We start from the raw sequence: 57671 nt of genomic DNA on the forward strand, positions 1-57671 counted from the left end.
TTTGGGTATGGCTCTGGGATTCTTGCTTGTAGCCGCTGCAGGAATCCTATATCGCCGGTCCTTGGCAGTTGGAAGAGGGTAGTCCATGGTCAAGCTTCGAATAGCATCTATCGTGATATTTATTATTGGGGCCGCTTTGTTCGTGGGAAGCGGTCTTTCCTATTGGCAAGGGTATTCGGCTGTGGAGGAATGGGATGAAGGTGATCTACAGGATAAGGAGGATGTAAAGAATCCCTGGGGGCAGATGGAGGTCGGAGATTTGATCGGTAACCTCGCCATTCCTGAACTGGAGGCGAGTATTCCAATCTATCACGGAGCCTCTGAGGCTGAGTTGAAAAAGGGAATCGGCCATGTTGCAAATAGCATGTTGCCAGGGGAAGATGGTAATATCGTGCTTTCAGGCCATCGAGATACAGTATTCCGCCGGTTGGGGGAGTTAGAGTTGGGGGATTCGCTTCACGTGGAGAATGGCGGGCAGAGCTATCATTATAAAATTAAGCGGATTCGCATTGTGAAGGCGGATGATACGACGGTCCTTGTGCCAAAACCAAAGGAAACCCTTACTGTGACGACGTGTTATCCGTTTCGGTTTATCGGAAGTGCCCCAGAGCGATATGTTTTGGAGGCAGTGCGGATTTACTAGCTAAAGTATGGAGAAGTCATATTATCTTTCTATAGTAATTAAAAGGGGTAAATTCACTTTGTGTATATGAAAGTATTGTTATTGCTCCATTATCCTAGCATTTAATCAAACGTTCGTTTAAAAATTACTATAATAAAATACTGTGTGAGTTACATCCTTTATCGGAGCGAATGCTAGCAAGTGAAGGTTAATTTGCGTTATGCACAAAAACTCATGGTTTCTGCACAAAAAATTAAATTTGCGCACAAAAATCGTGGTTTACGATGAAAAATCCTGATTTGCGCAAAAAAACGCATCATTTGCGTGCAAAAAGTCAATAAACGACAAATATCGCGCGTCATGCCAAACAAAGTAATCTCACCGCCACAAAATAAAAAAGCCAACCACCAAAGGTCGGCTTATTATTTTGACTTCTGCAATACAGGCTTCTCATTGATTTTCTCCTTGAAAGCCTGCAATAGTTCATCCCCGTTAAAGCCGCTCTCCACCAATGATTCCAAGAGCTTTTCCGGATAGTTATTGTTGCGGCGGAACAGTTCTCCTTCAAAGAGGATGCTCATACGCTCGTCCATCACAGCCACGTTCCTGATAACAGCTTCGAATGAAGCGGGATCATTGGTTGGTTTGGAGATGGTAGCTTGGACATGAACAGTTTGTTTATTTTCTAATATGGATTGATATTTTTCCGGATTTTCCTTTGGAAGAAGGGCTTCAATGAGCCAGTTTTCCTTGCCGTATTCTCTATTGATGATCAATCCGTCTTGTAAGTCTAACTTTTCAACGTTTTCCCCGTGTACGATGGACAATGCAACAAGTTTGAACGTTTTCATACTTTCCCTCCAGCGGGTGTTATTGTCGTGCCTGTACCAATTTGGTTTTATTATATCATATTGGTTCGGAAAGATACGTTCCCATTAATTTGATTTGTTGTGAAAATTTTGCCCGTGGATTTCCGCTGCAGGCAATTGCTTTCCGCGGGGCTTGAGAGCCTCCTCGGCTGCGCCTGTGGGGTCTCCATCTAAGCGCTGTCTCCCGCAGGAGTCAATTGCCTTCCGCTGCAATCCACTCACGGTTTTAAAGTTTTTAAATTCCACACCGAAAAGTGTCTCTCTAAAAAATCTCTCCCATGATGAAATTTCATCTATTAAGAAGAGAGTGCTATACGAAATGTGATTTTGATTACGGGAAACGACCATTTTCGACTCAAAACCTTATGAAAAAATTAATAACCTCCATTTTACCAGTATCCCCTCTTGCAGTTATGATTACGGAGCAAGAGACAAGAATACGAAAAAGGAGGGAAGGAACGTGATTAATCAAGTTATTCTCGTTGGGCGATTGACGAAGGATCCAGAACTGAGGTATACGAGTGATGGAACGGCATTGGCAAGCTTTCATCTCGCGGTAAACCGAAATTTCAAAAACCAGGATGGTGTGGTGGAGGCGGATTTTGTATCCTGCACCGTGTGGAGAAAGCTGGCAGAGACAACAGCCAACTATTGCAGAAAAGGTGCTTTAATCGGAATTACCGGAAGGATCCAGACGAGGAAATACGAAGGTCAGAACGGTACGACGGTGTTTGTAACGGATGTGGTCGCAGATAATGTGCGATTTTTGGAACGGAAGCCGCCTGCAGTAAAGGTGGAAAAAACAGTGCAAAAAGAATTGGAAAAAGTGGAGCTGCCATTTTAACCATCTCTTTCGCTAATGTTGAATTGTTAACCATTAAGCAATAGGGAACCCCTCCCATGATGCTTTAGCCTTTCTAATAAAAGGCAACTTTTCGAAACAAGCTGCCTTTTTCTTTTGCTTATTAACCTGGATAAGCCCTCTTAGAATCTTCACAGAGAAAATGTCCTCCCTGCTCTCCAATATTTGTGCCAACCTGTTTCGGGTTGGCTCTTTTCAGGAAAGGTCTTCAACGAGAGTTCGAAAGTTCTTTTCTATGGTTTTTTTGTATTTGACATTCAGTTTTGTATACATATGTAGAGATTTCTTGAATTTTGGATTCTTTTTTAAATAATCGACTACCTCAAGTACTTCGTCATCGGTTTTTTGTAATTGATAAAGTTATAAAAAGGTTTCCATATTTGGAAAAAAACGAAATAATAGAAGTGAACCAATTATGTAGGAATAGGGGAGTGAGAAAATGGTAGAGTTCCATTTATACAGTATTGCATTTCTTCAAAGGGTAAAGAATCCGATTCATAATCAGGAGAATTATTTTATTTATATTAAGGAGCCTACCTATTCTTACGCAAGTCATGGTTTTTCTTTCTATGATGCCTTGCAGCTCTGTGATAGGGAGAGTCATGAATGTGATGATTGCGATGTCAGAAGTATTGTCACAAATAACCATCAAGCAGTAGAAATACAATTCCGTTCAACGGAAGATATGCAGATCATATCCATAAAAGTATATCTTGAAACAAGCTCCATAGAAATTTCCTCCTATGTCTGGCAAGAACACCGCAGAGCTTTCATCCGGTTTGACGATCCTCAGGAACTTGACGAACCACTTATTATCAGCCTTCTAAAGAGAATTTCCATCAAGCACAAAGGAAAAAGCAGTTTTCTTTCCCTTCCGAGGGTGAGAAGTATGCATCAGTAGCGTATAGATAGATGAAAAATAGGACACACCGTTACTATTGAATCGAATAGTGGTGATCCTATGTTTTTAAAAAGAAGAAAATACTATTATCTCTTCCTTGCAATCGGATGGACGGTGCTTCTATTTCACCTTTCCTCCATGTCCTATGCGTCCCAGGATATCAGGCCATATCTGAGATTGCTGGTGCCGGAGGAAAGCCTTTTGGTGTGGCTGAAGGGATTTCAGCTGAACTTTGATGGGAGTGTAATCAGTGTGGAAACGAGTGGAGGTTATGCTCTTGTGGAATTTCTATTCCGAAAGGCTGCCCACCTGTTCTTTTATTTTATGCTAGGGTTCGTCATTGTCCGTTACTTCCGCAGTTTCTTACATAATCGGAGAAGGCGGGTGTTCCTGTTGAGCTGCTGCATGGTGCTTTTCATTTCCATGCTGGACGAGTATCTTCAGTACCTTCATCCTGACAGGAGCGGCCGCTGGATAGATGTGTGGCTTGATTGTACCGGAGGGCTGGTCGGGATAACAGCGGGCTACATCACTTCCAAAGCCTCATCCATAAGAAAAAGCGCGAGTCATTCGATGTGAATGACTCGCGTTTTTTTAACATTGGCTGTTTTCGCATAAATTGTTGCTTTTTCGAATACAATTAAAGCCCGTAATATTACTCATATTCGTGCTCTTTTTTACGGCCAAAAGCAACAAACTCTTAGAAAAGAGCTTTAACGTAATGTCAGAAGTTCCTTCAGATCTTCGTTGCTAAGCTCGGTAATCCAGCCTTCGCTCGTAATGATCTGGTTGTTCAGTGCCTGTTTGGATTCGATCATGGCATCTATCTTTTCTTCCAGTGTCCCGGTTGCAATGAACTTATGGACATGGACGAAGCGGTTCTGACCGATCCGGTACGCACGGTCTGTTGCCTGGTTTTCCACTGCCGGGTTCCACCAGCGGTCATAGTGGATGACGTGATTGGCGGCTGTGAGGTTCAGTCCTGTTCCGCCTGCCTTCAAGGAGAGAACCAGCACATGGAACTCCCCGTTCTGGAAGGAGGTGATGAGATTATCACGGTCCTTCTTCACGACACTGCCATTTAAAAATCTACCTCTTTCACCAAGTGCTTTCTCAATGGCTTCAATAATCATATTCCCCATTGCGATGTACTGGGTAAAAATAAGGCAGCTTTCGTTGCGCAGACGAATCTGTTCCACGAGCTCCACCAGCTTCTCCATTTTCGTGGAGCGCATCATCAGGTTGGTCGGCTCTTCCTCTTTTAAATAAAGGGAAGGGTGGTCGCAAACCTGCTTCAGCTGACCTAGCATCTTCAGCACGAGACCTCTGCGCTGGATGCCACCCAAGGACTCCACTTTTTCCAACGTTTCTTTCACAAGCTGTTCGTAGATGGATGCCTGTTCGATGGTCAACGGGCAGTATTCCTTCTGCTCCTGCTTCTCCGGCAGGTTGAGTGCCACCTGCTCATCCTGCTTGGTTCGACGGAGCAGGAAAGGCTGGATGAGCATCTGCAGCTGCTGGATTTTGCGTTTATCCTGATCTTTTTCAATAGGAAGAACAAATTGCTTATGAAAGGCTCCTAATGATCCGAGGTATCCAGGATTAATAAAATCAAAGATCGCCCATAGCTCGGACAAGCGGTTTTCCATTGGCGTACCTGTCAGGGCGATATGGTGAAGACCTTGCAGATTCCGAACTGCCTGAGATTGCTTCGTATCGGCATTCTTGATGTTCTGCGCTTCGTCGAGGCAAACGGTGCTCCAACGAACATTGGATAGTTCTTCTTCATCCAAATGAGATATTGCATAGGAAGTCAGTACGACGTCTGCTCCTTTTATCGAATCCAAAAAGCTGTCGCCCTTATTTCGGTTTGTTCCGTAGTACAGCATGACGTTCAGGCTTGGAGCGAACTTTTCCAACTCCTTCTGCCAGTTCCCTAGAACAGAGGTCGGACAGATGATCAGAACCGGTTCACGCTCTTGATTATCCTCGAGCTCCTTGCACGCAAGGAAGTAGGCGATAAGCTGAATCGTTTTTCCGAGTCCCATATCATCTGCCAGGCATGCTCCAAATCCATGCTTTCTCAAAAACAGTAGCCAGGCGGCGCCTTGCTCCTGGTATGGGCGCAGTTCCCCTTTGAAGGTTGATGGAGCTTCAAAATCAGGAAGCGCTTTTCCTTGATAGAGCTGCTCGACCAGGTTCTGAAGCGGACCAGTCATCTCATAGGTGATTTCACTCATGGAGTAGCTTCCCGTTCCCTCCTGATGCTCGTCAAAGTGGTTGGAGGCGTGGCTTTTCAGAAGATCCTCGATACGGATCCCGGTTTCTTCCGCCTGCTTCATCATAAGTTTTATTTCTTCAATAAATTGAGGATCTAAAACGACCCATTCCCCTTTGATTTGAACAATGCGACGGTTCTGCTCCACCAATGCCAGGAACTCCTCTTCTGTCAGCTCCGTGTTCCTGGTGGAGAAACGCCACTCGAAATTGACAAGTGATTGCAGGCCGACAAAGGAGGTGGAATGGGAAGATCCTTTTTTGGAGCTGTTTACCCGAGCTTTGATTTTCAGTCGGGAATCTTTTACAGCCTGCCACCATGATGGAAGCAGGATAAAGCTGCCGATTTCGAGCAGTCTTTCACTGCCGTCCACCAGGAATCGCCATGCATCCTCTTCGGTTAAGGCCTCTCGGATCTGACCATTGGAAAATAGGGAAGGAGTGACACGCTGCCACTTCTTAAAGCTGCGCTCGACTTCTTTTTTGAACTTTTTATAAGAGGCGGGAAGTTTATCCTGCTCCCAGACGTATAATTCCTCCGTCTTTTTATCTTTTAGGAGGGTCTCCAGTCTCCAGTCCGCATAGGCTTCCTCCGGTTCCAATAATCGCAAGCCGACTGAGAATGGCGTGGTGTCCTTCAACCATCCAATATCCTTAAGCCAATCCTCTTCATCCAGATAATTGGTGTGGCTGTCATAGGAAAGAAGAGAGGCTGAATTAGAGTACTCCGCCCAATAGGAGCGCAATGTCTCGGTCTTCTCATTTTTTATCCAGTCCTTCATGATTGATCCAATCCACTCTTCTATTTTTTCCCTATAGGAGGGGAGAAGCGGATTTTCCTGGACCAGTTTGTTTCCTTCATCCGTCAAAGAAAAGGAAAGCCTGTCGTTCTGCCACTCGGAAAAATCAGGCTGAAATGCTTTCTGATTGAAAATGGATGAAACGGTTGGTGCCAATAGACGATACAGCTCCGATTGGTCACACCATTCAAGCTGCAGAAAAGAATTCTCCGTATTGTTTGCAAAAAGCTCCAATGCATCCGCTGGAGAAATGAAGATACCCGTTTTCCCCTGAAAAGCGGACTCCTGGAAAAAGGAACCAAAAAAAGAGCCTTCATGCCAGGTGAATAACAGCGGGATGAAACGCGAAGGCGGCAGTACAGATGATTTCAGCTGCACATATAGGAAAAACCTGTTCGTTTTTTCATCGTATATCGAGTTGGCGGATAATGATCCATTAATCATATGTGAATCTTCCTTTTTTCAGTTCTTCTTGGAAGGAGCGGAGTCGTTTGGTTCCTTCTTTTATCTGAGAAATATACTCCACCCAGACATCTTCGAGTTTTTCCTTTTTATATAAAGAGTGCAGAGCCTTTAATAAACTTGTTGCTTCCTTGTAGGAGCTCTTGTTCCGCTGGCCGATCGCCTGCTGAATGGCAATATGATAGAGGGGAAAGAGGGCGTACGGATCGGCTTTTTTGATTGTCTTGATCTTATATGCCTCGAGACCGCTTAGTTCAAACCCCATCCAAAGCTGGAGCTCCACCCACTTCCGAAATTTTTTCGTTTCGAAAAGGTACCACTCGTATTCGCCATAGCTATAGGGCATCAAGCTCTTCATCGCCTCGATGTACATGGCATCATGCTTTGTTTCCAGTGCGTAGTCCGTCAAAAGTTTCAAAAGGTGCTTTGTGAGCTGTCGTTTGCGGTCATAGGTCGGCTCATCATGGATATAGCTGGTAACGATAGGCAATGCGGTTTGCAGCCAAATATCCAATCGGTCCTTTGCCTTAGAGCTCGCTAGTGCCTGAAGCCAATTGAACACATAAGGAGCGTACCGATTGGAATGCTTCTTTACTATATGCAGTGCTTCATCGTCCTTTTTTTGAAGGAAAAGGAGATGTGTTTTTGCTAATTCGGCTTGCAGGGTCAGGTCGTCTTCCAGCTCTTTCAATTCGGATGACATCCAGTTTCTGCGTTGAAACACGTCATTCCACATGAACTGAAAGCAATAGAAAACCTCACGAATAAAAGGCTCTTCCTGCTGCAGGAGCATGTGTCGGATCAACTCCCTGCTTTCCTTCAACAAGGAGTCGAGCTGGAATGCAATCGCACTATGAAATAATCCTTTCGCTTCCTCCTCGACTTCATCCACGAAACGGTGCAGGATATCAACTATATATTGATAAGGCTGAGAAGAATCATAGTTTTTCATCACCTCTTGCATGCAAAAGAGAGAGGCGTGCAGGAGGAAGAGCGGGCGAATTTCAGCCTTTTTGGGTGCCAATAAACGGAGCTTTGGAAAGAATGCATGTGTCAGACCGGTCAAATACGTTCTGGTTGAAGGGATGGAACGCTTATATTGATCATGCTGATGCTCCACAAAGTCCAGCCAGCTTGTAAGAGATGTATCTGAATAGCTATCCACTTTCTTCTTTTGGAAAAGGGGGAGCGGTTCGGATGCGGTATGAGGGGTAGCTTCCTTCCATTTTTCAATGAGCGATGCGATGGTTCTTGTCTGTGACCAAAAAGCTAGAAAGGTTGCGAGCTGATGGATGCAAAGTGAAACAGATCCACATGAACACCTGCTCAATTCATGGATGTCCATATCCAGCAGTACATGGCGGTGGCCATTATCCTGCACCTTCCCTGTAATGCCAGAACCCTCTTCAAGGGCATTTATCACGTTTCCTTGCCGGAAAAGCTGCAGGGCGCCTTTTAGAAGTACACGGTTCTTTTCCTCTGACAGCGGATATGTATTGATTAACCAAGTTGCAAACTGCTCCATTTTTGTCACCATCCAAAACGAATAAAAGGCCTACTTATCATATGTAGACCTTTCTTTTAGTTGATGTTCAAAAAGTCCGGTAAAAATAGCTTCGAATTTCTTCGTCAGCTTGTCTCTGTGCTCCTCGCGTATACAAACCATACGCTGCGGTGCTCGAGACTTCGCTTCCTCGAACTTCTTTGCTCTTTTTATCCTCCTTTTTGAACACGCACTTTTACGGTAAAATCTTCTTATTCCATTATAGGTTTTTTAACAAGGAGTTACAACCTTGGGGAAAACTTCCCTTCTTATTCCACGTTAAATGCTTCTTTGGCGGACGCTTGGAAATTTTGTTCTGTGAAGACGAACTCGATGGTGTATTCTCCTTTAGCCAGACCGGAGGCTACTTCTTCAAAGGATGCAGAATAGGAAACCGTTTCCCCGGGGGCAATGACTTCTTCCTTGATTGCTTGCGTGTACATCATTCCTTCCGATAACTTCTTGACTAGCTTACCTTCTGAATCGTACACCATATAATCATATTCCTGGCCAGAGGAAAATGTTATTTCCGCGTCTTTGCCAGTATCATTTTCTACTGTAAAGACGAAAGAGCTGTCCTTTTGTTCCAACGTGCTGGAGAGTTTCTGCTTGTTCGGGTCTTCTCCCTTTACTTCCTTATTTCTATCCGGTTTCTTCAAGCCGCTTTCTCCTCCTGGGCTGCCTGTCTTATTTTCCTCATTATTTCCATCTGAACTGTTTGTCGTTTCGTCTGGTGCCTCAGTAGCCGTGTTGTTCTCCTGGGCTGTACCGCATGCGGCCAAAAGAAGGGACATTGTGAGTAAAAGTGCGATTCTCTTCATCATCATTCCTCCATCTGTGCTATTTCATTCTGGGATATACCTTGTTTCCTACTCTATCAAACCGTGTTATGACCCATACGTCTCTTTGTAAGGTTAGACGCAAAATAATATAAAAGGTTACAGGGGTGGATGGGGCAGGTGCCTTGTTTAGTCAATTAATGACAGTGTGTGCATATCATACTAGTACAAAGAAACCAATATGAATGAGGTGGAAGGGATGAAGATTGTGTTAGATGCCGGTCATGGATATAACACACCAGGAAAACGTACACCAGATGGAATGAAAGAGTACGAATTTAATCGTGTTGTAGCGGAATTTGCCAGACAGGAGCTGTCAAGGTATCAAAATGCCGAAGTTCTATTTACTCATTCGGACGACCGGGATGTCCCTTTGCAGGAGCGTACAGATCGTGCAAATAGCTGGGGGGCTGATGCATTTGTTTCCATACATGCCAATGCTTATGGGGCAGGGGGTTGGAACACGGTAAATGGGATCGAGACATATACACCGACAGTTGCTTCCCCAAACTCCGATCTTCTGGCAAATTCGGTTCATAAAAGGCTGATACAGGAAACTGGCAGAAGAGATAGAGGGATCAAATCAGCAGATTTCCATGTTTTAAGAGAGACGAACATGGCGTCTATTCTGTGTGAATGCGGGTATATGACCTATTACCAAGAAGCGCAGCTATTAAGGACGGATAGCTATCGGGAAACATGTGCCCGTGCCATTGCAGAAGGTATTGCGGAACACTTCAATCTGGAGCTGAATACGACAGGTCTCCCATCAACCAATTCCTATAAGGTCCAAGTTGGCGCATTCAAGGCAAAGGAAAATGCAGATAACCTAGCAAAAGAATTGGATCGCAAAGGCTATAGCACCTTTGCTTTTCTAGAACAGGGACTGTATAAGGTCCAAGTTGGCGCATTTTCACAAAAGGAAAATGCCGACCGTCTGGCAGAACAATTGCGCAAGCAGGGATATTCGACGTTTATTAGTGCATAGGATATGGGGTGGCAGTTGGGAAAAGCGCTCCACCCTTTCGTGAGTACCCTGTCAGTTATGGTACTTCTAATAAAATTGTCATATAAAAATAATTTCATTTGTAATAAAAACAGGAAATTTGTCCCCATTTAGCGAAATTAATAGAAAACTTGCTAGAAAGAGAGAAAGGAGGCAGCACTCATGGGGAAAATCAAAATCGGACCAAAAACAAAGGCTATTATCAATTTCGTTTGCTTTGCATTGTCTTTGCTATTATTAATTTATAATATCAGTATTGTTGGTTTCTTCTATTTGCTGGTTACATATGGGGAAGAGAAAGGGACACTGATTTATTCCTTGATCAGCGTAACAGGAATCTTTTTGGTCGTCATTCCGTTGGTGTTCCGGATGGCAAAGCAGAGATTTTACCACTATACACTGATTGCCACACATCTTTTAGCAGCGTTCTTACCGATGGTTATGCAAAGGATGTCGGGAATTTTTAATGGGATACTATAAATAAACATTGAAGTTTTCTGATTTTTGTGTAAAATAGTACATATGAAATCGTTTGCACTAGTGGCTATTTACATACTATACGGTGCAGGCGATTTTTTTATGTCCAAATTCATATTCAGTAAAACGTTTTATCCAATGTAATTAATATGGAAATGAATAATCCATGTCTATATAATGAAGATAGAAAATATGTTGCATGCACTTTTCGGGGTGTTGGTCCGACATGAAAAGGAGAAGAGTGGATAGTGAGAAAAGGGATGATTCTGGCCCTCTTGTTTATTATAGGAGGGATTTCGTTTATCGGGTATGGATTGTATGAGAAGTGGACGTTAGATCGTAAAACGGAAGCTGCCCTTCAAGATGCGGTGGCGCTGACTTCCGGAGATCAGGAGAAGGAAACAGCTCCTAGTTCGGAAAAGGACAGAGAGTGGCCGACCAAGCCCGAAGATTGGGACCCGGCTGTTGGTGATGTAGTAGGCATCTTGCAGATTCCGAGGTTTGAAGCGCAGCTGCCGATTGTAGAAGGAACGGATCCCGATGAATTGGAAAAGGGAGTAGGTCACTACCGTGGTGCATCCTATCCAGGGGAGCTCGGACAGATCGTCTTCTCCGGCCATCGCGACACCGTATTCCTGCGTCTGGGGAATTGGAACTGGGGGATAAGTTTGTGGTTTCCCTGCCTTATGGGGATTACATGTATGAAATCTATGAAACAAAAATTGTCGACAAAGACGATACAAGCATCATTACCCTGCAGAAAGAAAAAGAAGAATTGATCCTGACAACCTGCTATCCGTTCACCTTAACTGGGCGGGCGCCTGAGAGATACATCGTGTATGCGAAGCCGGTTTTATAATGAGAAGAGGACACCTTTATGGGTGTTCTTTTTTATTTTCTTCACAGTAAATGTTTTAGAAAACAAAATTAGGGAAAAAGCCTTAAGATGGTTCCATATAAAGTAAAAACTGAGTAATGAAACTTTAAGACACAATAGTGAAGTAATAAAGAAATTATCTTACAAATTCCTTTTAAAAACGACAAAAAAAGGCTATTCACAGAATATTATTATTTTGTTAACATATACTATAGTTGTATGGTGCAAAAGTACTAACAGGAGGTTCTGTATGATAGATTTGAATTGTCACATACTCCCGTCTATGGATGATGGAGCTAAACATATGACCGAATGTATCGAAATGGCCCGAACAGCAGTGTCACAAGGTATAGAAATAATAGTGGCGACTCCTGCTATTTCACAGGGTTCTATTCAAGATATATTAGAAAAAGTCAATGTTCTAAATGAGAGGTTAAAAAATGAGTCCATTCATTTAACTGTTTTACCCGGTCAAGAGTGTCCAATTTCAGATGATTTTATGAGTAAATATGAAAATGGACAAATGCTGACAATTAACAATGCAAACAAATTTATCTTTCTCAGCTTTGAAGCTAGTCATGTACCTCACTATACAGAACAACTCCTTTATGATATCCAAATGAAAGGTTTAACCCCTATCATTGCTCATCCGGAAATGAATATAGAACTAATGGAATCACCAGACAAGCTTTATCAATTGGTGAAAAAGGGTGCATGTGTGCAACTAAATGCAGGAAGTGTGATTGGTAATAATGGGAAAAAGGTCAAGAGGTTTGTTAGTGAATTAATAGATTCCAATTTGGCTCATTTTATTGCATCAGATGCCCATGACAAAAAAAGCAGTTCTTTTTTGTTGCAAGAAGCGTATTCCACTATTGAAAAAGGTTTCGGATCAGATATAAAAGAAATTCTTCTAGAGAATGCAGAATTAGTGGTCGAAGGAAATTCCGTTATCAAAGAAGTTCCAAGTAGAGTGAAAAGGAAAAAACTGTTCGGTATTTTTAAATAGGATATGGAAGATGAGGGGGCACAATAAGGTGCCTTTTTTTAATTGGCTAAAGGATTCCATCAAGAGTAAAAAGCATTCAATCGAATCCTTCTTTGATTTCAATTGTAAGATAGAAACAGAAATCTACTTACTTTTTTGTAAGAAAATGTAGATATATGGTGACAACTCTTATATAATATCAATTGTATGTCAAGGAAACTAGATACTATATGTATTTAAATTAAATTTTGGAGGTTCAAATGGAAGAGACGATCAGCTTAAGGGAGTTATTTCAAACGTTGAAAAAACGTCTTTCTCTCATTGTTATTATTACGTTAATTGCAACTACTGTCAGTGGGGTAGTGAGTTTTTTCTTACTTACGCCAATTTATCAAACTTCAACCCAGCTATTAGTCAACCAATCCAGCAATAATGAGCAAAATATGTACAATGTTAATGATATTAGAACAAATATAGAATTAATTAATACGTACAATGTCATTATTAAGAGTCCAAGGATTTTGGAACTAGTACAAGAAGAATTAAACTTAGAACGTTCTACAGGTGCATTAAACAATCAAATCCAAGTTTCAAGCGAGCAGAACTCCCAGGTATTGTCCATTACTGTGCAGGATGAAGATCCAGCTATGGCGGTCAACATTGCGAATACATTGGCTAATGTTTTCCAAAGTGAATTAACGAATATTATGAATGTTGACAACGTGAGTGTTCTTGCAGCTGCCCAATTAGCTGAAGACCCTTCACCTGTAAAACCTAGACCAGCTTTAAATATGGCTATTGCTTTTGTAGTTGGCTTAATGGCTGGAGTAGGAATCGCGTTCCTTCTAGAATATTTGGATAACACAATTAAGACAGAGCAAGATATAGAGAAACTATTGGACTTACCAGTATTAGGTGCTATTCCTGTTATGACAGAAAACGACCAACGTGGAATGCCTGCAACGAGAGAAAAGCGCGGTTCTGTAAGGAGTGAGTCAGTTGGCTAAGAAAAAACAAGCATCATTAATGAGAAGTTTGATTGCGATGACTAACCCGAAATCACCAATTTCGGAGCAATATCGTACGATTCGAACAAACATTGAGTTCTCTCAAATTGATCGTCAAATCCGTACGCTGATGGTTACGTCAACAGGCCCTGGAGAAGGAAAATCTACTACTGTAGCTAACTTGGCTACGGTATTTGCCCAACAAGGTAAACAAGTACTTTTAATTGATGCGGATTTAAGAAAACCTACCGTTCATTATACTTTTCGCTTACAAAATACAACGGGCCTTACCAATGTATTAACTAGGCAATTAACATTAAAAGAAGCTGTATTCAAATCCAAGATTCCTAATTTATTCATACTTCCAAGTGGCCCGATTCCTCCAAATCCGGCAGAATTACTTGGTTCAAAAATGATGAGAGATTTGTTGGATGAATTAAAAGAAGAGTTTGATGTAGTTCTGTTTGATACACCACCTGTATTGGCAGTAACAGATGCGCAGATTTTGGCTAATAAATGTGATGGGACTATTTTAGTGGTATCAAGCGGCAAGACTGAAAATGAAAATGCACTTAAAGGAAAAGAGCTTTTAGAAAAGGCAAATGCAAATGTTATTGGTGTAGTGCTTAACAATAAAAAGCTTAAAGAAGGAAATTATTACTATTACTATGGGGAAAAATAGTCGTCTTGACTATCTTTCCTTTTTTTATTTTTCTATGATACTATTAAAGGTAGTTAATCAGGAATAAAGACCTAGGATGCAGGGAGGTACTAACATGATAGATATTCATTGTCATATCATTCCTAATATAGATGATGGTGCAAAGCATTTAACGGAAAGTGTAGAAATGGCAAATCAGGCTGTAAAAGAAGGTATTACTCATATTATTGCAACTCCCCACCATAAAAACGGTAAATACAATAATACAAAAGAAGAGATATATAAATATGTTACTCAATTAAACTCAGTTCTTGAAAGCAGACAAATTGATTTAACCATTCTGCCTGGACAAGAGACGAGAATTTATGGAGAGATTTTAGAGGATTATGACCGCGGAGAAATTCTCACATTAAATAATACTGGGAAATATCTATTTGTGGAACTACCTTCCAATCATGTACCAAGATATACTCAACAACTACTTTATGATATTCAACTTCAAGGCATCACACCAATCATTGTGCATCCAGAACGTAATTCCGAGATAATCGAAAATCCAGAGGTCCTTTACAATCTAGTGAAAAAAGGGGTTTGCACCCAAGTGACAGCTACTAGCTTAGTCGGTGGGTTCGGGAAGAAAATTAAGAAGTTTTCCTATGAATTAATTGAATCGAACCAAACGCATTTCATTGCCTCTGATGCACATGGACTAAAAACGAGAAACTTTAATATGCAGAAGGCTTTCACTTTAATAGATAACGATTTTGGCAGTAGCATGAGGTATTACTTTATGGAAAATGCTGAGTATCTGGTAAATGGTGAAGGGTTGATGATCGATCCTCCAGAACGAATAAAAAAGAAAAAGTTTTTAGGTATATTTTAATTGAAAAGACTACCCCATTAAATAATAAGGGTAGTCTTTTCCGTTTTCTATTGATTTTTTGCCACCGATTCGCCTTCGATGGATAAATGTTTTTTAAGTTGATTAGAAAGCTTCATTCTTTCTTCTTCTGTAACAATAAGATAGTAAATATCTTGAGTTCCGTTACTGATCATTTGACCTTGGCCTGAGATCTGGTGCTGCTGGAGCTCGTGTCTTGCCTCTTTATAATTTGCTTGAATGTCAACCATTTCGTCAAAAGTCAAGTTGGTTTTTACGTTGTTTCCTAAAATTTCTAGAATATCATCGAATTTTGTCACCGATGAGATGGAAGCACCTTTATTAATTACACCTTGAATGATTTCTCTTTGACGTTGTTGACGTCCAAAATCACCGCGAGGATCATCATAGCGCATACGTGAATATGCTAAAGCTTTTTCTCCGTCTAAATCCAATGTTCCTTTTGTGAAGTCAAATCCACTATGACTAAATACCAAGTTGTTTTCTACCGTTACTCCACCAACTGCATCGACGATATCTTTAAAGCTTTCCATATTTACTTGGACAAAATAGTCAATTGGAATATCCAAGAAATTTTCTACGGTCGCGATAGACATTTCAGGACCGCCAAATGCATAGGCATGATTTATTTTATCATCAAAGCCTTTTCCGATAATTTCTGTTCTTGTATCACGGGGTATACTAACCATTTGCATGGATTTATCATTAGGATTCACCGTTAAAACAATCATGGAATCAGAACGTCCACGGTCACCAGGTCTTTCATCTACACCAAGAATTAAAAAGGATAGTGGGTCTTTTTTCTTAAAATCTACTTCTTTTGGCCTTTTTTCAGATGCAGTTCGATCAAGAGGTGTATGCATAGAAGCGGCAGTATCCTCCAATGATTTATATACGGTAAAAGCAAAAACACCAACACCAATGGCACTAACACTTAAAATACTAATTAATATAACAAACCATTTCTTTTTTAACATGAAGTCCTCTTCCTTTTTCTTTAATCGTTACTATCATTGATTATAGGTTTTTATATAATCCAATACAACTACAATCGTAACATAAATTGTAGAAAAATATATGTAATGTATATTTATTACATATAGAGAAAGATATTTTAGTAGAATTTTCCGGAGATGTATTGAAGTTTTGGATAATAATAGTATATTAAATGAAGAGGTGATTTATATGAGAATATTAACTGTAATAGTAGCCTTAAGCTGTGTGGTGGCGATTGTCTTCGGAAGTATACACTGGAAGCAAAAAATCGCTACAGTATCAACTGAGGAAGTTATTGCAACTACAAACATAGAAAACGATAAGGATCCGAAAACCGATGAAAAAACAATGGAAACGAAGGATATTTCTATTGAAGAAATGACATCTTCTTTACCAGCTGAAGCAGCATCCAAGCTTATTGTCGCAAAAGAAACAGACGATACGGTTGAGATTGTTATTGTAGGTTCAGAAGCCAATACAATGGGAGACCGTATCTGGCCGGACATTTTTAAAGAGAAGATGAATGAAACGTATGGAGAAATGGTAAACATTACTGTATTTGATATTCAGAATGTCACCACAGAAATGGTAGTAAGTGATGAATTACATATGGAAGCTGTAAAACAAAATACGGATATCATAATTTTGGAACCATTTATGTTAAATGATAATGGTGCTGTAACTATCGACGATACCCTAGTGAATATTCAGACGATTATTGAAGATTTTAAGGCAGTGAATAAAGAGGCATATATCTTCTTGCAGCCAGCCCACCCAATTTATAATGCCACTTTTTATCCGTTGGAAGTGGAGCAGTTAAAAACCCTAGCTGAAAATGAAGGACATACTTTTATTGATCATTGGAAGAATTGGCCGGATTATCAATCTGAAGAAATAAAAGATTATATTTTATATGATAGTGCCAGCATTGCACCTAATGAAAAAGGACATGAAGTTTGGGCTGAATATATTACGGACTTATTTATTGCAACCAAGCAAGAATAATAGAAAAAGACTCCAGTGCATGAAGATTACACTGGAGTTTTTTTATAGCTGAAAAAGACAGATTATCCATGTGAAAAAAGAAGCGATTAAAATACCAATCATCGAGTAAGATGATCCTTTTGCGCGTTTTGAATTATCTCCTATATAGAGAAGATAGAGAGATGGTACCAAAAACCACGGCAATGCGATTAATAGAGCTAACAAATAGAAGAGGGGAATTCCGTTATCATAGCCGAATTTAAAAACGAATGCTGGAATTCCGAGAGCAGTTGAAGAGATGCAGGTGAATAAAATAGTATGTAGCCAATACGTTTCGAAAAAGGTTGCATATCTTTCTTTTTTGAATCTTATGGAAGGACGCTTGATGGCCGGAAAGACTTTTTTTGCAAACTCCATTAATAATTCCCCCTTAGTAATCTATCTACTTCATTATTTAAATACTACCCAACTAATCTGAAAAATATGCTAAATTATTCCTTTGAAAAATGAAATTTATATCTCTGTAGACCTCATTCCAAAAACTTCCACTACAAAAATCTATTAAAAGTTACATATTAATGAAATATTAGACAAATTACCTATTCATGCTCGTGTCATTTTTTTGGTAATATTGAAATTGTAATGAAATAATTGTCACTCATCATTAAAGGAGGAAAACTTTTGATTCAAAAATGTATTGTTGCTGTAAAGTTTTGTTTAGTGCTTATGTTATTAATGGCTGTAGACAAAGGCTTTGCCGAAATGGATGTTCAAAAACATCAAATAAATCCTATCGGTGATAACACGGTAGTCTTTGGAAACTATAAAATAAATATTTCGAACGGTGAAAACTCTTCTGTGAGCATTTATTCCAATGATAGTTTAATAGAAGAGTGGGTAGATGAATTTGCAGGAGTTACAAAAGTTTACACATGGATAAAAGATGAGAAGCATTATTTTCTGCTTGAAAATACAATAAGTGGAACTGGAAGTTTCACACGTTTTGTAATTTTTGAGCTAATTGATGATGAAATGAAACGCGTTTTTTTATCCAATGATTATCAAGCAGGTTCGATCGATATGGTAGAAAACAGAATAGAAGTGACATATCTAGACAGCAATGGAAACCATCTTGAAAGTAATAACTTTTTGAAGGATCTATACGTCCAGAATGATGAGGGGACTATTTCCTTAACAGAACAAGGAATAAAAGCGAATGTCAAAATGAATTCTTCTCCACAAGAACTCTTCTCCTTTCAATCAACAGGGGCTGAAGATGATTTAAAAGGGGAAAACCCGACTACTTCAGAATTAAACAATTTACTAACTCAAGAGGCGCTTAAAGCAGGTATTCCTCCTGAAATAATAAAAGCGATAGCGTGGCAGGAAAGCTCATGGAGACAATACAGAACAAATGACGATCCCAATGGGACTTGGGAGAAGGGCGACCCGATCGTTTCATTTGATGGCGGCATTGGAATCATGCAGATTACTGAGCCTAATATGACAGCGGATAGAGCTGTAAGGTTGAAAACGGATATTGTATATAATATACAAGAGGGTATTAGAATATTAAAAGATAAGTGGACTTACAGTAACTGGGGTAGAATACCGCAAATAAACGGAAATGACATGCAGATAATGGAAGATTGGTATTTTGCGATTATGGCGTATAATGGGATTTCAAGACGTAATGATCCACAGTACTACCCAAATAATACTTACCAAGATGTTATTTACAGTCACATTGAAAGATACTCGCAAATGGTAACGACAGCATTTCCGGTACAGCTATTAAGAGATGATATTTATTATACAAATTCAGGCTCCTTGCAATTCAGAAAACCTCACTATCATGTTAATGGGCCATATCAAACTTCTAAACACTTATTCAATAATGGGGATATTGTGAAGGCAACAGAAAGTGGAGTGCGTTTAAGAACAAGTCCAGAAGGAACTGAAGTTAGAAAAACCTTAGCTGGAGAAGCTTTGCAAATAGTTGGAGCTTATCAGGCAGGCACTAATAATTCAAACCACTTTGTATGGTATCCCGTAAAAGATATGCATTCAAATGAAACATATTATATTGCTTCAAGCTATTTGGAGAATATGAGAATTTCTGGTGTGAACCGGTATGCTACTGCTGTCAGTATTTCCAGAGCTGGTTGGGACAAGTCTGAAGTGGTTGTCTTGGCAAGAGGGGACAATTTTCCTGATGCTCTTGCTGGTACACCACTAGCATACCAACTTAATGCTCCGATACTACTAACTAAAAGCAATGAATTAGTAGAGGAAACAAAACAGGAACTTCTAAGACTTGATGCAAAGAAAATAATTATTCTTGGTGGTAGCAGTGCTATAACTCCTGGAGTGGAAAAAATTATCCGTGATCTGGGAATTGAAGTAGAAAGAATTGCAGGAACTACTCGTTTTGAAACAGCTAAACTTATTGCAAATAAAATGGGTAAGAGCTTCTCAACTGTAGTTGTCACGAATGGTTATGGTTTTCCTGATGCACTTGCGATAGCTCCTTATGCTGCGAGAAATGGCATCCCGATTTTACTTACTGAAAAAAGCTATATACCAGGACCGACTAAAACATTGCTCACAAACGCTTCAAATACTATTGTCGTTGGTGGTACGTCTGTAGTTTCTAATCATTTATTGAAATTAATGCCTAAAGCCGTACGCGTATCTGGATCAACAAGGTACGAAACAGCTTATAAAATTGGTACAGAATTTAACTTCTCGTCCAATACTGGATTAGTAGTAAATGGCCATGATTTCCCTGATGCTTTAACAGGTTCCGTTTTGGCAGCTAAACTTAATGCGCCGCTTTTACTAGTTAATCCTTCTTATCTACCTGTAGAAACTCAAAATCTAGTAGATGCTAAAGGTTTCAATCAGCTTTCGGTATTAGGCGGAACAGCTGCAGTGAAAAATGATAGTGTATTAAAATTAGTTAAATAAATTGGCTAAATGGGAGGACATGTACACTTATGGGTGCGTGTCCTTCCTTTGTTACATATATTTAATATTTTGGAAGATTTTTAAGTGTTATAATAGTTTCGTAAAACTTGTAATATTATGTAGAAATAGGAGGAAAAAATGTACAGTTTATTAGTACGGAAATACATAGTCGCAATGGTTTTTATGAGTATTGTAGTTCTTGCTTTTTTACCTTCCTCAACCGATGCCAGTAGTTCCAATGTAGATAGAATCAGTGGTAAAAATAGATATCAGACAGCAGTGGAAGTCTCAAAAAAAGGTTGGGATGGAGGAGCAGATACTGTTATCGTTACTGCAGGGGATAAATTCCCTGACGCTTTAACAGGCACACCATTAGCGTTCTCTTTAAACGCGCCAATTCTTCTGACCAACAAAGACTATTTACCGGGTGAAACAAAAAATGAGATTACGAGATTAAAAGCAAAAAATGTCATTATTCTTGGTGGAGAGAATGCAGTTTCTTCAAAAGTCATTCAGCAACTTGAGGCGATGGGAATATCCTTTGAAAGAATCAAAGGGGGAGACCGCTATGAAACAGCTGCAGAAATAGCTGAAAGACTCCCAAATAAATCAAATACTGCAGTAGTCGTCTACGGAAAAAATTTTCCGGACAGTCTATCTGTTGCTTCATATGCCGCTAGAAAAGGGTATCCTATTTTATTGACAGATACGAATACTTTGCCTGCCAGAACAAAAGAAGTGTTAGCTAACTATCAGAACACAATAGTAGTTGGGGGCGAAGGGGTAATTTCCAAGCAGGTTTTCAGTCAACTGCCAGGAGCGAAACGTTATTCAGGATCAGATCGTTATCTGACTCTCTCTAATGTAATAAAAGAATTAAACGTCACTTTTGGACCTAATCTATATGTAGCAACTGGTGAGAGTTTTGCAGATGCTTTGACGGGATCAGTTTTAGCTGCAAAACAGAATACTTCATTAGTTCTAGTAGGGAAAAATCAAATCCCAAGTTCTGTTCAGCAAGTGCTTACAACTGCCAATACTTCCAGTAAAACAATAATTGGTGGAACGAGTGCTGTATCGACAGATGTAGAAAAGCAACTGGGTTTTAATGTAACTGCATTAGTTAATACCGCAAAGGATTATATGGGAGTTCCATATGCATGGGGGGGGACGACTCCGTCAGGCTTTGATTGCAGCGGTTATTTAAACTATGTATTTAACAAGCATGGCGTTTCTTTACCTAGGACCACAGCAGACATTTGGGCGAAAGGGGTATCAGTATCCACGCCGGAAGTGGGGGACATTGTTTTCTTTGAAACCTATAAGGAAGGTCCATCGCACGCGGGAATCTACATAGGAAACAATGAGTTTATTCATGCAAGCTCTACAGCTGGAGTCACCATTCATAGCATGTCTAACAGTTACTTTTACCCGAGATATCTAGGTGCTAAACGTCTTCATTAATTAATAATCCGACATCAACGATGTCGGATTATTTTTATTTATGATAGCGACTTTCCTTCCAATCTTTGGCCTGTTCAAAATATTCAGGAACAGAGATTTTCCCTATTGAATAACTATTTGAAGCAGGTTCCCATTTTTCATATGCTTCTAATGCTTTTAAAAAGTACTTTTCATTGTTTTTTGTTTCTATTTTAACAATTTCATCGAACTTCATTTTATTATGTTCCTGGACAGGCAGGTAATAAAATCCATCATTAATTTTCCCGGTTTTTTCTAATTCGCGTAATGCTTTTCCTGTCATTGCATGATCCTGATGTGGATCCAAATCACTCATTACATGGTGAGTGACATCTCCTTCATACTTTTTCTCGTAATCAAGAATCACATCCATCATTTTTCCTTTTTCAATGTTTCCATCCGGGAGATCTAATATATGGATATTGCTCTCCTTAACTCCCAATTCACGAACAGAATTTTTAAATTCTGTTACTCTGGCGTTACCAAACTCTACTTCAGAAATAGGGGGTAGCTTTTCGGCTAATAGTTTACTATTAACTTTATAGATAGCTTTACTGGAGCGTCCATGAGAAAGGAGAACCACAACAACTTCTTTATTATCTTCAATAGAATGGATGATGGAAGCTCCCAGGCTAAGAACTTCATCGTCTGGATGAGGCGAATAGAAAACATCGGTTTTTGGGGAATCCTCCCCACCGCTACAGGCGCTTAAAAATACGGCAATGCAAAGCGTTAAGGCAATTTTTTTCATTATAGTTTTCCTTTCATGTAAGGTATATACAGTTCTTCATATTATGCTACAATTATTCTAACAAACATAGTACTAGAAAGTGTAGGCATATATCTATGGAAAAAAAAGCGGCTTCTTCTAAAAGATTTATATCTATTGACGTTACAAGAGGACTGATCGTCCTTATTGCAGTTTTTGTAAGTGCAATACCTTGGGGTGGCTATGAGTATCTTCACCATGCACCATGGTATGGATTTACAATTACTGATTTTCTCTTTCCGGCACTTTTGACTTTATATGGTCTGGGACTTGGACTTGCCTATAAAAATGGAGTCAAATGGAAAGGAGTTCTTAAGCGGTCTATCATGCTTGTTTTATACGGCCTGATTTTCAACTTCATTGTAGGGTGGAGTTTGGACCTAGGGAATCTGAGACTTACAGGGGTTCTGCAATTATTCGGTATAACAGGCTTAGTGGTTATGTTAATAACCAGGGCAGTGACGACTTGGAAATGGATATTGACAGTAAGTATACTTATCTGTGGAGCCTATTTGCTACTATTGCTCTCAACAAGTACCGGTTGTGAGGGAGGGGTGCCACAGACGGATTGCAACTTGTCAGGTATTATAGATAAGAAAGTATTTGGTGAAAATCATATTTATGCACAGGGTGAGAAGGGATTTGATCCGGAAGGAATATTAAGTATCTTTTCCTCCATCAGCAATGTCCTTATGGGGTATGCAGTAGGGACGGTCATATCACTCAAACAGAATGTAAATAGAAGGATTTTCGGTATCGGAATAATTTTGTTTACACTCTCCTTTGTTGTTTATCCCTTTATTGAATTTAACAAAAGATTATGGAGCCCTTCATTTGCGTTGCTGACAGGCGGTATGACCATACTGCTCCTTGCATTATTGTTTCTATTCTTTGATACAAGGGAGAGGAAGGGGAGAAAGATATCCAGCTTTTCTCTATGGTATTTAGAGGCGGTTGGACGTAATAGTCTATTGATATATTTCGGTAAAATGATTTTACTTGCTATTATTGGCAAGCTTCAGCTTGATTTTTTAAATAAGGAAGGATCGGTTGCCTCCCATCTCTTTGGTTATTTTGGAAGCATTTCGTCCTATCCGCACATTTTGTATGCCGGTTTCTTTTTTGTTGTCTGGTCTGTGGTAGCGATGATTTTACATTCTAAAAAATTATATTTCAAAGTATAAAAGACACATTTATTTGTGTCTTTTTTTGTTGACATTACGAAAATGTTACGGTGAGAATTGTCGAATTTAAGTGTGTAATATTACTGTGAAAATTGTAAAAAAACGCCCGTAATTATTTGACTATTTAGTATATTAGGACTAAACTAAAATAGTAAAATATTCAATCTTATGGGAGGGGATTGCTAGTAAGGTTGTTTGTGGTTTTCTAGTTAATTATTTACATTACATAGTTTTGTAGGTTATCAGAACTAGAAAGCGAAAAATGCGTAATTATTTTGATAGGGGGAGAAATATTGAACGTTAAGAAAATTCTAGCATTGTTAATGGTCTTTTTAATGGTGTTCTCAAACGCTGCTCTTGCGGCTTCACCATTACAGGCACCAGACAGAACAAAACCGGTCAAGACTAACACTAGCGAACTTGCATTCAATAAAGAAGAAGCTCAAAAAGAGCAGTATCAGCTGGATGATAAAGTTCGTGTAATTGTAGAGGTTGAAGGTGACCCTGCGATTGCCTATGCGACTAAAGAAGGTAAAAAATATGCAGACCTTTCTGAATCCAAAAAGACTGAGCTGCAAAACAAAGCATTAAATCAACAACAAGCAGTCAAAGACCAATTAAGCTCAAAGAGAGTGAATGTGGAATTCAAAGAAAGCTTTACTACAGCATTCAACGGTTTTAGTGGTGTTGTCGAATTTGGCAAGATTGCTGAAATTGAAAAATTAACAGGTGTTTCAAATGTAACGATTGCTACTGAATATGAGCGCCCTGTAGAAGAGCCGAATATGAAGTACAGTAAAGAGCTTGTGGAAGCGCAAAAAGCTTGGGACGAATACGGTTATAACGGTGAAGGCATGATCGTAGGTATTATCGACACCGGTATCGACCCAAATCACAGGGATTTTGTCCTAACTGATGACTCCAAAGCGGCTTTATCCAAGTCGGAAGTGGAAACTTTCATTTCTGAAAACGGCCTTCCTGGTCAGTACCATACAGCAAAAGTACCATATGGATACAACTATATGGATGAAAATCAGGAAGTGTTGGACCTTGGCCCGGATGCTTCCCACCATGGTATGCACGTAGCTGGAACAGCAGGTGCAAATGGAGATGAAGAAAACGGTGGAATTAAAGGTGTGGCTCCTGAAGCACAATTATTAGCTTTAAAAGTATTTGGTAATGATCCAAATATGCCATCTACTTGGGGAGATATCTATGTAAAAGCAATTGACGATGCGATTATCTTGGGTGCAGACGTTCTTAACCTAAGCTTAGGCTCGACTGCTTCTTTCGTGTCTCCTGAAGATCCGGAACAAAAAGCAATTGCTAGAGCTGTGGAAAATGGCGTGGTAATGTCCATTTCTGCTGGTAACTCTGCTCATTTAGGAAACGGATTCTGGAATCCTTATGCATCAAACCCTGATGTAGGTGTGGTAGGTGCTCCTGGATTATCTTATGATTCCTTACAAGTTGCGTCATTGGAAAACAGTTTCATGGATTTAGATGCAGCACAAGCTGCTTATGATGGTGTGGAAGCGGGACTTCACCCATTCCTATCAGCTAGTAGTGTTCACCCTAATAGCCTTGAGACAAAAACTCATAGCTTGGTACACGTTGGTGGCGGAGGTACCGGGGTGAAGGCTGATTGGGCAGATGGTGACTACACAGGTAAATTCGTTCTTGTAAAACGAGGGAATGCTTTTACTGATACAGCTTTCAATGCTCAAGACGCTGGCGCAGCTGGTGTTATCGTATATAACCATTCTGAGGGCTATGTAAACATGGCATCAGATCCAGGAATTAAGATTCCTCAATTGTTTATGTTAAAGGTTGATGGAGAAGCATTGGCAGCGCAAGTGGCTGCAGGCGTGAATGTAACACTTTCATTTAATGGAGAAGAGACTACTGCTCCAAATCCGACTGCAGGTAAAATGTCAGACTTCACTTCATGGGGTCTTACACCGAACCTGGATTTCAAACCTGAAATCACTGCTCCAGGAGGAAATATCTACTCTACGATTCAAAATAATGAATATGGTGTGAAGAGTGGTACTTCCATGGCAGCTCCACACGTTGCAGGTGGATCAGCAATCGTTCTACAACGGGTTGATGAAGAGTTTGACCTTGATGGAAAAGCACGTGTTGAGATGGCAAAAAATATCCTTATGAACACTGCAGCTGCTGTTAAGGATAAAGGAACAATTAATAGAATGTTTGGCTTTGACAATCCATATTCCCCACGTCGACAAGGTGCGGGATTAATGCAGCTACATGCAGCATTAAGTACTCCTGTTGTAGTGAAGGAAAAGAATTCAGGATTGGCAAAAGTTGCTCTTAAAGAAGTAGAAGATCAGATCAGTTTTACATTAGAAGCAACTAACTACAGTGATGAGGCTGTAAGTTATGATGTAGCAGCAAATGTTCAGACTGACTTAGCATTATTCGGTGAGTTAGGATACGCTGCAAATGAATTGGAAGCTCAAGAGTTGGCTGGTGCCGTTGTAACAATCAATGGCGGTAATAACTCTTTGGAAATTCCGGCTAATGAAACTGTTGAGTTTACAGTTGCAATCGATGTATCCGAAGCCCAAGTATTAAATACAAATGCAAGCGCGTATGTGGATCCTGAAACAATTTTCCCTAACGGATACTTTGTGGAAGGTTTCGTAACATTATCCAACGAAGCTCAACCGGAACTATCTGTTCCATATGTTGGTTTCCATGGTGATTGGAATGCTGCACCAGTTCTTGACGAGTTGGCTTACGATGAGCATAACTCTTTCTATGAGATGGCAGCAATGCTATATACAAAGGAAGACTCCTTCTTCTACCTTGGTTTCAATCCATTTACTGAAGGTAAGGAGCTGGAAAGAATCGCAATTTCACCAAATGGTGATGGAGAACAGGATCAGATTATTCCGATGCTGTCCTTCTTAAGAAATGCGAAAGAAGTTAAGTACAGTGTACTTGATGAGGATAAAAACCATTTACGTACAGTAAGATCTGAGAAAAATGTAAGAAAGCACTACTATGACCGTGGTCTTGGTGCTCAATATACAATTAAAACAGATTTTGCTTGGGATGGTACGGTGAACAAGCAAGTTGTTGAAGATGGTTTATACTATTATGAAATTGCTTCAACAATCGACTATCCTGGTAAAGAAGCTCAAAAGCTTCATGTACCTGTAATCGTTGATACAACAGCTCCAACAGTGGAAGCTGATGTAGATGGTAAAGTATTAACAGTTGACGCTGCGGATACTGGATCAGGATTATCCTATCTAGAGGTATTCGTTGATGGAGAATCACAAGGAATCGTTGAAGTTGAAGGCGAATCAACTGAAATTGAATTCCCTGAAGCATTGCCGGCAGGAACACCTGTAACTGTTATGGCTGTGGACCTTGCAGGGAATGCAACTGAATATAAAGTAGCTGGTGTCAACGACAACGAAAATCCAATCATTACAGTTACAACACCTGAAACATTCTCTATTCATAATACGAGCGATATTAAAGTGGCAGGAACAGTAACAGATCATACTGAAATTAAAGAATTCAGTGTAAACGGTCAAGAAACGGAACTGGTTTGGGATGCTGAGAAATCTATTTACACATTCGAGACTACTGTAACGTTTGAAGATGGCGCTAACCCTATCGAAGTAGTGGCAGTTGATGAAGCAGGAAACGAGCATTCTTTAACAAACAGCCGTACAATTTTTGTTGATACAACTGCTCCGGAATTATCTGCAGAAGTACCATCAAGAGTTAATAGCAATACTGAAACGGTAGAACTATCTGCTCTTCTATCCGATAATGCAGAAGAATTAAGATTCTATGTTAACGGAAGTGAAGTGTTCTACAATGAAATGCCTGGATATGCTATGGTTCCATTCAGTAAGGAAGTTACTACTGAATTATCTTTAAAACCAGGTGAAAACGTATTTGAATTAGAACTTGTTGACCTAGCAGGTAATACAACTACGGAAGAAGTAACGGTTTACCGTGCAGCAAGTGATGTGTACCGTCTAAAAGGCGAAACGAACCGCTATGATACATCCGTAGCGATCAGCCAAGCAGGTTTTGAATCATCTGATGTAGTAGTATTGGCTCGTGGAGATAATTTTGCTGATGCATTGGCAGGAGTTCCGTTGGCAGCAATGCATGATGCTCCGATACTATTATCACGTACAAACAAATTGGATGATGTGACAAAGGATGAGATTGCTAGACTAGGAGCTACTAAAGTTTATATTCTTGGTGGTGAAGCGGCAATCGGCTCTGAAGTTGTCGATCAAATCGAGGCAATGAATAGTGAAATCGAAGTGGAAAGATTATCCGGTAAGACCCGTTTTGACACTGCAGCTGTCATTGCACATGAAGTTGCTCCAGAAGGTTCGGATACTGTTGTAGTAGTAAACGGTATGAACTTCCCTGACGCACTATCTGTTGCTTCTTATGCAGGAACGAACGGATTACCAATCTTGTTGGCAAAACAAGACGAACTTCCAACTGCTACAAGCAAAGCAATCAAGGATTTAGAAGCTTCCAATACCCTTGTAATTGGTGGAAATGCTGCGGTTTCTGATGAAGTAGCTTCCAAATTGCCTGGAGCAGATAGAATAAAAGGTTCAAACCGTTATGAAACAAGTGTTGCAGTAGCTGAATATTTCGAGCCTAATACAGAGCTTGGAATGTTTGTAGCAACTGGCAAGCAATTTGCAGATGCACTATCCGGTGCAGCGTTAGCAGCTACGCTTGATAGCGGAATCCTACTTGTAGGATCTGACTTGGATGCTTCTGTTGAAAACTACCTTGTTGACAACAATGTAACAAATGTAGCGGTTCTTGGAGGACCATCAGCAGTTAGCGACTCTGTATTCAAGGAAATTGAAAGTATCTTACCATAATTTTCAAGGAAGAGTAGGGCAACAATTGTTGCCCTACTCTTTTTTTATTTGTAGGTGAATTTTAAAGACTAGGTGTTATAGAGCAATTTTTAATAAGGAAATACATAAAAATTGGGAAAAATTCACTATAAATAGGTCGCCAAAATTTTTCGACACAATGGTATAATATAACAAGATTCGATATTTTTTTCATTACTGGGAGGTTAAGTTTTAATTGTGAATTATTTAAAGGTTACTAGTTTGCTATTATTCCTGTTTTTTATTGCGCCATTTGTTTCTTTTGCAGAAAAGGTTATCGTTATTGATCCAGGTCATGGCGGTAAATTCTCCGGTACCTGTGGTTACACAGGAAACCAAACAGGCTACTGTGAAAAAAACGCTAATTTGGATGTTGCACTTCGATTGAGGGAAATCTTGAAAAGTAGTGATATTAAAGTGCATATGACCCGTGATTCGGATAAGGCTTTTGCATCTACATCGGCTGATGATTTAAAGGAACGTATGAAAGTGGCAAATGGATTTGTTCAGGGCAATAACGAAAACAGTCTGTTCTTGTCGATTCATCATAATGCTCATCCTACACAACCATTGGTAAAAGGGTTTGAGACATATTACTACGATGGTATCAACGAATATGAAGAAGATTATCCGCCAGATCCAATGCAATTACTGTTGGTAAATGAGAATAAAAGATTTGCTAATCTCGTACATAACGAAACTTTAAAAAGGATCGATATGCTAGATCGAAAGGTTCGAAACAACCAAGCATTCTTTGTAATCAGAAATGCTCAAATGCCTTCAGTACTTGTGGAACTAGGTTTTATGACAAATAGAGATGAAGAAAAATATATTAAAACTCCACAATTTCAACAAAATGCTGCGCAAGGTTTGGCCACTGCGATAATTAACTACTTCAAAATCTTTGAGGTGTATGATCAAAATAATAAGAAACTGGCAACCTATGATAAAAGAGAGGATGCACTAAACTATGCGAAATCTCAAACAAAATTTGTTAAGGTTCTTGATAAAGATAAGCAAGAAATCATCTATTCAAGTGATAAATTTAAGGTTTTTGATAAAATAAGTGGGTTGATGAATGAATTTTACACAGAAAAAGAAGCAATTAATTTTGCGCAAAAACAACCAGGCACAAGAGTAGTTCAAGATAAAACAGGCTATATTGTTTGGTCCAATTATATTACCAAAAAGTATGAGGTTTATAATGGGAGCGTTTTGGTAGGTCAATATCTTGATTATGACCACGCGTTAAGTATTGCTAAATCTTATTCTAAATCACAAATCACTTCCATTGGATTAAAAGAGGTTCTTTGGACTAATATCAGTGGAGTTCCTGTTGACAGAACGATAGCTATAGAGAGACTAAGAGGAACTGATAGATACATTACTGCTATTGAAACATCGAAAAAAATGTATCCAACCGGCTTTGCAGAAGATAAAGAAGAGAAAACCGTAGTTTTAGCAACAGGTGAACAGTTTGCAGATGCATTATCAGCTGGCCCTCTTGCCTCTAAAAGTGGAAGTGCTCCAATACTATTAACCAAGCCTGGAATGTTGAATGAAGCTTCTTTGGCTGAAATCAAACGATTAGGTGCAAATAATATTGTTATTATCGGGGGATATAGTGCGGTATCCCAATCCGCAGAAGATTTACTCGTTGCTGAAGGATTAAAAGTAACCCGTATTTCAGGAAAAGACAGATATGCAACGAATAGAGCCATACTGGGAGAACTTGGAGATTTGAATGGTATCTTTTTAGCATCCGGTCAAAATTTTGCAGATGCATTGGCAAGTGCACCGATTGCTGCTAAAAAAGGATGGGGTATCCTATTAACGGAGAAAAGCTGGATTTCCGAACAGGCTATGCCTTACCTAGCTGGAAAAGAAGTGGTTATTGTTGGAGGTACAGCCGCTGTTTCTGAGAAGGTTGAACATTCACTTATAGGAGCTAATAGTATTACAAGATTATCAGGTACGGATAGGTATGAAACTTTAGCAAGATTGCTATGGCACTTCGCTGAAGACTTGCAAGGTGAAACAATCCTTGTATCGACAGGTCAAAACTTCCCTGACGCACTCGTATCTGCACCTTTATCTGTTAAAAATAATGCACCTTTGATTCTATTGGGTAATACTCGAAATAGAAATGTGGAAGCTTTCCTTATGGCATACACAAACAACGCTCGTGTAAATAACATCCATGTTATTGGGGGAACAAGTGCAGTCGACGACAGCAAGGTTTCAATTATTAGTACAAAAATAAAATAACAAAAGAGAATCTCGATAGGAAAATTTCTTATCGATTTTCTTTTGAAAGGTGATTAATTTGCAAAAGTTCATTTTTTTACTCGCAATATCTTGCATAATGATAGTAGTTACTGGATGTGCAAAATCAGAGCAAAATGAAATGGCATCTGATACAGCTACTAACAAGAAAACGCAAGAGCAAGCTACACAGGAAGCCGATTCATCCGATATAAAAGAGAAAGAAAAAGATAATAAAGAGGATAAAAAAGAAAATACTGCCAAAGAAAATTCGGATGAAGGTCAGACAGATGAAACCGAGTCTACCGAAGTTTTAGGCTTTGAAGTTTATCTTCCTAAAATAGGAATGGAGAAGAAGTTTACCGATGGTGTGGAAATTCTTGTTTCTGAAAAAGTTGTCGCTCAAAGTGGCGACTTCATTCAAATGGCAACTACTATCGGCGGAAATACTTCTTTTCAGGTTTATAAGTGGACAAAAAATGAAATTACGCTTGTATTTGAGGAAAGTTCGGTAGAAAATCCAGCACAGAACATTCTGGATTCTTTCACACCTATGGATAATCCCCAAGTGATTATTACGCTTGAGGATGCTGTAACAGGAGAGTGGGAAATTATCGAAAATCAATCTGAAGTTGAAGTGCCATATGGAACATTTGAAAATGTTTATGTAGTCCAGAAAATTACGGATGAAATAGAGGGTGCAGATACTATTTATACTCGCTACTATGCACCAGGTCTCGGATTGGTCAAGGAGTCATTAGAGGTGACCGGGGAGAATGGGTATTCAGGAGAAACTGAATTGGCTACAGTAGAGAATTAATAAGAGAAAAAAGCATATTAGGGGGGAAAAGAATTGAAAAATATAATCATTGCTGTAATTGTTGCTTGTTTTATTTTTGTGCCTGGCTTTAATCAACCAGAAGCTTCTTCAATCCCGAATGAGGTTTCAGTTAAGCTTAAGTATCATCTGAAAGGGAAAAACGAGATTGCATTTAATTTTGTTGGATCCTATCAACTGGTAGGGGAAAACTCATTCCTTTTAAACATGGATAATGACTATCTGGTTAAAGTAAATAACCAACAAATAGATTTATATGAAAATAGTAGAAAGATTAAGAGTTTTACAGGGCCATTTGAAATTAAACCGGTCAAATACGGTGAAGACAATCACATTAGGTTACAGGGGAGACCTTACTTAGGGAATATCAAATTTACTCTGGAAAATAATAATGTTGTTCCAATCAACACCTTGCCTATGGAGGATTACCTCAAAGGTGTGTTGCCAAGTGAAGTGTTTCCGAGTTGGCATGTGGAAGCCCTAAAAGCTCAGGCTGTTGCAGCTAGGACTTACGCTTTAAAAAGAGTTAACCAAGTAATAACAGATGATGTTGGATCCCAGCGATATGATGGTTATATATGGTTGAATAAAACATCATATAAGAATACAAATGAAGCAGTCAATGCTACAAAAGGTCAAGTGTTAACATATAAGGAAAACTTAATTGATGCAGTTTTCAGCTCGAATAATGGAGGCTATATAGAGAGCAACATAGGTGCATGGCCTGGTGGAACACAGCTGGACTATTTAAAAGCTAAAGCAGACCCTTATGATCCAGCTTTTCCTTGGAGTTTAAAAATGAATCAGAAACAAATTGACCTAGAAGACCTGAACATGGAGAAGCCGGCTGAATGGTGGAATGTTACAAAAGAGTCGGGTTTGAAGGATACAACGGAAGCCAAAGTTATCAACAATATTAAAACCTATCTTAAGACCAAGATTCCAGCGTTAAAAGATCTGGAAATAAAGCTGACTAATATCGACAATATTGCAGTATCCGACTCACTCACACCAGGTCAAAGAAGAAATCAAGGGAGCTACAGCATTAAGTACCTCTTGAAAAATAAAGATGGCAGTTTTGTTATGGAAGAAGGGAAGATAAAGCTCCATTCTTTCCATGCGTCGGACACGGCTATCAGTAACTTGCGCACTATGTTCGGCATTAATGAATTTAAAAGTCATTTTATTGAGTCCATTACTCTTAAAGATGCTGTCTTTGAAATCAAAGGAAAAGGATGGGGTCACGGGGTCGGGATGAGTCAATATGGCGCAAAGGCGATGGCTGATTCAGGATTGTCCTATAATGAAATACTGTCCTTTTATTATGAAAATACAAACTATGAAAACTACATCTTTAATCAAATCAATACAAGTCTAAGAGGTTCTGATCGTTATGAAACTAGCGTCAGAATTGCAGAGTATGGTTGGAAAAATGGATTCCAGACGGTGGTAATTGGTCGTGGAGATAACCCTGTAGATGCATTAACAGGTAGTGTACTGGCGAAAAAACATAATGCTCCGCTACTACTGGTAAAAACCGATGAAATTCCAGCTTCAGTCCAAACGCTATTGCAATCTGTGACTATCGAGGAAATTCTGGTGCTCGGTGGAACGTCAGCAATTTCTGAGAAGACATTCAACAATCTTCAGAATTACTCTACTAAAGTGACAAGAATCAGTGGAAGTGACAGATATGATACTTCTGTCGATGTAGCTGGACAACTTCAACCAAAAGGAGAAGTAATTCTTACATCAGGCAGTTCTACATCTCCGGATGCATTATCTATCGCTTCATACGCAGCTTTGAATCAAATACCAATCTTGTTTACTAGAAATGATTCACTGCCAAATAGTGTTCAAAAATACTTGAATGATCATAATGTAGAAAAAGTTACGATCATCGGTGGAACTCAAGCTGTTTCAGAAAATGTGGAAATAAAGCTGAAAACATTAACAAAAGAGGTAAAGAGGGTGAGAGGGACTGATCGTTACGCAACTAGTGTGGCAATAGTCAACGAGTATGATTTGGATCCGCGTAATCTTTTCTTTGCTAGAGGAGAAGAGTTCATCGATGCTTTGCCAGGTTCTGTACTTGCAGCAAAAATGGGGGCTCCATTATTACTGACAAAAAAAGACTCTCTTCCGGATGAGGTGAGTGGGTTTATCAACGAGAACATTCATTATATTCCCCAAATTCACTATCTAGGTGGTACTGGCGCGATATCGGAATACACAAGAAATATGATTCAGCAAAGTATACTGGATTAATGATGAAAGCTGTCCAATTAAGGACAGCTTTTCATTTTCTACTAGAGAGTTTTAGTTAATTGGACTTTTATGTATAATATATGAAGTATAAATAGAATTGGTTTTCTTATAAAAGTGTAATTGATTAGTAGAGAAAACCTGGTGTTTTACTTGAAGAACCAGGGACTGAAGTGGAATATCACAAGATATGAGGTATCATGCGAATGAAAAAACATATTGCTTTCTTTATACCGGTTCTCACGTTTGGCGGAGCTGAAAAAGTCATCATAACATTAGCAAATGGTTTTGCAGAATTGGACTATAGAGTTGATCTTGTATTAGTTAATAAAAACGGACAATTACTGACAAGTGTTTCACCCAAAGTAAATTTAGTCGACTTAGGTGCCAAAAAAACATTTTTTAGTATATGGAAATTGCGTAGTTACCTTAAACATGAGGAGCCACATGTACTTCTTTCAGCGTTAGATAATGCTAATATTATTGCTAGTGCTGCCATAAGATTAGCCAAAGTGAAAACTCGACATATAATAAGTCTTCATACAAATTTAAAGCAATCTTATTTGAAGCCGAGAACAACCATGCATCATATTTATCCTGGATTAATGAGATGGCTATTTCCATATGCTTCAGGATATGTAGCAGTATCTAAATGCGTGGCTGAAGAATCAGGAGAATTTTTAGGGATTCCAAGTGGTAATATAGATGTGATTTATAACCCGGTCATTGATAATAGTATTACAAGTAATGCGATGGAGGCGTTATCGCATCCCTGGTTGGGGAACGATCAGTTTTTTACGATAGTTTCTGTTGGAAGGATTTTTGAAGCGAAAGATTATCCAACTCTTTTATATGCATTCTCAAAGGTGCATTCAGAAAGAACTAATGCACGTTTAATTATTTTGGGGGACGGGAAGACGTCAATAAAAAAAGAAATGCATGAAATTATCGATAGGTTGAAACTTCAGGATGTCGTTGACCTATATGGATTTGCACCCAACCCATATACATTCATTAAAAGAGCTTCCCTTTTTGTATTAACATCACGCTGGGAAGGTTTTGGGAATGTATTAGTGGAAGCACTGCATCTTGGAACACCTGTAGTTTCAACTAATTGCAAGTGCGGTCCCGAAGAAATACTTAAAAATGGGGAGTTTGGTAAACTGGTTGATGTAGGAGACCGAAATGGACTTGCTTCAGCAATATTACAGTATATGGAATCTCCCTTTGAGTTTGATAAAAATGAAGTTAGTAATCATTTAAGTCAAATGGAGAAGAGTAATGTTATAAGAAATTACGAAAAGATATTAGTTGGAGACTGTTAGAAGAAATGAAGGGTTAGGGTGAAAGCATATATGAACAAAGTGTCTGTCATCATCCCTACACACGATAGAGCGGAACTTTTGCTTCAATCTTTGGAAAGTATAAACGAGCAGATAGTGAGGCCGAGTGAAGTTATTGTGGTTATTGATGGTGCTAATGAAAAAACAGAACGATTATTACAGGGGTTTAAAAGCAAGGATTATCAATTACGTGTTTGTAAAATTGAGAACAGCAAAGGCGCTTGCTACGCTAGAAATCTAGGGGCAGGTCATGCTACAGGAAGTATCCTCATGTTTTTGGATGATGATGATACATGGGAGCCTGACAAGATCAGGAGTCAATTGGATGTCTTTGATAAGAATCCAGAAATAGGTTTGGTTTACTCGGGTAAATTAGTAGTATACAACACAAATCGGAAGAAAGTTGTACGGAAAATCCCTGCAATTAGAAGTGGCAACCTATATCCGAGTATATTTGAAGATAATCATATTGGAACCACTTCATCTGTTGCTCTGAAAAAAGAAGTGTTTGAAAAAGCAGGAGGTTTTGATGAGAATCTGCTTGCCATGCAGGACTATGATCTATGGATCAGATGCTGCAAATATACAAACATTGCCCATGATAATAAATACAATGTTCGATATACAATCGCAAAGAATGCTCAGAATCAAATCAGTGGTAAAAGCGAAAATCATCACCAGGCATTAAGATATTTATTCGGAAAATACAAGGATACGTTGGAAGCCTTTGACGATAAATATAAGAAGAGATTTAAATCGTCTCGCTTTTTGTATTTATCAAAAGCTGTTCATCGTACAAGGTACATCTATTCGTTGAAATATTCATTTAAGAGCTTTTACTATTATCCAAATGCAAAAGCAGTAGCATATTTACTGCCACCTTTTTTATTAGAAATAATCTCTGTTTTGCCGTTAAAACGAAAATAATTTTATAAATCAATCATTAATAATGCAGATGGTGAGGGCGATAAAGATGATTAGTGTTGTCATACCTACACTAGGAACCAGGGAAAAGGAATTGATAAGGTTATTTCAAAGTCTTAGTAGTCAAACGCTGCAAGATTTCGAAGCGATTGTAGTCTCGCAAGATAACCATGATAAAGTAAAAGAATTACTTGCACCCTATTCCTTTCCTATTCAACATATTAAACTTGATCAAAAAGGTCTTTCCCTTTCGCGAAATGTAGGGATCAAATATATAAAAGGAAACATAGTAACGTTTTCTGATGATGATTGCTGGTATAAGTCTGATGCATTTGAAAAAGTTCAAAGCTATTTTGATCAGCATTCGACTGGCATTGCCTGCTTTCAGATTTATGATCCGGAAAAAGCGGTTTACTATAAAGAATACCTAAAAGATCCCAGGGAGAAAGTTGGGTTTCTGGAATTATTTCGTAAATCCTCTATTGAAATATTCATCAATTTATCAGTCGTGGATAAAGAGAAAGTGACCTTCGATGAGGATTTTGGACTTGGGGCGAAATACCCGAGCGGCGAAGAAAACATCTTTCTTTACACGATGCACCAAGAAGGGTACAAGGCAAGCTATGTTCCGGAAGTGGTTGTGTATCATGCTAAGCCTAGTCTGGATACAAGGTTGAATAATAAAGCTTTTGCAAGTAAAGGACCAATGTTTAAACGAATCTTTAATACACCAATTGGGATAGCTTTACTAACATTATTATTTCTGAAGAAGCTAAATCATTTAGAAAAGCCTATTCCTTTTTATTTGAATTCACTAGGTGAGATGTTTCGATATAAAAAGAGTAGAAAACGTTAAAGTTACGTTTTCTACTCGATGTTTTCAGTAGTATCATAATCAGGGAAAACCAAGCTTTCCAATTTATACTCACCATCTTCTTTTTCCCAATCGGTGTAATAAATCATTTTTCCATTTTGATTAAACCTGTATAATTCATCTGCAACCATGATATACCTGGTTTTAGGGTTGGTTTCCAAAGTCACCTTTAATTGATCAAAGTCTTTTTCTTCAATTCCACTATCAGAAGAAATCATGTCTGAAAAATGTTTCCATTCTAGATTTTCTATATTGCTTCGGACATAATAATCTCCTTCTAAAGGAGTTCTGACTACGAGGACATTGTCCCCACAAGCAGTTAAGAGTATTAATAGTATTGATAAGATACATAAGAGTTTAGCCTTCATTGTCATCCCCCAGAAGATTTTTTTCATTTACGTACTATTTGTTACGGGACATGTTCAAGCAATATTATAAAGCTTTTTCCGCATAAATCAAATGAATCAAAGCAAAGTGGGTAAACTATTTAACGTTGGGAAGCACATATGTTATTATATCTAATTAGGTGAGTTGAAAAAAGAAAAGTAAAGGATTGGTATCATCAAATGGGTTATTTATTAACAGCATCTAAACAGCACAAGGATAAAATAATCCTGTTAGCTATGGGTCTATTTATGTTTTTGGCTCCTTTTTCAGTTTCAGGTATCTACCAGAAACTAACGCCTGTCCCATCTTCTGTGTTAGTAACATTTTTTACAACATGCTTGATGTTCTTTGTATTTCTATTACATATTAAAGAAAGAGAGAAGTTTGAAAAACTCAATAGGGAACAGAGATTTTATTTAAGCTCAATATACCTTCCGGCTGTTTTATCCGTTTTAGCAGCTTTTTTTAATTTAACATATATGCTATCTACTCAATATGTTGATTATGTTATGCAATCTATGCCAACTAGAATGATAAACCTAACCATGTACTTTGTTTTGTTTTATAGTTTCTTTAAACTTATTCGTTTTTTAAGTGAAAAAACACTTTTAACCATTACAAGATTCTATTTGTATGGAATCTTAGTTGTTGTAATTGTCGGCGTCTGGCAATTCCTTCATTTCATGATCGGATACCCAATGCTTGACCTTAACACACGTTCGTTTGTACACAGTGTAAAATCGGATGTTCTATTCAACTTCAGATTGACTTCTTTAACAGATGAACCAAGTTATCTTGTCCCATTTCTCATTGATGCCATCGTAATAGGATTTGTAGTATACAGCAAAAAAACTAAATACTTCTGGCAAGTACTTATTCCATCCTTGTTTGTATTATTGTTTTCATTTTCAGTCAGTGGATATGCCAACTTAATGATGTTGATGGCATTTATTTTTGTGGTTTTACTGACTACCAAGGTTGAGAATAAAAAGAAGATTTTCTTATATTCCCTGTATGCACTCATCCCTTTGTTGCTTTTAGCCCTTTTCAAATGGGATTTTGTATTGCAAGCATTACAGCCTATCCTTGGCAGATTTGACACCTTATTTGATATACAACGCCATAGTCGCCTGTATATGCTCGTAATGCCAATTGTATGGCTTTTTGACTACTCAATTGTAAATGGTATTTTTGGCTTTGGTCCGGGAAGTTATTGGTTTTTGAACCAAACAAAGTTTTTGTATCACCAAGGCCCTGTAAGTGCAACGTCTAATAATATCTATATTGATTTATTGTTTGAACATGGAGTTTTCGGATTCCTTTTCCTGATTAGCATGTTTGTATTTGTGTTCTATCGTTTGTTCCGACAGAGAAATGAACATAAGTACTTTCTATACGCCTTAATATTGTGGGTTCACCTTGGGATTACTGCTATGTATCGTGCTGATTTTGCATCTCCAAGATTTTGGGTGATGATCATTATTATTTTTATTTTTATGGAATTAGGGAAAAGAGGAATAGGAAAGAAATCAGCTATAAAATAATTGATTGAGGTGTAAGAAATGAAAGTAAAAAAGGCTATTATTCCAGCAGCGGGTTTAGGAACAAGATTTTTGCCAGCAACAAAAGCACAACCAAAAGAGATGCTTCCAATCGTTGACCGACCAACCATTCAGTACATTATTGAAGAAGCAATCCAATCAGGGATTGAAGAAATCCTTATCGTGACCGGTAGAGGTAAAAGAGCGATAGAAGATCACTTTGACCGTTCCTTGGAACTGGAAGAAACATTAATTGCCAAAGAGAAGTATGAACAATTAGAAGAAATAAAAATGATTTCAGAAATGGCCGATATTCATTATATTCGTCAAAAGGAACCTAAGGGATTGGGACATGCCATTTGGTGTGCGAGAAAATTCATTGGTAATGAACCGTTCGCAGTCATGCTTGGAGATGATATTGTTGTTTCCAAAGAAGAGCCTTGTCTAAAGCAATTAATCAATGAGTTTGAAATGAAAAATTCTTCTGTAATCGGCGTACAGGAAGTGCCGGATAGTGATCTTTCTAGCTACGGTGTAATCGATTATGATAAGAATGAAAGTGGCAAAGACTTGTTCAAAGTCAATGCATTAGTGGAAAAGCCTCCTCTTGAAGAAGCGCCATCAAACTTAGCGATAATGGGAAGATATGTGCTGACACCAGAAATAATAAATATACTGGAAACCATTGAACCAGGTAGAGGGAATGAAATTCAGCTAACGGATGCACTACAAGAACTTACGAATATTCAAGATGTCTATGGGTATCATTTCAAAGGAAGAAGATATGATATTGGAAATAAATTCGGATTCATCCAAGCTCAAGTTGAATTTGCATTAATGAGGGATGATTTAAGAGATCCTGTTTCAAAGCTGTTGAAAGATTTAGTCCGCAACATTTAGAATAGCGAGCGAGGGATAATTGATGAATATTTGTGTAATTGGTACAGGCTATGTTGGCCTAGTTTCTGGAGTTTGTTTTAGTGATATAGGAAATAACGTAACTTGTGTAGATATCGATGAAAATAAGATCGAAAATCTTAAAAAGGGAATAATCCCAATTTATGAGCCAGGTCTTGATGAATTAGTGTTGAAGAACATCGAAGAAAACCGACTGCATTTTACTACAGAGTTACAGACCGCAATGAGCGATGCGGAGGTTGTAATTATTGCAGTGGGGACACCACCAAAAGAAACTGGGGAAGCGGACCTTCGCTTTGTGGAGGCTGTAGCGAGATCAATAGGGAAAAACCTAACGGATTATAAAGTGATTGTCACAAAGAGTACGGTGCCAGTTGGAACAGGTAAATGGATTAAAGGAATCATTGCGGAAGAAGCAGGTCATTCAAATTTTGATGTAGCTTCTAACCCTGAATTTCTTCGTGAAGGCTCTGCCATTTATGACACGATGAATATGGAACGGGCAGTAATAGGAGTGGAATCAGATAAAGCAAAAGAGGTTTTATCAAAACTTCATGAACCATTCCAAACAAATTTGGTTATTGCGGATATCGAAACAGCTGAAATGATTAAATACGCTGCTAATGCATTCCTGGCAACAAAAATCAGTTTTATTAATGAAATAGCTAACATTTGTGAGTTAGTTGGTGCTGATGTTACAAAAGTGGCAGAAGGTATGGGTCATGATAACAGAATCGGAAAAGCATTCTTGTCTGCCGGCATAGGTTATGGTGGTTCATGTTTCCCTAAAGATACGAATGCCTTAATCAATATCGCTGAGAACGCAGGGTATAACTTGAAAATTGTTAAAGATGTCGAAAATGTAAATGCGCAACAAAGATATCGTGTATATGACAAATTGGTTGAAGCTTTTAATGGAAATATTAGCGGCAAGCGTATTGCAATCCTTGGATTGGCATTCAAGCCGAACACTGACGATATGAGAGCAGCGCCTTCCATTGATATCATTCCAAAGCTGCATAGTGACGGAGCAGAGGTTCTGGCCTATGATCCTGTTGCGATGAAAAACGCCAAAAAAGAAATTACAGATCTTCAAACAGTTGAATCTTACGAACAAGCGGTTCAAGATGCAGATGCTGTTATCATTCTAACTGATTGGAACGAATTTAAAGAAATGGATCTTCAAGACCTAAAATCCAAGCTTCGTCATCCAATTATAATTGATGGAAGAAACATGTTTTCTTTAGAGAAGATGGAGAATTTAGGCTTCTACTATGCTTCCATTGGTAGGAAAACAGTTAAAGCTGCTCAAGTCTAATAATGGGCGGTCCCATCGCTACTTAATTGATTTTGAAAGATGTGTAGTTACTTCTACACATCTTTTGGTTATGTAGAAATAAAAAATGCAATAATGACTCTCATTGAGGTGAATCAATTGTGAAAAATAATTGGAAAAAGATTGTGCTTGTACTGTTTGGAGTTCTTTTTATTTCCGGCTTTTTCTTTTTGGATAGTGGGGAAGTTTTGTATAACCAAGAAAAAGAAGAAGTTGATGAAGTAAGTATTGGGCAACAAAAGAATATTATGTCTTATATTGAAATCGCTAAGTTTAAATTCCATAACTTAACCATGTCAGAGGACTACCCTAATCCAGAAGATATGACCAAAGAAGAGATAGAGGATTACTTGTCTAATTATTTTTCCGATCCCATTCTCAGCAAATTGACTGCCTATTGGTCTGGAGAGAGAGACGAATTGGATGGACTTGTTGATCGGTTTCTTTCATTGAGTTCTGAAATCGAAGGCGCGGAATATGTCCCTCTGGAAGATCAAGAAGTTCGTGTGAACTGGTTCGATAAAAATCATTCCATAGAAGTTTTCCTTTTCGTTAAAAAGTCTGGAAACGGCTGGGTAATTACAGATATTGATTTTAAATAAGCTTTAGAAGTGAGCAACGGGGAGAAACAATGGCATGATAAAAATAAACAGAGCACTTCTTCTATTGAGTTTTGTTTGTGTTTTTTTCTCATTAGGTACAGAAGGAGCATTTGCGAACTCTGATGATAAAATGAGAATTATCGTAAAGTATAAAGAAAATCAAAAATCATCCTATGCTCAAAAAGAGAAGTTGGAGATAAAGGTTATTAAGAAGAAGGATTTTGAAAAAATTAAGAAACAGCTCGAAGGAAATACTGCCATCGATTACATGGAAGAGGATAGTAAGTATTACTATGCAGTAAATGATCCATTAATACATTACCAAGCGAATTATTTTGAAATATTAAATGTGGAAAATGCATGGTATAGTTCTAACCAAAATTCAACTCCGACTGTTGCTGTACTTGATTCGGGTATCGATCACATGCATCCTGACTTAAAAGATAGAATTGTTAAGCCTTTTAACGTATTGTCACCGGGAAGTATGCCAACAGATGAAATTGGACATGGTACCCATGTATCCGGACTTGTAGGTGCTTCAACAAATAATGGCATTGGTATAGCATCTATTGCAAGAGAGGCAAATATCATGCCGATAAAAGTTGGCGACAAAGATGGAGCCTTCGCTTCAGATATAGCAAAGGGGATTGATTTTGCGGTAAACAACGGCGCTGATATCATCAACATAAGCATTGCTGGACCAAATAAAAGTACCTTGGTTCAAACTGCAATTGCAAGTGCCATCTCCAAGGATGTATTGGTAGTTGCAGCTGCAGGAAACAGTGCAACACCTGAAGTGCAATTTCCGGCTGGCTATCCAGGTGTACTTTCTGTTGGAGCTGTTAATGGACAGAGAAACCTAGCCAGCTTCTCCAATTATGGGGATTGGGTTTCTGTAGCAGCCCCTGGTGTTGACATATTTAGTACGCATTTAACCACTTTTGCTGAAGGATATCAGTACATGGATGGAACGAGTATGGCTTCTCCAATTGTCGTTTCACAAGCAGCTTTCCTAAAAAGCATGGATTCTGGACTTTCCTCTGGCCAACTCTCACATATCATTGAAGAGTCAAGTGTGTATAAGGATGATTTGCCAGTAAAGCATGGCATTGCTAATGTCGAGGAAGCAGTTCAATACTATCATCAAAAAAATAGAATATCAGGGAAGAACTCCCTCGAAACCTCCGTAGCCATGGCACTTAATGGATGGACTACATTGGAAGAAAAAACATTATCAAATGGTACTAGGAATATAAAGGGAAAGTTTGCTTTGTTAGCCAGCAACCAAAATTTCGCAGACAGCTTAGCTACTGTTCCTTTAGCCTATAAATTAGACAGTCCTATCTTTTTAACAGAAAAAAACTACCTTCCACAATCATCCATTACCACGATGAAGGATATGGGAGTCGATCATGTTATTGTAGTAGGAGGAGAACAGGCAATAAGCAAAGAAGTTGAAAAGAAGCTTATCACTAATGGTATGATAACAGAAAGAATTTCAGGGAAAACAAGATATGATACAGCGGTAGAGATAAACAAGTTCCTATCCACAACAAGTGAAGATGTCATCGTTGTAAATGGCAACAGTTTTCCTGATGCATTATCCATATCTGCCTATGCAGCAACAAAGGGAATACCCATTTTATTTGTAGAAAAATCTTGGGTGCCGGATGCAACAAAACAGTTCATCCTGGATCATGATTTTAAGAACCGTTATATAATTGGTGGTACTGCAGTTGTGAACACAGCGCTGGAAGCTTCTTTGGATGCGAAAAGAATATCAGGTGCCAACCGGTATGCAACCAATATTGAGGTTTTAACTAGCTTCCCTTGTCATTGTGAAGGGTATAACTTTGCTACCGGAAAAGATTTTAAGGATGCCCTTTCAGGAGGATTACTGTCTGCGAAGCAAAATAAAGCATTACTATTAGTAAGGCCTGATGATGTCGATGCTACAACCGAGAAATATTTACTCAATCACCCAAAGAATAGCTTTAATATTTTCGGTGGCAGAAAAGCGGTCGAGTCTTCAGTCATTTGGAAAATAGATCGATTGCTATCTGAAAATTAGCCCAAGGACTTATGATATTTTCAAAGATTTGATGGCTATCGGCCTTACGATAGCCATTTGCATATTTATTGGGAATGTATTTAATTTTATTGTAAACATTATTAATATGATTGCATCATTGATGGCAGGAGGAAGAGAAGATGAACATTCAGACAGATGAACCTTTAGTCTCAGTCATTACCCCCGTATATAATGCTGCAAAATATATAGGAAAATCAATCGAATCCGTAATGGATCAAACATATCAAAATTGGGAAATGATACTAGTTGATGATATGTCGACTGATCAAAGTATTCAAATTATAAATGAGTATATGCGAAAAGACCAACGAATTAAATTGATTCAGCTAAAGGAAAATAGTGGGGCTGCAGTGGCGCGGAATACAGCTCTTGATGCTGCTGAGGGAAGATACATAGCCTTTTTGGATAGCGATGACCTTTGGAAACCTTCCAAGCTTGAAAAGCAGCTTGCTTTTATGAAGGAAAATCAATATGCATTTACTTTTACCCCCTACGAGCTGATGGACCAAGATGGCACAATTTTAGATAAAACAATAAATATGCCAGACAGCATCGACTATAAAGGATTACTAAAGAATACAATTATAGGGTGTTTAACGGTAATTCTTGATCGTGAGCAGGTTGGAAATGTTCGAATGCCGAATATCCGTACAAGACAAGATTTTGCCCTTTGGTTGTCCATATTGAAAAAAGGGCACCGAGCATACGCATTTCATGAACCATTGTCGATTTACCGCATAGTAGAAGGCTCTATTTCCAGTAACAAGCTAAAGGCAGCAAAAAGAAACTGGTATGTCTATCGTAAAATTGAAAAGCTGAACCTGATCTATGCCAGCTGGTGTTTTGTGAATTATGCATATACCGCCATTAAAAAAAGAGTAAAAGCGTAAATGCTCGACTATAAAAAATTGAAAAGAGGCTGTCCAAAATAGGAATTATCTTTGTTTTGGGGACGAGCCTCTTTATTATGCTAAAAAAATGAAACTTTTCAAGGTGTTTTACGTCTAACAAATTGGGTATTTAAAGAGTGGAATGCTTCAATTAAAATCTTGTCATAATTTTAATCAAAATATAATGTTATTGTTAGAATTATGTCGATTCAAGTTTGCTACAATGAACTAGAATTTATTCATCTTTTATTACAACAAATATTGGCTATTTAATTTTACATTCATTTTCATTTGTTTGTAAAAAATAAGAAAAATAAATGATAGGTGGTTGTAACAATGGACATAAAACTTTTACTAACATTTTTGGCTTCCTTTGCTACTGTCCTATTCGTTACTCCTTTGGTCATAAAGCTCGCTCATAAAATTGGAGCAACTGATAAACCTAACCAACGAAAAGTGCATCAAAAGATAATGCCAAGGCTTGGAGGATTGGCAATTTTTATCGGTGTAGCAGTGGGGTATCTGGTTTTTGGCCTTTATGATGAAAGAATATACGGTATCGTGGCTGGAGCAATCATAATTATTGTTACAGGCATTTTGGATGACATGTATGAGTTGAGTGCAAAGACAAAGCTTTTGGGTCAGATTCTAGCCGCGAGTACTGTCATATACTCAGGACTAACTATAGATTTTTTAACAATCCCATTTGTTTTCGATAGGTTTGATTTAGGATGGTTCTCCATACCGGTGACACTGCTTTGGATTATTGGTATCACAAATGCCATTAATTTGATTGATGGCCTTGATGGTCTAGCTGCGGGTATATCAGCAATTGCCTTTGCCACATTGGCAGTAATGGCTGGACTTGCGGGTAAAGAGCTGATTCTTGCACTTTGCTTAATTGTACTTGCAAGCACATTAGGATTTTTATTTTACAACTTCCATCCTGCCAAGATATTTATGGGCGATACAGGGGCTTTATTCCTTGGGTATTGTATCGGGGTTTTTTCATTATTGGGTCTGTATAAAAGCGTTACACTCTTCAGTTTTGTTATCCCTATCATCATCCTGGGAGTACCAATATTTGATACAGCCTTCGCTATTATAAGAAGAATACTTAATAAACAACCCATTTCTGCTCCTGATAAGAGCCATCTTCACCATCGCCTCTTAGAAAGAGGGATATCACATAGAAATACGGTGTTACTCATCTATGTATTCGGAATTTTCTTCAGTGTCTGTGCAGTACTGTTAGAATCAGCTACCTTTATTGGTGGAATCGTCATCATTATAACGTTGATTATCATCATCCAATTTACTGCAGAACTTGTGGGCATCATAAATGTTCGCTATAAACCGTTTATGCATCTATACAAAAAGGTCACAGGAAAAGAGTGATCACATTTTCCTTGGTCACTCTTTATTAATGAATTTTTAAATTCAAGGAGAAAAGTCGGACGAAACATATAAATATTCCCAGTTTTTTTAGTGTGAAAAGGTACAACTAGTTATTTCTTTTTTTGTTTATAAAATGTATACTAGTTTTTGTTGTGGTTTACGATTCATGATATAGAAATTTTTATTATTTTCCTTTTGATCTAAAAAGGTAGATATGCAGACTTATAGATTATTACGTAGCACTTACAGACACCATAAAAAAGGAGTTTTAAAACTTGAAAAACATTTTAGATGAAAAAGGAACGAGAGTTGCTTTTATAGTTGTTGATGTTGCTTTGATCACAATATCGTATTTTCTAGCTTTCTATATACGTTCTGAGACATATGATGCACGTAACTGGGATTCCTTTTTCTCGGTCCTTCCGTGGATCATGCTAATCAGTGTATTTTTCTTGTCAGTATTTGAAGTGAATCCTTCTCGCAGAAAGAGATTGTTTGATTACTTCGGAAGCATCATTGTCAGTACCACCTCAATCACGATTGCTACCATGGCAGTATCTTTCTTTTTCAGAGCTTTTGGATTACCACGTTCGGTAATTTTACTTTCATTTATTATTGGAATTGCCCTACTGACTATTTGGAAAGTTATTTTTTTGTATATAAGAAAATCTTCAAATCCTGAGAATGTACTAATTATTTCTAATCCTCAGGATAAAAGAAGACTTATGTATCAAGTGGAAGAAACATTTGCTTCAAAAATTAATTTGCATTTTGTAGACTACAATTCTCCTATAGAAGAAATATATGAAGCTATTAAAAATGCAGAGTCTGTTGTGATTGGCTCCAAGGATACGGATGAGAAAAAGAGCTCTATCATTTACTATTCCTTCAAGAACAGTAAAAACCTTTATCTGGTCCCGTCTTTCTATGACTTATTATTGTCTAAATCAGATATTACGCCATTTGAGGATACGATGGCACTCTCCATCAAGCCATTCGGTCTGTCGATCGATCAACAGATTATCAAGAGAACATTTGATTTAGTAGTATCCATTGTGGTACTACCATTCTTGATACCTATTGGAATTTTTGGTGCCTTATTAATAAAGTTGGAGAGCCCGAAAGGTTCCATTTTCTTCAAACAAGCTCGTCTTGGCAAAGATAATAAAGAATTTAGCATCCTAAAATTCCGTACGATGGTTGAAAATGCAGAAAGTTCTACGGGTCCAACACTTGCAAAAGAAAAAGATCCTCGCATCACTAAAATAGGTAGTTTCTTAAGAGCAACGAGAATCGATGAAATTCCACAAATTCTAAACGTTCTTAGGGGTGACATGTCTATCGTTGGCCCTCGCCCTGAAAGAAGCTTTTTCATTGAGCAGTTTAAAAAGGATATCAGCTCTTACGAATATCGTAATTCCGTGAAACCAGGTATTACTGGCTATGCACAAATCATGGGTAAATATACTACTGGTGTTCAAGATAAACTTAGATTTGATCTACATTACATCCGTAACTATTCATTGATGTTTGATATCATTATTCTATTAAGAACAGTGCTGGTACTTGTTGATAAATCGAAATCAGAGGGTGTAAAAACTCAACCTCAAGAAAATAACTAAAAAAACGAAACCGGGGAATTGACAATTTATACGTCAATTTTCCGGTTTTTATTTTGATCTTGAAAAGGAAACCCCCTATCGTATCATGACGATAGGGGGTGATATTTTTATTCCAAGTCCTGTTCAGGAGCTGAAATCTGCAAATGATTTCTTATTTCGCTTTTTATTTCTCCGACGCTTTCTTCATAAGGGACAAAGTAATAAACTCCACCAATATAGGAATCTTCACCTTCCAAGGTTATTGTACTAATGTCCTTGGAGTCGAAATTGGCAAATTGTTTTGTAAGTCCAATCCCTTCAGAAACACGTACATTGGTTTCAACATTTTTACCCAGTTCTTTTGAAATGTCATCAACTTTAAAAATATTCTTAGGTGAAACTAGTTCATCAATGAACGCAGCCATAATCTGGCGCTGCCTGTCGTTACGGCCAAAGTCACCTCTTGGGTCCTGTTTCCTCATTCTAGCGTAGGCTAATGCTTCTTCTCCGTTAAGGTTCATTTTTCCTTCATAGAAGCTTAAGCGCTTTTTTGTTTCATCGCTTGTTTCAGTAAAGTCAAACGGTACATCTACTGTAACTCCATCCACGATATTAATGATATTTTTAAATCCTTCAAAATTAACTGTAACAAAGTAATCGATGGGAACTTCTAGGAAATCTTCTACTGTTTCTATGGTCAGATCCTTTCCACCGTACACATGTGCGTGATTAATCTTAGTTTCTCCTTCCTCAGGAACTGTAACAAGAGTATCTCGAGGTATACTTAACATCTTCATCGTTTTCTTCCCTGGATCAATCGTTGCAACAATCAAACTATCTGTTCGACCATTCGTCCCCCCAGTAGAATAATCTTCAATACCCATAATAAGAACGGAGAACGGGTCTTTACTTATCTTTATTTCTTTATCTCTCAAGTCTGATTTGCCGCCCCGGTCAATCTCGGTATAAGCTCCATTGGCTGCTTGCAGTGTCTGGAAAATTACATAACCACCATAACTTAATCCAATTATACATATTATTAATAAGAACTTAAGAATGCGTTTAATGACTCTATTCTTGTTCTTTCTACGTTTTATTCTTGAATTGTTCAATGTTTGATCTCCTTCTAGGTTAAATAACCACTTCTTGCTCTCTATACATTAATATGCCTTCTTTTGTTGTATTTTTACCTTGGGTAAGCTCTATTATCCAGTTGAGGTAATCTTCTACTTGCTTTTCTTCGACTAAGATATCCAGTTGAACAGAATCTGTATACTGTATATCCTTAATGGAATAGTTGGATGAGCGAATTTCATTTTCAACTTTTCCTAATAAAGTATAATCGATGCTTGTATGCATCAGTCTAGTCAGCGTAAGCTTCACAATCCCCGTTGCCGCCAATCCTTCAGAAGTAGCCTTGCCATAAGCTCTAATCAATCCGCCGGCACCAAGTTTAATTCCACCGAAATAACGGGTAACTACTACTACCGTATCTTTTAGTCCTTTTTTCTTTAATACTTCCAGCATGGGTACTCCAGCTGTGCCACTGGGCTCTCCGTCATCGTTTGCTTTTTGGATAAGATCGTTCTCACCAATCAAGTAGGCGGAACAATTGTGCGTTGCATCCCAATGCTTTTTTTTGATTTCTTGGATGAAATCTTGTGCTTCATTCTCAGTCGTGGCTCTATTGATATAGGCAATAAACCTTGATTTTTGTATGTTTATTTCGTGCTCTCCGTACCCTTTAACGGTCAAGTATTGAGATAGCAATCGGACAACTCTCCTTCGTCTAACGAATGCGATGGGTATAGCTTATTACAAAGCCATACTTTATTTATTATAAGTCTATAAGGAGATGACATCAAATGAAATATAGTTCCAAATCCCTTATAATCGACAAAATAACCATTGTTTAATTGAATTGTAATGATATTGTTATACAAGTAAAACTTTTGTCCGATATAATTAGTAATGGACAATTTTCGACAATACCCCCACAAAGTGCAAAAATATTAAGAATTGTATACCGTGTAGTGTCTTTTGGTCTATTGGGTATAATGTACTATATAGAATGAGAAGTATTACTGATATTCTTTTAAGAATACAGGGTCTTTTGGAGGATGTCCTATGTCTCGGAAAGTTATAAACTCTAAACAATTAGACATGATAATTGAACAAATGGTGAAAACGGTTGAAGTGAGTAAAGATGAAATCTTCGAAATCGGGGAAAATTCCAGAAAAGAATTCGAGACACTGGCCAAGGAATTAAATTCGGTAAAGCTTGAAGTTGCACAGCTGATCCACAAGCAGGATAAACTGGAAATGCAGGTTCGAATGGCAAGAAACCGACTATCAGAAGTGAGCAGGCAATTTAAAAAATTTACTGAAGAGCAAATCAGGCATGCCTATGACCATGCGCATGAGTTGCAGCTAGAGCTTCATACTACTTCACAATTGGAAGTGCAGCTGCGTAATCGCCGCAATGAGATTGAACGCAGGTTGGTCAACCTCGAAGAGACGATTACAAAAGCGGATCGTCTTGTCAGTCAGGTGTCCGTTGTATTGAATTATGTGACAAGTGATCTGCAGCAGGTAGGTCAGATGATAGCAGATGCATCTGAAAAGCGTGAGTTCGGGTTTAAAATTATGGAAGCGCAAGAGGAAGAACGCAGAAGGCTGTCACGTGAAATCCATGATGGACCTGCGCAAATGCTCGCAAACGTAATGATGCGTTCGGATCTGATTGACCGGACCTTCCGCGAGCGGGGAGCATCAGAAGCGCTAAGTGAGATCCGCTCCTTGAAGGTGATGGTCCGTTCCGCCCTTTACGAGGTGAGACGAATCATTTACGATCTTCGCCCGATGGCACTGGATGATCTTGGGTTGATACCAACCCTAAAGAAATACATTTCGACAACAGAAGAATATCATAATGGACAGCCAAGCGTGGAATTCGTACACATGGGTTCCGAATCAAGATTGTCGGCAAATCTAGAGGTGGCAGTATTCCGTTTAGTCCAGGAATCGCTGCAAAATGCAATCAAGCATGCGCAAGCAAACCATATCCATGTAAAACTCGAATTAAAACCCACTCTTATAACAGTTATCGTCAAGGATGACGGAGTAGGGTTCGATACGACAGAAAAAAAAGAAAAGTCGTTTGGCTTACTCGGAATGAGGGAACGGGTAGAACTGATCAGTGGCGAACTAAAGATACAATCCAAGCCAGGGTCGGGAACCACGGTATTTATCCATATTCCACTAAGCTAATGAAAGATTTGGGAGGATGAGAGAAAAATGGATACAACAAAAATCGTAATTATTGATGATCATCAGCTTTTCCGTGAAGGAGTAAAACGCATTCTGGATTTTGAAGCCAATTTTCATGTAGTGGCAGAAGGCGACGATGGAATTGAAGCATTGGATCTGATGGAAAAGCATAATCCGGATGTCATCATCATGGATATCAATATGCCGAAGATGAACGGTGTCGACGCGACCAAGCAATTGGTGGAGGCAAACCCGGAAGCAAAGGTCATCGTCCTTTCCATCCATGATGATGAAAACTATGTGACACACGCCCTGCAAACAGGAGCACGCGGCTATCTGTTGAAGGAAATGGATGCAGATGCATTGGTTGATGCTGTGAAGGTTGTCGCTGATGGCGGGTCATACCTGCATCCGAAGGTGACGCATAATCTGGTAAGGGAATATCGACGCCTTTCCGAAAACGGCGCATCCAATGGCGGGGGTGCTGCGACGCTTGCGTATAAGCAAGTCGAAATTCGTCGTCCATTACACCTGTTGACACGCCGCGAATGCGAAGTACTTCAACTATTGGCAGACGGAAAAAGCAACAAGGCAATCGGGGAAGCATTGTTCATCAGCGAAAAAACAGTGAAGAACCATGTCAGCAACATCCTTCAAAAAATGAATGTAAATGACCGGACACAAGCCGTGGTAGTAGCAATTAAAAACGGCTGGGTAGAGGTCCGTTAGTCTTGGAGAGTAAAGAGCTCCAGGGCTTTTCTTTTTTTAATGGAAATTAAAAGCAAAGAGTTGGTGAAACTTATAGGGGTTTCATGTACAATCTAAATATAAGAAATAAGCTCTTTTCGTAAAGTCTGTTGCTTATGACAGTAAAAATCGGCTTTTGGATTTTTTACCGAGATTAACTACGCATAATATAAAAAGTAAATTATCTAATAATCCTGAAAAGAGCACGATGGTAGGTAAATTTACGTGTTTATGTTGTATACGTCAAAAGGAACAAGTCCTGCGAAACGCCAAGAAATATGGATTAAGGAAGGTTACTTATTATGAAAACGGCTATAGTTACGGACAGTACGGCCTACATCCCACCAGAAATTCGCGCAAAGCATCATATACATATGATTCCTCTCAATGTGATATTCGGCAACGAATCCTACCAAGAGGAGGTCGAAATCAAGGCCGACCAGTTTTATGAGGAAGTAAAGAACAAGAAGGAGCTTCCTTCCACTTCCCAGCCGGCGATCGGGGAATTTGTGAAGCTTTTTGAAAAGCTTTCGGCTAATTATGACGCTGTGGTGAGCATTCACTTATCAAGCGGCATCAGCGGAACGTTCCAGGGAGCGGTGGCTGCAGGGGACATGGTGGATGATATCGAAGTTCACGCATTCGATTCCGAAATCAGCTGCATGATCCAGGGGTTCTATGTGTTGGAAGCAGCGGAATTGGCGGCTGAAGGCAAGGGTCCGGAAGAGATTATTGCTCGGTTGAATGAGATGAAGAAGTCGGATCGCGCCTATTTTATGGTGGATGATCTTTCACATCTGCAGCGCGGCGGCCGTTTGAGCAGTGCGCAGGCGCTTGTAGGGAGCTTGTTGCAGGTGAAGCCTTTGCTGCATTTCGTGGATACGAAGATCGTTCCTTTTGAGAAGATCCGTACGCGGAAGAAAGCTTTGAAACGGATATACGATCTGTTCGATGAAGATGCTTCTTTAGGTGTTCCGATGCGGGCGGTTGTGATTCATGCGAATCGGGACGCGGAAGCAGAAGAGATGAAGATGGAGCTTGAGGGGAAGTATCCGCATGTGGAGTTTTTCATGAGTTATTTTGGCCCGGTCATTGGTACTCATTTGGGTGAGGGTGCGATGGGGCTTGGGTGGTATAAGAGGTAGATGGTTGTTGAGTTTATGTAGGGCGGAATGGGACACCACACTTGGAGTGTGGTGTTTTTTTGGTTTTGGGGTGGGGAAAGGAGGCGGAGTGTGTTCGTCCGGGCTGTCGGTCTCTAGCGGGCTGGAGAAAGTTGTCGTTTCTTGTTCAGATTTGCGTTAGGGCGAAAAATTAATTTTGCGGGCGAAAGCTGCTTGTTACCGGGCGCAAATATTCATTTTCGGGCGCAAACTCATGGTAATCGGGCGTATTTTCGAAATTCTGGGCGAAAACTGTTTTTTCGTAACCAAACCAATTTTCCATTTTAAAAATTATGCAGGATATTATAGTTTCTCTGAAGAAAGTTTGCCCTAGAACCCTTTAGGAGTGATGAAATGATCAAAAAACCAAGAGAAAAGTCTGTTAGATTGCTGACGGTAGAAGCCGGGAGTAGAAGAGTTCGGTCCGATCACCCGAAATATCCACTCATTGAAGCAGAATTGGGAAGACTTCAAGCAGGGTACCGGGGAGAGCAAGCGATGGACTACTACTTAACCTTTCTTCCAGCTGAAAATTATCAAATCCTTCATGGACTCCGGCTTGAGGACCATAAGAGTAGGTATTTCCAGATGGATACCGTGTTGCTGAGTCCTTCTCACTGCTTATTGCTTGATTCAAAGAATGTAACCGGAGAACTGGAGTTTGATGAAAAGTGCCATCAACTAAAGAGAAAAACCTTGAATGGCTACGAAGCATTAGGCGATCCGATATCGCAGGTGGAGAGGCAAAAACATCAGCTTGAAAAGTGGATGGAAAACCACATTGGTAAAAGCATCCCCATAATTTCGCAAGTGGTGCTAACCAATAAAAATGCTACTTTGTTGGGCAGCACAACCTCACTCATGAAGAAAGTGACCTTCCTTACCAATCTCCCAAACAGAATGAACACCATTCATGGAAATTTCCCTAACTCAATATTAGATGGGAAAGAACTACGTAAATTAGTCCGCACTTTAATTAAAAAGCATATACCAGACACCTTCGCATTATTTGACTATTACGATATCCCTGTGAGTGAATTCATAAACGGGGTAATATGCCCTGATTGCATGCACTCCCCTATGAAAAGAAGAAAGGGATTTTGGCTCTGTATTGAATGCGGATGCAAATCCAGAACAGCGCATGTGGAGACATTGAAGGATTATTATCTTTTAATCGGAAACACGATTACTAACAAAAAGGCCAGAGAACTTCTGCTTATATCTAGCAAATCATCAGTACTTAGAATTTTGCAAGCCTTGGATCTTCCTTGCAAAGGGCAAGGAAAAAACAGCGTATATACTCTTGATGGACTAATGAAATCATGAAGAATCCCTTTTCAATAGACCTCCACCAATTCCTCACCGGCAAACGCCTCCTCCCAGACGAACTTCCCTTTACAAACGACCTAATCCAACATCACCATCAAAACGGCTATCTACATTTCCACCAAGGTGTTAAAGACTTCACTTGCATTCGTTGCGGTAACAAAGACCTGGAGCTGTTCGCAAGTTTTCATTGTGCCCGTTGCCAGAAGGAATGCTGGTATTGCAGGAAGTGTATTCAGATGGGACGTGTGAGTGAGTGTACGCCATTGATCAGTTGGAGTGGTCCTAAATTAGAAAGTCATACTAATCATCGTTTGGAATGGAAAGGTAACCTTTCAAAGGGGCAGCAGCTTGCCTCCAAACAGGTAGTGCAAGCCGTGGAAAACAGGACTTCTCTTCTAGTATGGGCAGTTTGCGGAGCCGGAAAAACAGAAGTCCTTTTCAAAGGAATCGAAGCTGCACTCTTAAAAGGCCAAAGGGTGTGCATAGCCACCCCACGAACCGACGTAGTGCTCGAACTTGCCCCTCGCCTTCAGCATGTTTTCCCAGAAACGGAAATCGCGGTGCTTTACGGCGGAAGCGAAGAACGCACGAAAAATGTACCGCTCACGATTACGACCACGCATCAGCTGCTCCGCTATTACCGAGGCTTCGACACAATCATCATTGATGAGGTGGATGCTTTTCCCTACTCGATGGAACCGATGCTGCAGTATGCTGCAAATGAAGCAAGGACGGAGGATGGGGCAATTTTTTACCTTTCTGCCACTCCCTCCAAAGAGATGCAGCGTGACGTGAGAATGAAAAAGCTGGATAGTGTGGTCATCCCGGCGAGGTATCATGGCAAGCCTCTTCCGGTTCCAGGATTTGAATGGTGCGGTAAATGGCGTGCAAAGCTTGGAAAAGGAAGAATCCCGATCAATTTAAAGCTGTGGATACAACAACATTTTAAAGACGGAAAACCAATCTTTCTTTTTGTACCGGATATTGAACTCCTGGAAAAGGTTGTGAGGATCTTGCAAGAGAGCTATGGCGACGAGGTTGCGGGCGTTCATTCCAAGGACAATGAGCGAAAAGAGAAAGTGGCACGGTTTCGGGAGGGCAAAGTCAAAATTCTGGTGACGACGACCATCCTTGAGAGAGGGGTGACCGTGCCGAATGTGCAGGTGGGGGTGCTTGGAGCGGAGGATGATATTTTTACGGAAAGTGCTTTGGTGCAGATTGCGGGAAGGGCTGGACGGAATGCCAAGTTCTCCTTAGGCGATGTACGTTTTTTCCATTATGGCAAAACGGGTGAAATGAATAGGGCGAGGGATCATATCAGAAGGATGAATTACCGGGCAAAACAGGGAGGGTTCTTACATGAGTAAATGCCTGATATGTAAGGAGCTGGTCGCAGCGCATTTTGGATGGACCGAATATTTGGGGTTGGGCAAGGTAAAGCTGATTTGTACTGACTGTGAAGCTAAGTTCGAAAAAATCGAGGGAGCTCTGTGCAATGGCTGTGGTCGGGAATGGCCGGACAGTGTGTGCCCGGACTGCAAGAGATGGGAGAACACGGAATATAAAGGGGTATTGAAGTACAACCGGTCTATTTTTCACTATAATTCTTTTATGAAGGAAGTGTTGGCGCTTTATAAATTTCGGGGGATGCGGTGCTAGCAAACATTTTCAAGGAAGAGTTGAAAAAAATATTCAGCTCACATTTCCAAAACCTACTGGTTGTACCAATTCCATTGAGTGAAGACCGGTTATATGAGCGTGGCTTCAATCAATCCTTATTTTTGGCACGGCAGTTGAACGTGGAAATAGTGGAGGCTTTAGGCAAACATGAAACGGGAAAACAGTCCAAAAAGGGACGCTCAGATAGGGTTGCTGGAGAGAATCATTTTTACGTTGCGCAACCAGATGCTATTCGGGATAGAGATATTGTACTCCTGGACGATATCTATACAACAGGAACAACCATCCGTATGGCGGCCAAGCGTTTGAAGGATGCTGACGCAAAAGAAATCTCTTCCCTCACGCTTGTTCGAAGTTAACATTCCAGAAATCTATACGATATAAATAATAGAAGATTTCGGATGAAGGGGTGTTTCGCGATGTCACAACTTGATAATTGTCCTAATTGCGGACAGGTTTACATAAAAAATGCTTTTCGCGAAGTGTGCATGGATTGCTATAAGCAGGAGGAAGAGGATTACCAGAAGGTTTATAAATTTATCCGTCAGCGTGAAAATAGAACGGCAACGATGGAGCAGGTAGTGAACGGAACAGGGGTGTCAGAAGCGCTTATTGTAAAATTCATCCGCAAGGGAAAAATTCAACTTTCTCAGTTTCCGAATTTAGGTTACCCCTGCGACAGATGTGGTACATTAATAAGGGAAGAAAAGCTTTGTGTTTCCTGTAAAAAGGATATTCAAACGCAGCTAACTCAAGTGGTCAGGGAAGAAGAACGTCAGCTGGAACTGAAAAACTTAGGTAAAACCTACCATGCTGTAAATAAAAATAAGAGATAAACTTTTAGATGATGTTGCCGATATAGTTAGTAGAAAATTGAACGAGAAAGAAGGGATATGCTTATGAAAATAAATAATATTGGTCCTTCTGGAATCAATCCATATAAAAATCAGGCGAAGCAGACGATGAAAGCTTCGACGCATGCAAAAGCGGATCAAATTGAAATTTCCAATAAAGCGTTGGAGCTGCAGGAGCGTTCCAAGTTTGCGGAAGCCCGTCAAGAGAAGGTGGCGTCTTTGAAGATTGCTGTCGAGAACGGCACCTATCAGGTTGACCCTAAAACTGTAGCGAAAAATATGATTGATTTTTATAAAAAGTAAGGAGCGCTTATGTCCATTTCAGCCATAATCACGACTTTAGAAAAGCTGGCCACCCTCCACGATTATCAATATGAATTGACTGTACGGAAAGCGGATATCGTGAAAAATAACAGTTTGGAAGACTTGCAAAATTTAAATAAAGAAGAGCAGAAATTCCTGAAAGCCATTTCTCAGCTTGAACAGCAAAGGCTGGCTCTTTCGAACAATAAGACCATTACGGATCTAATGGTAGAAGCCACTGATGAGGAAAAAACTGCGCTATTGCAATTAAAAGAACGTTTATCGATAAGCATAAAACATATACAAGAACAGAACGAATTAAATCAACAGCTTTTACAACAGTCCTTGCAATTCATTACAGTAACCCTGAACACGCTAACACAGGAGCCTAGTGCGGTTACCTATGAAAAAGGTGCAAACATAAAAAAGAACACCAACACCCCGACACGCTCCATGTTCGATTCAAAAGCTTAGGAGGAAGATCCCATGCGTTCAACATTTCACAGTCTCGAGGTAGCGAGACGTGGTTTAGTCACACAACAAACGGCCCTTCAGACAGTCGGCCACAATATTGCCAACGCGAATACGCCTGGATATACAAGACAACGCGTGAACTTCACCCAGACGGAGCCTTATCCTCCTGCATCCA

49 protein-coding genes and 1 pseudogene (1 of these 50 running past the window's edge) are annotated in these 57671 nt (G+C 39.2%); 40 read left to right on the forward strand and 10 right to left on the reverse strand.

What is annotated here, in order from left to right:
- The first annotated feature begins 85 nt into the window (after nt 1–85).
- On the forward strand, nt 86–643 hold the full coding sequence (locus tag ABN702_RS00005) for a class D sortase (protein ID WP_417898847.1): 558 nt from the start codon (nt 86–88) through the stop codon (nt 641–643).
- Nucleotides 644–1044: 401 nt separating this feature from the next.
- Here ABN702_RS00005 and ABN702_RS00010 read toward each other — a convergent pair whose 3' ends face one another.
- The gene (locus tag ABN702_RS00010) at nt 1045–1473 is read right to left on the reverse strand and encodes a YwpF family protein (protein WP_417898848.1); all 429 of its coding nucleotides are present in this window, start codon (nt 1471–1473) and stop codon (nt 1045–1047) included.
- 478 nt (nt 1474–1951) lie between these two features.
- Between ABN702_RS00010 and ssb the strand changes: the two genes are divergently transcribed.
- The 3 genes from ssb (at nt 1952) to ABN702_RS00025 (ending at nt 3833) form a co-directional block, all read left to right on the forward strand.
- Nucleotides 1952–2335, forward strand: a complete 384-nt coding sequence (gene ssb, locus ABN702_RS00015; RefSeq protein ID WP_417898849.1) for a single-stranded DNA-binding protein — start codon at nt 1952–1954, stop codon at nt 2333–2335.
- A 457-nt stretch (nt 2336–2792) separates the two neighbouring features.
- Complete coding sequence (locus ABN702_RS00020) at nt 2793–3254, forward strand: hypothetical protein (protein ID WP_417898850.1); 462 nt, start codon at nt 2793–2795, stop codon at nt 3252–3254.
- A 60-nt stretch (nt 3255–3314) separates the two neighbouring features.
- On the forward strand, nt 3315–3833 hold the full coding sequence (locus ABN702_RS00025; RefSeq protein ID WP_417898851.1) for a VanZ family protein: 519 nt from the start codon (nt 3315–3317) through the stop codon (nt 3831–3833).
- A 134-nt stretch (nt 3834–3967) separates the two neighbouring features.
- Here ABN702_RS00025 and ABN702_RS00030 read toward each other — a convergent pair whose 3' ends face one another.
- From ABN702_RS00030 to ABN702_RS00040, 3 genes are all read right to left on the reverse strand, one after another.
- Nucleotides 3968–6775, reverse strand: a complete 2808-nt coding sequence (locus ABN702_RS00030) for a DEAD/DEAH box helicase (RefSeq protein ID WP_417898852.1) — start codon at nt 6773–6775, stop codon at nt 3968–3970.
- Nucleotides 6768–8318, reverse strand: a complete 1551-nt coding sequence (locus tag ABN702_RS00035) for a hypothetical protein (RefSeq protein ID WP_417898853.1) — start codon at nt 8316–8318, stop codon at nt 6768–6770. The genes ABN702_RS00030 and ABN702_RS00035 overlap by 8 nt, the downstream gene beginning before the upstream one ends.
- Before the next feature lie 287 nt (nt 8319–8605).
- Nucleotides 8606–9163 (reverse strand): BsuPI-related putative proteinase inhibitor, encoded by a 558-nt coding sequence (locus ABN702_RS00040; RefSeq protein WP_417898854.1) that lies wholly within the window; start codon nt 9161–9163, stop codon nt 8606–8608.
- 211 nt (nt 9164–9374) lie between these two features.
- On the opposite strand from ABN702_RS00040, the gene ABN702_RS00045 reads away from it, so the two are divergent.
- From ABN702_RS00045 to ABN702_RS00075, 7 genes and pseudogenes are all read left to right on the forward strand, one after another.
- Nucleotides 9375–10163, forward strand: coding sequence for an N-acetylmuramoyl-L-alanine amidase (locus ABN702_RS00045; RefSeq protein ID WP_417898855.1), 789 nt, complete (start codon nt 9375–9377; stop codon nt 10161–10163).
- Nucleotides 10164–10343: 180 nt separating this feature from the next.
- Nucleotides 10344–10661 carry a hypothetical protein gene (locus ABN702_RS00050; RefSeq protein ID WP_417898856.1) on the forward strand — a complete coding sequence of 106 codons (318 nt, stop codon included), beginning with the start codon at nt 10344–10346 and terminating at the stop codon, nt 10659–10661.
- A gap of 257 nt (nt 10662–10918) precedes the next feature.
- Nucleotides 10919–11517 (forward strand): annotated as a pseudogene (locus ABN702_RS00055) (class D sortase).
- Nucleotides 11518–11785: 268 nt separating this feature from the next.
- Nucleotides 11786–12544 (forward strand): tyrosine-protein phosphatase, encoded by a 759-nt coding sequence (locus tag ABN702_RS00060; RefSeq protein ID WP_417898858.1) that lies wholly within the window; start codon nt 11786–11788, stop codon nt 12542–12544.
- Nucleotides 12545–12783: 239 nt separating this feature from the next.
- Nucleotides 12784–13530 carry a YveK family protein gene (locus ABN702_RS00065; protein ID WP_417898859.1) on the forward strand — a complete coding sequence of 249 codons (747 nt, stop codon included), beginning with the start codon at nt 12784–12786 and terminating at the stop codon, nt 13528–13530.
- Complete coding sequence (locus ABN702_RS00070) at nt 13523–14212, forward strand: CpsD/CapB family tyrosine-protein kinase (RefSeq protein ID WP_417898860.1); 690 nt, start codon at nt 13523–13525, stop codon at nt 14210–14212. Before ABN702_RS00065 ends, ABN702_RS00070 begins: the two co-directional genes overlap by 8 nt.
- 94 nt (nt 14213–14306) lie before the next feature.
- Nucleotides 14307–15074 (forward strand): tyrosine-protein phosphatase, encoded by a 768-nt coding sequence (locus tag ABN702_RS00075; RefSeq protein ID WP_417898861.1) that lies wholly within the window; start codon nt 14307–14309, stop codon nt 15072–15074.
- Nucleotides 15075–15121: 47 nt separating this feature from the next.
- Here the strand turns inward: ABN702_RS00075 and ABN702_RS00080 are convergent, their stop codons facing one another.
- Nucleotides 15122–16069 carry a LytR family transcriptional regulator gene (locus tag ABN702_RS00080; protein WP_417898862.1) on the reverse strand — a complete coding sequence of 316 codons (948 nt, stop codon included), beginning with the start codon at nt 16067–16069 and terminating at the stop codon, nt 15122–15124.
- A 208-nt stretch (nt 16070–16277) separates the two neighbouring features.
- Between ABN702_RS00080 and ABN702_RS00085 the strand changes: the two genes are divergently transcribed.
- Nucleotides 16278–17093 (forward strand): SGNH/GDSL hydrolase family protein, encoded by an 816-nt coding sequence (locus ABN702_RS00085; RefSeq protein ID WP_417898863.1) that lies wholly within the window; start codon nt 16278–16280, stop codon nt 17091–17093.
- 42 nt (nt 17094–17135) lie between these two features.
- Here ABN702_RS00085 and ABN702_RS00090 read toward each other — a convergent pair whose 3' ends face one another.
- Nucleotides 17136–17489 carry a hypothetical protein gene (locus tag ABN702_RS00090; protein ID WP_417898864.1) on the reverse strand — a complete coding sequence of 118 codons (354 nt, stop codon included), beginning with the start codon at nt 17487–17489 and terminating at the stop codon, nt 17136–17138.
- A 264-nt stretch (nt 17490–17753) separates the two neighbouring features.
- On the opposite strand from ABN702_RS00090, the gene ABN702_RS00095 reads away from it, so the two are divergent.
- Together ABN702_RS00095 and ABN702_RS00100 are read left to right on the forward strand one after the other, a co-directional pair.
- Entirely contained in the window at nt 17754–20042 is a 2289-nt protein-coding gene (locus ABN702_RS00095; protein WP_417898866.1) for a cell wall-binding repeat-containing protein, read from the forward strand.
- Nucleotides 20043–20180: 138 nt separating this feature from the next.
- Nucleotides 20181–21506, forward strand: a complete 1326-nt coding sequence (locus ABN702_RS00100; RefSeq protein ID WP_417898867.1) for a cell wall-binding repeat-containing protein — start codon at nt 20181–20183, stop codon at nt 21504–21506.
- A 34-nt stretch (nt 21507–21540) separates the two neighbouring features.
- On the opposite strand, the gene ABN702_RS00105 is transcribed toward ABN702_RS00100, so the two are convergent.
- Nucleotides 21541–22275 (reverse strand): PIG-L deacetylase family protein, encoded by a 735-nt coding sequence (locus ABN702_RS00105; RefSeq protein ID WP_417898868.1) that lies wholly within the window; start codon nt 22273–22275, stop codon nt 21541–21543.
- Between the two features lie 95 nt (nt 22276–22370).
- On the opposite strand from ABN702_RS00105, the gene ABN702_RS00110 reads away from it, so the two are divergent.
- The 8 genes from ABN702_RS00110 (at nt 22371) to ABN702_RS00145 (ending at nt 36893) form a co-directional block, all read left to right on the forward strand.
- Nucleotides 22371–23477: a heparan-alpha-glucosaminide N-acetyltransferase domain-containing protein gene (locus tag ABN702_RS00110; RefSeq protein WP_417898869.1), complete on the forward strand. Its 1107-nt coding sequence runs from the start codon at nt 22371–22373 to the stop codon at nt 23475–23477.
- A gap of 293 nt (nt 23478–23770) precedes the next feature.
- Entirely contained in the window at nt 23771–28384 is a 4614-nt protein-coding gene (locus ABN702_RS00115; RefSeq protein ID WP_417898870.1) for a cell wall-binding repeat-containing protein, read from the forward strand.
- A gap of 216 nt (nt 28385–28600) precedes the next feature.
- Nucleotides 28601–30670 carry a cell wall-binding repeat-containing protein gene (locus ABN702_RS00120; RefSeq protein ID WP_417898871.1) on the forward strand — a complete coding sequence of 690 codons (2070 nt, stop codon included), beginning with the start codon at nt 28601–28603 and terminating at the stop codon, nt 30668–30670.
- Nucleotides 30671–30728: 58 nt separating this feature from the next.
- Nucleotides 30729–31487, forward strand: a complete 759-nt coding sequence (locus ABN702_RS00125; protein ID WP_417898872.1) for a hypothetical protein — start codon at nt 30729–30731, stop codon at nt 31485–31487.
- A gap of 33 nt (nt 31488–31520) precedes the next feature.
- On the forward strand, nt 31521–33773 hold the full coding sequence (locus ABN702_RS00130) for a SpoIID/LytB domain-containing protein (RefSeq protein WP_417898873.1): 2253 nt from the start codon (nt 31521–31523) through the stop codon (nt 33771–33773).
- A 203-nt stretch (nt 33774–33976) separates the two neighbouring features.
- Complete coding sequence (locus ABN702_RS00135) at nt 33977–35095, forward strand: glycosyltransferase (protein WP_417898874.1); 1119 nt, start codon at nt 33977–33979, stop codon at nt 35093–35095.
- A 30-nt stretch (nt 35096–35125) separates the two neighbouring features.
- Nucleotides 35126–36040 (forward strand): glycosyltransferase family 2 protein, encoded by a 915-nt coding sequence (locus ABN702_RS00140; protein ID WP_417898875.1) that lies wholly within the window; start codon nt 35126–35128, stop codon nt 36038–36040.
- 46 nt (nt 36041–36086) lie between these two features.
- Nucleotides 36087–36893, forward strand: coding sequence for a glycosyltransferase family 2 protein (locus ABN702_RS00145; RefSeq protein ID WP_417898876.1), 807 nt, complete (start codon nt 36087–36089; stop codon nt 36891–36893).
- 11 nt (nt 36894–36904) lie between these two features.
- Here the strand turns inward: ABN702_RS00145 and ABN702_RS00150 are convergent, their stop codons facing one another.
- Complete coding sequence (locus tag ABN702_RS00150) at nt 36905–37279, reverse strand: hypothetical protein (protein WP_417898877.1); 375 nt, start codon at nt 37277–37279, stop codon at nt 36905–36907.
- Between the two features lie 198 nt (nt 37280–37477).
- Here ABN702_RS00150 and ABN702_RS00155 point away from each other — a divergent pair, with 198 nt between their 5' ends.
- The 8 genes from ABN702_RS00155 to ABN702_RS00190 all read left to right on the forward strand — a co-directional run bounded on the left by ABN702_RS00155 (nt 37478) and on the right by ABN702_RS00190 (nt 47697).
- Nucleotides 37478–38842, forward strand: coding sequence for an O-antigen ligase family protein (locus ABN702_RS00155; protein ID WP_417898878.1), 1365 nt, complete (start codon nt 37478–37480; stop codon nt 38840–38842).
- An 18-nt stretch (nt 38843–38860) separates the two neighbouring features.
- Nucleotides 38861–39739: a UTP--glucose-1-phosphate uridylyltransferase GalU gene (galU, locus tag ABN702_RS00160; RefSeq protein WP_417898879.1), complete on the forward strand. Its 879-nt coding sequence runs from the start codon at nt 38861–38863 to the stop codon at nt 39737–39739.
- A gap of 22 nt (nt 39740–39761) precedes the next feature.
- Complete coding sequence (locus tag ABN702_RS00165; protein WP_417898880.1) at nt 39762–41075, forward strand: UDP-glucose dehydrogenase family protein; 1314 nt, start codon at nt 39762–39764, stop codon at nt 41073–41075.
- Nucleotides 41076–41194: 119 nt separating this feature from the next.
- On the forward strand, nt 41195–41695 hold the full coding sequence (locus ABN702_RS00170) for a hypothetical protein (RefSeq protein WP_417898881.1): 501 nt from the start codon (nt 41195–41197) through the stop codon (nt 41693–41695).
- A 34-nt stretch (nt 41696–41729) separates the two neighbouring features.
- Entirely contained in the window at nt 41730–43766 is a 2037-nt protein-coding gene (locus ABN702_RS00175; RefSeq protein WP_417898882.1) for a cell wall-binding repeat-containing protein, read from the forward strand.
- 140 nt (nt 43767–43906) lie between these two features.
- Nucleotides 43907–44677 carry a teichuronic acid biosynthesis protein TuaG gene (gene tuaG, locus ABN702_RS00180; RefSeq protein WP_417898883.1) on the forward strand — a complete coding sequence of 257 codons (771 nt, stop codon included), beginning with the start codon at nt 43907–43909 and terminating at the stop codon, nt 44675–44677.
- A 336-nt stretch (nt 44678–45013) separates the two neighbouring features.
- A complete protein-coding gene (locus ABN702_RS00185; RefSeq protein WP_417898884.1) occupies nt 45014–46075 on the forward strand; it encodes a glycosyltransferase family 4 protein in 1062 nt (353 codons plus the stop codon).
- Between the two features lie 275 nt (nt 46076–46350).
- The gene (locus ABN702_RS00190; protein WP_417898885.1) at nt 46351–47697 is read left to right on the forward strand and encodes a sugar transferase; all 1347 of its coding nucleotides are present in this window, start codon (nt 46351–46353) and stop codon (nt 47695–47697) included.
- A 107-nt stretch (nt 47698–47804) separates the two neighbouring features.
- Here ABN702_RS00190 and ABN702_RS00195 read toward each other — a convergent pair whose 3' ends face one another.
- Both ABN702_RS00195 and ABN702_RS00200 read right to left on the reverse strand, forming a co-directional pair.
- Complete coding sequence (locus tag ABN702_RS00195) at nt 47805–48788, reverse strand: LCP family protein (RefSeq protein ID WP_417898886.1); 984 nt, start codon at nt 48786–48788, stop codon at nt 47805–47807.
- 19 nt (nt 48789–48807) lie between these two features.
- The gene (locus ABN702_RS00200; RefSeq protein ID WP_417898887.1) at nt 48808–49446 is read right to left on the reverse strand and encodes a YigZ family protein; all 639 of its coding nucleotides are present in this window, start codon (nt 49444–49446) and stop codon (nt 48808–48810) included.
- 357 nt (nt 49447–49803) lie between these two features.
- Between ABN702_RS00200 and ABN702_RS00205 the strand changes: the two genes are divergently transcribed.
- From ABN702_RS00205 to flgK, 10 genes are all read left to right on the forward strand, one after another.
- Complete coding sequence (locus ABN702_RS00205) at nt 49804–50946, forward strand: sensor histidine kinase (protein WP_417898888.1); 1143 nt, start codon at nt 49804–49806, stop codon at nt 50944–50946.
- A 27-nt stretch (nt 50947–50973) separates the two neighbouring features.
- Nucleotides 50974–51675, forward strand: coding sequence for a response regulator (locus ABN702_RS00210; RefSeq protein ID WP_417898889.1), 702 nt, complete (start codon nt 50974–50976; stop codon nt 51673–51675).
- A gap of 320 nt (nt 51676–51995) precedes the next feature.
- Nucleotides 51996–52838: a DegV family protein gene (locus ABN702_RS00215; RefSeq protein ID WP_417898890.1), complete on the forward strand. Its 843-nt coding sequence runs from the start codon at nt 51996–51998 to the stop codon at nt 52836–52838.
- Nucleotides 52839–53210: 372 nt separating this feature from the next.
- Nucleotides 53211–54182, forward strand: coding sequence for a nuclease-related domain-containing protein (locus ABN702_RS00220; RefSeq protein ID WP_417898891.1), 972 nt, complete (start codon nt 53211–53213; stop codon nt 54180–54182).
- A gap of 239 nt (nt 54183–54421) precedes the next feature.
- Nucleotides 54422–55552, forward strand: a complete 1131-nt coding sequence (locus tag ABN702_RS00225; protein ID WP_417898892.1) for a DEAD/DEAH box helicase — start codon at nt 54422–54424, stop codon at nt 55550–55552.
- Between the two features lie 285 nt (nt 55553–55837).
- Nucleotides 55838–56224: a ComF family protein gene (locus ABN702_RS00230; RefSeq protein ID WP_417898893.1), complete on the forward strand. Its 387-nt coding sequence runs from the start codon at nt 55838–55840 to the stop codon at nt 56222–56224.
- Nucleotides 56225–56284: 60 nt separating this feature from the next.
- The gene (locus ABN702_RS00235; RefSeq protein ID WP_417898894.1) at nt 56285–56701 is read left to right on the forward strand and encodes a TIGR03826 family flagellar region protein; all 417 of its coding nucleotides are present in this window, start codon (nt 56285–56287) and stop codon (nt 56699–56701) included.
- Between the two features lie 63 nt (nt 56702–56764).
- Nucleotides 56765–57022 carry a flagellar biosynthesis anti-sigma factor FlgM gene (gene flgM, locus ABN702_RS00240; protein WP_417898895.1) on the forward strand — a complete coding sequence of 86 codons (258 nt, stop codon included), beginning with the start codon at nt 56765–56767 and terminating at the stop codon, nt 57020–57022.
- 9 nt (nt 57023–57031) lie between these two features.
- Nucleotides 57032–57496 (forward strand): flagellar export chaperone FlgN, encoded by a 465-nt coding sequence (gene flgN / locus ABN702_RS00245; protein WP_417898896.1) that lies wholly within the window; start codon nt 57032–57034, stop codon nt 57494–57496.
- Between the two features lie 12 nt (nt 57497–57508).
- A protein-coding gene (flgK, locus tag ABN702_RS00250; protein WP_417898897.1) for a flagellar hook-associated protein FlgK crosses the window boundary here: on the forward strand, nt 57509–57671 show its start. 551 nt of this gene lie beyond the right edge of the window; only the first 163 of its 714 coding nucleotides appear in the window; its start codon is at nt 57509–57511; its stop codon lies beyond the right edge, outside the window.

It is taken from the genome of Bacillus haimaensis, assembly GCF_048270625.1.
Taxonomy (GTDB): Bacteria; Bacillota; Bacilli; order Bacillales; family Bacillaceae_I; genus Sutcliffiella_A; species Sutcliffiella_A haimaensis.

Excerpts from the sequence above, each read along its gene's own strand:
- ABN702_RS00175 (WP_417898882.1), top strand. The coding sequence starts at position 41,730 with ATGATAAAAATAAACAGAGCACTTCTTCTATTGAGTTTTGTTTGTGTT.
- ABN702_RS00155 (WP_417898878.1), top strand. The coding sequence starts at position 37,478 with ATGGGTTATTTATTAACAGCATCTAAACAGCACAAGGATAAAATAATC.
- ABN702_RS00085 (WP_417898863.1), top strand. The coding sequence starts at position 16,278 with ATGAGAATATTAACTGTAATAGTAGCCTTAAGCTGTGTGGTGGCGATT.
- ABN702_RS00220 (WP_417898891.1), top strand. The coding sequence starts at position 53,211 with ATGATCAAAAAACCAAGAGAAAAGTCTGTTAGATTGCTGACGGTAGAA.
- ABN702_RS00065 (WP_417898859.1), top strand. The coding sequence starts at position 12,784 with ATGGAAGAGACGATCAGCTTAAGGGAGTTATTTCAAACGTTGAAAAAA.
- ABN702_RS00005 (WP_417898847.1), top strand. The coding sequence starts at position 86 with ATGGTCAAGCTTCGAATAGCATCTATCGTGATATTTATTATTGGGGCC.
- ABN702_RS00215 (WP_417898890.1), top strand. The coding sequence starts at position 51,996 with ATGAAAACGGCTATAGTTACGGACAGTACGGCCTACATCCCACCAGAA.
- galU (WP_417898879.1), top strand. The coding sequence starts at position 38,861 with ATGAAAGTAAAAAAGGCTATTATTCCAGCAGCGGGTTTAGGAACAAGA.
- ABN702_RS00140 (WP_417898875.1), top strand. The coding sequence starts at position 35,126 with ATGAACAAAGTGTCTGTCATCATCCCTACACACGATAGAGCGGAACTT.
- ABN702_RS00035 (WP_417898853.1), bottom strand. The coding sequence starts at position 8,318 with ATGGAGCAGTTTGCAACTTGGTTAATCAATACATATCCGCTGTCAGAG.
- ABN702_RS00185 (WP_417898884.1), top strand. The coding sequence starts at position 45,014 with ATGGACATAAAACTTTTACTAACATTTTTGGCTTCCTTTGCTACTGTC.
- ABN702_RS00030 (WP_417898852.1), bottom strand. The coding sequence starts at position 6,775 with ATGATTAATGGATCATTATCCGCCAACTCGATATACGATGAAAAAACG.
- ABN702_RS00110 (WP_417898869.1), top strand. The coding sequence starts at position 22,371 with ATGGAAAAAAAAGCGGCTTCTTCTAAAAGATTTATATCTATTGACGTT.
- ABN702_RS00150 (WP_417898877.1), bottom strand. The coding sequence starts at position 37,279 with ATGAAGGCTAAACTCTTATGTATCTTATCAATACTATTAATACTCTTA.
- tuaG (WP_417898883.1), top strand. The coding sequence starts at position 43,907 with ATGAACATTCAGACAGATGAACCTTTAGTCTCAGTCATTACCCCCGTA.
- ABN702_RS00090 (WP_417898864.1), bottom strand. The coding sequence starts at position 17,489 with ATGGAGTTTGCAAAAAAAGTCTTTCCGGCCATCAAGCGTCCTTCCATA.
- ABN702_RS00205 (WP_417898888.1), top strand. The coding sequence starts at position 49,804 with ATGTCTCGGAAAGTTATAAACTCTAAACAATTAGACATGATAATTGAA.
- ABN702_RS00060 (WP_417898858.1), top strand. The coding sequence starts at position 11,786 with ATGATAGATTTGAATTGTCACATACTCCCGTCTATGGATGATGGAGCT.
- ABN702_RS00105 (WP_417898868.1), bottom strand. The coding sequence starts at position 22,275 with ATGAAAAAAATTGCCTTAACGCTTTGCATTGCCGTATTTTTAAGCGCC.
- ABN702_RS00040 (WP_417898854.1), bottom strand. The coding sequence starts at position 9,163 with ATGATGATGAAGAGAATCGCACTTTTACTCACAATGTCCCTTCTTTTG.
- ABN702_RS00165 (WP_417898880.1), top strand. The coding sequence starts at position 39,762 with ATGAATATTTGTGTAATTGGTACAGGCTATGTTGGCCTAGTTTCTGGA.
- ABN702_RS00100 (WP_417898867.1), top strand. The coding sequence starts at position 20,181 with ATGTACAGTTTATTAGTACGGAAATACATAGTCGCAATGGTTTTTATG.
- ABN702_RS00075 (WP_417898861.1), top strand. The coding sequence starts at position 14,307 with ATGATAGATATTCATTGTCATATCATTCCTAATATAGATGATGGTGCA.
- ABN702_RS00210 (WP_417898889.1), top strand. The coding sequence starts at position 50,974 with ATGGATACAACAAAAATCGTAATTATTGATGATCATCAGCTTTTCCGT.
- ABN702_RS00025 (WP_417898851.1), top strand. The coding sequence starts at position 3,315 with ATGTTTTTAAAAAGAAGAAAATACTATTATCTCTTCCTTGCAATCGGA.
- flgN (WP_417898896.1), top strand. The coding sequence starts at position 57,032 with ATGTCCATTTCAGCCATAATCACGACTTTAGAAAAGCTGGCCACCCTC.
- ABN702_RS00080 (WP_417898862.1), bottom strand. The coding sequence starts at position 16,069 with ATGTTAAAAAAGAAATGGTTTGTTATATTAATTAGTATTTTAAGTGTT.
- ABN702_RS00020 (WP_417898850.1), top strand. The coding sequence starts at position 2,793 with ATGGTAGAGTTCCATTTATACAGTATTGCATTTCTTCAAAGGGTAAAG.
- ABN702_RS00235 (WP_417898894.1), top strand. The coding sequence starts at position 56,285 with ATGTCACAACTTGATAATTGTCCTAATTGCGGACAGGTTTACATAAAA.
- ABN702_RS00225 (WP_417898892.1), top strand. The coding sequence starts at position 54,422 with ATGGGACGTGTGAGTGAGTGTACGCCATTGATCAGTTGGAGTGGTCCT.
- ABN702_RS00010 (WP_417898848.1), bottom strand. The coding sequence starts at position 1,473 with ATGAAAACGTTCAAACTTGTTGCATTGTCCATCGTACACGGGGAAAAC.
- ABN702_RS00145 (WP_417898876.1), top strand. The coding sequence starts at position 36,087 with ATGATTAGTGTTGTCATACCTACACTAGGAACCAGGGAAAAGGAATTG.
- ABN702_RS00135 (WP_417898874.1), top strand. The coding sequence starts at position 33,977 with ATGAAAAAACATATTGCTTTCTTTATACCGGTTCTCACGTTTGGCGGA.
- ABN702_RS00050 (WP_417898856.1), top strand. The coding sequence starts at position 10,344 with ATGGGGAAAATCAAAATCGGACCAAAAACAAAGGCTATTATCAATTTC.
- flgM (WP_417898895.1), top strand. The coding sequence starts at position 56,765 with ATGAAAATAAATAATATTGGTCCTTCTGGAATCAATCCATATAAAAAT.
- ABN702_RS00045 (WP_417898855.1), top strand. The coding sequence starts at position 9,375 with ATGAAGATTGTGTTAGATGCCGGTCATGGATATAACACACCAGGAAAA.